This window comes from Commensalibacter nepenthis (assembly GCF_029953305.1).
In the GTDB taxonomy this organism is placed as follows: domain Bacteria; phylum Pseudomonadota; class Alphaproteobacteria; order Acetobacterales; family Acetobacteraceae; genus Commensalibacter; species Commensalibacter nepenthis.
In genome coordinates, this window is the sequence record NZ_JASBAN010000001.1 from 230,685 (window position 1) to 288,355 (window position 57,671).

49 protein-coding genes, 1 other RNA gene and 1 pseudogene (2 of these 51 cut by a window edge) are annotated in these 57,671 nt (G+C 37.5%); 23 read left to right on the plus strand and 28 right to left on the minus strand.

Annotated features, from left to right (window positions below; translation table 11 throughout):
* Together QJV33_RS11985 and QJV33_RS01050 are read left to right on the plus strand one after the other, a co-directional pair.
* Positions 1-398, plus strand: a pseudogene (locus QJV33_RS11985) (transposase); it begins 140 nt to the left of the window's first position.
* Positions 399-526: 128 nt separating this feature from the next.
* A complete protein-coding gene (locus QJV33_RS01050; protein WP_281461574.1) occupies positions 527-1,057 on the plus strand; it encodes an HdeD family acid-resistance protein in 531 nt (176 codons plus the stop codon).
* Positions 1,058-1,069: 12 nt separating this feature from the next.
* On the opposite strand, the gene QJV33_RS01055 is transcribed toward QJV33_RS01050, so the two are convergent.
* Positions 1,070-1,846, minus strand: a complete 777-nt coding sequence (locus QJV33_RS01055) for an RNA methyltransferase (RefSeq protein WP_281461575.1) — start codon at positions 1,844-1,846, stop codon at positions 1,070-1,072.
* Positions 1,843-3,198 (minus strand): cysteine--tRNA ligase, encoded by a 1,356-nt coding sequence (gene cysS, locus QJV33_RS01060; protein ID WP_281461576.1) that lies wholly within the window; start codon positions 3,196-3,198, stop codon positions 1,843-1,845. Before cysS ends, QJV33_RS01055 begins: the two co-directional genes overlap by 4 nt.
* Positions 3,199-3,299: 101 nt before the next feature.
* Between cysS and QJV33_RS01065 the strand changes: the two genes are divergently transcribed.
* A complete protein-coding gene (locus tag QJV33_RS01065; protein WP_281461577.1) occupies positions 3,300-4,682 on the plus strand; it encodes an MATE family efflux transporter in 1,383 nt (460 codons plus the stop codon).
* A 161-nt stretch (positions 4,683-4,843) separates the two neighbouring features.
* Here the strand turns inward: QJV33_RS01065 and QJV33_RS01070 are convergent, their stop codons facing one another.
* Complete coding sequence (locus QJV33_RS01070) at positions 4,844-5,869, minus strand: lipid A deacylase LpxR family protein (protein ID WP_281461578.1); 1,026 nt, start codon at positions 5,867-5,869, stop codon at positions 4,844-4,846.
* A 389-nt stretch (positions 5,870-6,258) separates the two neighbouring features.
* Here QJV33_RS01070 and QJV33_RS01075 point away from each other — a divergent pair, with 389 nt between their 5' ends.
* Positions 6,259-6,549 (plus strand): hypothetical protein, encoded by a 291-nt coding sequence (locus QJV33_RS01075; RefSeq protein WP_281461579.1) that lies wholly within the window; start codon positions 6,259-6,261, stop codon positions 6,547-6,549.
* Between the two features lie 12 nt (positions 6,550-6,561).
* Here QJV33_RS01075 and dnaQ read toward each other — a convergent pair whose 3' ends face one another.
* Genes dnaQ through QJV33_RS01100 form a run of 5 tightly spaced genes read right to left on the minus strand, consistent with a single transcriptional unit; the run spans position 6,562 to position 10,205 of the window.
* Positions 6,562-7,242 (minus strand): DNA polymerase III subunit epsilon, encoded by a 681-nt coding sequence (gene dnaQ / locus QJV33_RS01080; protein WP_281461580.1) that lies wholly within the window; start codon positions 7,240-7,242, stop codon positions 6,562-6,564.
* A complete protein-coding gene (gene coaE / locus QJV33_RS01085; protein ID WP_281461581.1) occupies positions 7,239-7,835 on the minus strand; it encodes a dephospho-CoA kinase in 597 nt (198 codons plus the stop codon). Before coaE ends, dnaQ begins: the two co-directional genes overlap by 4 nt.
* Before the next feature lie 7 nt (positions 7,836-7,842).
* Positions 7,843-8,682 (minus strand): shikimate dehydrogenase, encoded by an 840-nt coding sequence (locus tag QJV33_RS01090; protein WP_281461582.1) that lies wholly within the window; start codon positions 8,680-8,682, stop codon positions 7,843-7,845.
* The gene (locus tag QJV33_RS01095; protein WP_281461583.1) at positions 8,673-9,446 is read right to left on the minus strand and encodes an N-formylglutamate amidohydrolase; all 774 of its coding nucleotides are present in this window, start codon (positions 9,444-9,446) and stop codon (positions 8,673-8,675) included. Before QJV33_RS01095 ends, QJV33_RS01090 begins: the two co-directional genes overlap by 10 nt.
* Positions 9,447-9,476: 30 nt before the next feature.
* Positions 9,477-10,205, minus strand: coding sequence for a UPF0758 domain-containing protein (locus tag QJV33_RS01100; RefSeq protein WP_281461584.1), 729 nt, complete (start codon positions 10,203-10,205; stop codon positions 9,477-9,479).
* Positions 10,206-10,261: 56 nt separating this feature from the next.
* Here QJV33_RS01100 and QJV33_RS01105 point away from each other — a divergent pair, with 56 nt between their 5' ends.
* From QJV33_RS01105 to QJV33_RS01130, 6 genes are all read left to right on the plus strand, one after another.
* Positions 10,262-12,472, plus strand: coding sequence for an ATP-dependent helicase (locus tag QJV33_RS01105; protein WP_281461585.1), 2,211 nt, complete (start codon positions 10,262-10,264; stop codon positions 12,470-12,472).
* Positions 12,469-13,374 carry a 50S ribosomal protein L11 methyltransferase gene (locus tag QJV33_RS01110; RefSeq protein ID WP_281461586.1) on the plus strand — a complete coding sequence of 302 codons (906 nt, stop codon included), beginning with the start codon at positions 12,469-12,471 and terminating at the stop codon, positions 13,372-13,374. Before QJV33_RS01105 ends, QJV33_RS01110 begins: the two co-directional genes overlap by 4 nt.
* Positions 13,371-13,877, plus strand: a complete 507-nt coding sequence (locus QJV33_RS01115; RefSeq protein WP_281461587.1) for a GNAT family N-acetyltransferase — start codon at positions 13,371-13,373, stop codon at positions 13,875-13,877. The genes QJV33_RS01110 and QJV33_RS01115 overlap by 4 nt, the downstream gene beginning before the upstream one ends.
* 24 nt (positions 13,878-13,901) lie before the next feature.
* Positions 13,902-15,659 (plus strand): M24 family metallopeptidase, encoded by a 1,758-nt coding sequence (locus QJV33_RS01120; protein WP_281461588.1) that lies wholly within the window; start codon positions 13,902-13,904, stop codon positions 15,657-15,659.
* An 85-nt stretch (positions 15,660-15,744) separates the two neighbouring features.
* Positions 15,745-16,767 (plus strand): isocitrate/isopropylmalate dehydrogenase family protein, encoded by a 1,023-nt coding sequence (locus tag QJV33_RS01125; protein WP_281461589.1) that lies wholly within the window; start codon positions 15,745-15,747, stop codon positions 16,765-16,767.
* A 126-nt stretch (positions 16,768-16,893) separates the two neighbouring features.
* Entirely contained in the window at positions 16,894-17,235 is a 342-nt protein-coding gene (locus QJV33_RS01130) for a DoxX family protein (RefSeq protein ID WP_281461590.1), read from the plus strand.
* 63 nt (positions 17,236-17,298) lie between these two features.
* On the opposite strand, the gene QJV33_RS01135 is transcribed toward QJV33_RS01130, so the two are convergent.
* Both QJV33_RS01135 and QJV33_RS01140 read right to left on the minus strand, forming a co-directional pair.
* Entirely contained in the window at positions 17,299-17,766 is a 468-nt protein-coding gene (locus QJV33_RS01135) for a hypothetical protein (RefSeq protein WP_281461591.1), read from the minus strand.
* A 1-nt stretch (position 17,767) separates the two neighbouring features.
* The gene (locus QJV33_RS01140) at positions 17,768-18,460 is read right to left on the minus strand and encodes a glycine zipper domain-containing protein (RefSeq protein ID WP_281461592.1); all 693 of its coding nucleotides are present in this window, start codon (positions 18,458-18,460) and stop codon (positions 17,768-17,770) included.
* A gap of 197 nt (positions 18,461-18,657) precedes the next feature.
* Between QJV33_RS01140 and QJV33_RS01145 the strand changes: the two genes are divergently transcribed.
* Complete coding sequence (locus QJV33_RS01145) at positions 18,658-20,301, plus strand: carboxylesterase/lipase family protein (RefSeq protein WP_281461593.1); 1,644 nt, start codon at positions 18,658-18,660, stop codon at positions 20,299-20,301.
* Positions 20,302-20,332: 31 nt separating this feature from the next.
* Here QJV33_RS01145 and QJV33_RS01150 read toward each other — a convergent pair whose 3' ends face one another.
* Positions 20,333-21,592: a Glu/Leu/Phe/Val family dehydrogenase gene (locus tag QJV33_RS01150; RefSeq protein ID WP_281461594.1), complete on the minus strand. Its 1,260-nt coding sequence runs from the start codon at positions 21,590-21,592 to the stop codon at positions 20,333-20,335.
* 197 nt (positions 21,593-21,789) lie between these two features.
* Here QJV33_RS01150 and putA point away from each other — a divergent pair, with 197 nt between their 5' ends.
* The 4 genes from putA to QJV33_RS01170 all read left to right on the plus strand — a co-directional run bounded on the left by putA (position 21,790) and on the right by QJV33_RS01170 (position 27,735).
* Positions 21,790-25,431 carry a bifunctional proline dehydrogenase/L-glutamate gamma-semialdehyde dehydrogenase PutA gene (gene putA / locus QJV33_RS01155; protein WP_281461595.1) on the plus strand — a complete coding sequence of 1,214 codons (3,642 nt, stop codon included), beginning with the start codon at positions 21,790-21,792 and terminating at the stop codon, positions 25,429-25,431.
* A 167-nt stretch (positions 25,432-25,598) separates the two neighbouring features.
* Positions 25,599-26,348 carry an IS6 family transposase gene (locus QJV33_RS01160; RefSeq protein WP_281461596.1) on the plus strand — a complete coding sequence of 250 codons (750 nt, stop codon included), beginning with the start codon at positions 25,599-25,601 and terminating at the stop codon, positions 26,346-26,348.
* Positions 26,349-26,453: 105 nt separating this feature from the next.
* Positions 26,454-27,161, plus strand: coding sequence for an outer membrane protein (locus QJV33_RS01165; protein WP_346771123.1), 708 nt, complete (start codon positions 26,454-26,456; stop codon positions 27,159-27,161).
* A gap of 316 nt (positions 27,162-27,477) precedes the next feature.
* Positions 27,478-27,735, plus strand: coding sequence for a hypothetical protein (locus QJV33_RS01170; protein WP_281461597.1), 258 nt, complete (start codon positions 27,478-27,480; stop codon positions 27,733-27,735).
* A 1-nt stretch (position 27,736) separates the two neighbouring features.
* Here QJV33_RS01170 and QJV33_RS01175 read toward each other — a convergent pair whose 3' ends face one another.
* Positions 27,737-28,171 carry a GNAT family N-acetyltransferase gene (locus QJV33_RS01175; RefSeq protein WP_281461598.1) on the minus strand — a complete coding sequence of 145 codons (435 nt, stop codon included), beginning with the start codon at positions 28,169-28,171 and terminating at the stop codon, positions 27,737-27,739.
* Positions 28,172-28,276: 105 nt separating this feature from the next.
* Between QJV33_RS01175 and QJV33_RS01180 the strand changes: the two genes are divergently transcribed.
* The 5 genes from QJV33_RS01180 (at position 28,277) to QJV33_RS01200 (ending at position 36,240) form a co-directional block, all read left to right on the plus strand.
* Positions 28,277-29,137 (plus strand): SEL1-like repeat protein, encoded by an 861-nt coding sequence (locus QJV33_RS01180; RefSeq protein ID WP_281461599.1) that lies wholly within the window; start codon positions 28,277-28,279, stop codon positions 29,135-29,137.
* A gap of 215 nt (positions 29,138-29,352) precedes the next feature.
* Positions 29,353-30,597, plus strand: a complete 1,245-nt coding sequence (locus QJV33_RS01185; protein WP_281461600.1) for a tetratricopeptide repeat protein — start codon at positions 29,353-29,355, stop codon at positions 30,595-30,597.
* Positions 30,598-30,706: 109 nt separating this feature from the next.
* Positions 30,707-32,563 carry a tetratricopeptide repeat protein gene (locus QJV33_RS01190; protein ID WP_281461601.1) on the plus strand — a complete coding sequence of 619 codons (1,857 nt, stop codon included), beginning with the start codon at positions 30,707-30,709 and terminating at the stop codon, positions 32,561-32,563.
* A 108-nt stretch (positions 32,564-32,671) separates the two neighbouring features.
* Positions 32,672-34,126: a xylulokinase gene (gene xylB / locus QJV33_RS01195; RefSeq protein WP_281461602.1), complete on the plus strand. Its 1,455-nt coding sequence runs from the start codon at positions 32,672-32,674 to the stop codon at positions 34,124-34,126.
* Positions 34,127-35,283: 1,157 nt separating this feature from the next.
* Positions 35,284-36,240 carry a sugar-binding transcriptional regulator gene (locus QJV33_RS01200; RefSeq protein WP_281461603.1) on the plus strand — a complete coding sequence of 319 codons (957 nt, stop codon included), beginning with the start codon at positions 35,284-35,286 and terminating at the stop codon, positions 36,238-36,240.
* Between the two features lie 58 nt (positions 36,241-36,298).
* Here the strand turns inward: QJV33_RS01200 and QJV33_RS01205 are convergent, their stop codons facing one another.
* The 8 genes from QJV33_RS01205 to QJV33_RS01240 form a co-directional block, all read right to left on the minus strand.
* Positions 36,299-37,078, minus strand: a complete 780-nt coding sequence (locus QJV33_RS01205; protein WP_281461604.1) for an SDR family oxidoreductase — start codon at positions 37,076-37,078, stop codon at positions 36,299-36,301.
* Between the two features lie 50 nt (positions 37,079-37,128).
* The gene (locus tag QJV33_RS01210) at positions 37,129-38,412 is read right to left on the minus strand and encodes an MFS transporter (RefSeq protein WP_281461605.1); all 1,284 of its coding nucleotides are present in this window, start codon (positions 38,410-38,412) and stop codon (positions 37,129-37,131) included.
* A 190-nt stretch (positions 38,413-38,602) separates the two neighbouring features.
* On the minus strand, positions 38,603-39,367 hold the full coding sequence (locus tag QJV33_RS01215; protein ID WP_281461606.1) for an SDR family oxidoreductase: 765 nt from the start codon (positions 39,365-39,367) through the stop codon (positions 38,603-38,605).
* Between the two features lie 44 nt (positions 39,368-39,411).
* Positions 39,412-40,890, minus strand: a complete 1,479-nt coding sequence (locus QJV33_RS01220) for an FGGY-family carbohydrate kinase (protein WP_281461607.1) — start codon at positions 40,888-40,890, stop codon at positions 39,412-39,414.
* 4 nt (positions 40,891-40,894) lie between these two features.
* Complete coding sequence (locus QJV33_RS01225) at positions 40,895-41,839, minus strand: transketolase family protein (protein WP_281461608.1); 945 nt, start codon at positions 41,837-41,839, stop codon at positions 40,895-40,897.
* Positions 41,836-42,684, minus strand: a complete 849-nt coding sequence (locus tag QJV33_RS01230) for a transketolase (protein ID WP_281461609.1) — start codon at positions 42,682-42,684, stop codon at positions 41,836-41,838. Before QJV33_RS01230 ends, QJV33_RS01225 begins: the two co-directional genes overlap by 4 nt.
* Before the next feature lie 409 nt (positions 42,685-43,093).
* Positions 43,094-44,443 carry an AtzE family amidohydrolase gene (locus QJV33_RS01235; protein ID WP_281461610.1) on the minus strand — a complete coding sequence of 450 codons (1,350 nt, stop codon included), beginning with the start codon at positions 44,441-44,443 and terminating at the stop codon, positions 43,094-43,096.
* Between the two features lie 10 nt (positions 44,444-44,453).
* Entirely contained in the window at positions 44,454-44,615 is a 162-nt protein-coding gene (locus QJV33_RS01240) for a DUF4089 domain-containing protein (protein ID WP_281461611.1), read from the minus strand.
* Between the two features lie 284 nt (positions 44,616-44,899).
* Between QJV33_RS01240 and QJV33_RS11990 the strand changes: the two genes are divergently transcribed.
* The gene (locus tag QJV33_RS11990) at positions 44,900-45,142 is read left to right on the plus strand and encodes an N-acetylmuramoyl-L-alanine amidase-like domain-containing protein (RefSeq protein ID WP_408869644.1); all 243 of its coding nucleotides are present in this window, start codon (positions 44,900-44,902) and stop codon (positions 45,140-45,142) included.
* 211 nt (positions 45,143-45,353) lie between these two features.
* Here the strand turns inward: QJV33_RS11990 and recR are convergent, their stop codons facing one another.
* The 8 genes from recR to QJV33_RS01280 form a co-directional block, all read right to left on the minus strand.
* The gene (gene recR, locus QJV33_RS01245) at positions 45,354-45,947 is read right to left on the minus strand and encodes a recombination mediator RecR (protein ID WP_281461612.1); all 594 of its coding nucleotides are present in this window, start codon (positions 45,945-45,947) and stop codon (positions 45,354-45,356) included.
* A 55-nt stretch (positions 45,948-46,002) separates the two neighbouring features.
* Positions 46,003-46,326 carry a YbaB/EbfC family nucleoid-associated protein gene (locus tag QJV33_RS01250; RefSeq protein WP_271790200.1) on the minus strand — a complete coding sequence of 108 codons (324 nt, stop codon included), beginning with the start codon at positions 46,324-46,326 and terminating at the stop codon, positions 46,003-46,005.
* Between the two features lie 30 nt (positions 46,327-46,356).
* Positions 46,357-48,285 carry a DNA polymerase III subunit gamma/tau gene (locus QJV33_RS01255; RefSeq protein WP_281461613.1) on the minus strand — a complete coding sequence of 643 codons (1,929 nt, stop codon included), beginning with the start codon at positions 48,283-48,285 and terminating at the stop codon, positions 46,357-46,359.
* A gap of 82 nt (positions 48,286-48,367) precedes the next feature.
* An RNA gene (ffs, locus tag QJV33_RS01260) (signal recognition particle sRNA small type) lies at positions 48,368-48,462 on the minus strand.
* Between the two features lie 63 nt (positions 48,463-48,525).
* Positions 48,526-50,352, minus strand: a complete 1,827-nt coding sequence (gene ggt / locus QJV33_RS01265; RefSeq protein ID WP_281461614.1) for a gamma-glutamyltransferase — start codon at positions 50,350-50,352, stop codon at positions 48,526-48,528.
* 967 nt (positions 50,353-51,319) lie between these two features.
* Entirely contained in the window at positions 51,320-52,984 is a 1,665-nt protein-coding gene (locus QJV33_RS01270) for a dihydroxyacetone kinase subunit DhaK (RefSeq protein WP_281461615.1), read from the minus strand.
* Between the two features lie 933 nt (positions 52,985-53,917).
* The gene (gene map / locus QJV33_RS01275) at positions 53,918-54,709 is read right to left on the minus strand and encodes a type I methionyl aminopeptidase (protein WP_281461616.1); all 792 of its coding nucleotides are present in this window, start codon (positions 54,707-54,709) and stop codon (positions 53,918-53,920) included.
* Positions 54,710-54,831: 122 nt separating this feature from the next.
* Positions 54,832-55,782 carry a D-alanyl-D-alanine carboxypeptidase family protein gene (locus QJV33_RS01280; protein WP_281463361.1) on the minus strand — a complete coding sequence of 317 codons (951 nt, stop codon included), beginning with the start codon at positions 55,780-55,782 and terminating at the stop codon, positions 54,832-54,834.
* Positions 55,783-56,331: 549 nt separating this feature from the next.
* On the opposite strand from QJV33_RS01280, the gene clpS reads away from it, so the two are divergent.
* On the plus strand, positions 56,332-56,691 hold the full coding sequence (gene clpS / locus QJV33_RS01285) for an ATP-dependent Clp protease adapter ClpS (RefSeq protein WP_281461617.1): 360 nt from the start codon (positions 56,332-56,334) through the stop codon (positions 56,689-56,691).
* Positions 56,692-56,845: 154 nt separating this feature from the next.
* Positions 56,846-57,671, plus strand: partial view of an ATP-dependent Clp protease ATP-binding subunit ClpA gene (gene clpA / locus QJV33_RS01290; RefSeq protein ID WP_281461618.1) — the beginning only. The gene runs 1,499 nt beyond the window's last position; only the first 826 of its 2,325 coding nucleotides appear in the window; it begins with the start codon at positions 56,846-56,848; the stop codon falls past the right edge of the window.

The following is a 57,671-nucleotide window of genomic DNA, read 5'->3' on the forward strand; positions in this document are numbered from 1 at the left end:
AAAAGATGCGCCAGTGAGTTATGGGTCATAAAAACCTTATATGATCATTTCATCCGTTAGAGCCAGCTTGGGCGTGTTTGATTGCATTTTTGCAGCACTTGCGGGGCAAGGGTCAACGCCTCAACGCATCATGATTGATGCCCCCCACCTCAAAGCACATCGCACAGCAGCAAGCCTTGAGTGATGGAAACATAAAGCCTTGCATTCTTTCTCGAAAATCTAGAACAGGAACCTTCTTCTTTAACAAGACAATCTATAAATTACATCATAAGGTTGAGAATATATTTACAAAAATCAAGGATCGGAGACGTGTCGCCACGAGATAGGACCGATGCCCACATACCTTCTTCTCCGCAATATGCATCCCTGCAGGTATCATCTTTTATCTCAATGAATGAGTCCCGACCTTAAATTTAGATAAAACTATTACGTTCTTTGCAGAAGGTTAATATTTGATATTTTAACTTGGAAAACGCTATTAAAACGCATAGCATACAGAATAATAACGTTATTTAAGGAGTTTTTAATGGAAGAATTATTTGCGCAAAAATGGAAATGGTTTGTTGGCTTGGGTGTTGTTACATTGATTTTGGGGTGCTTGGCATTGCTGGACACAGTACTTGTCACAATTGCGGTGGTTATTGCCCTGGGGGTTGTATTAATTCTTGCGGGTATTGCACAGATTTTTCATGCTTGTTACGTAAAAGAATGGAAAGGGTTCATCTTTTCAGCCTTGGCAGGGATTGTGTATTTGATTGGCGGGATATTTCTTGTTAAGGGTCCCGTATTGGGATCTCTTGTTCTGACAACCTTTCTAGCGGTTTGTTTTTGTTTTGGTGGCATCATGCGTATTATGATTGCATTAAACCATAAATCGACAGGTGGCTGGGGATTTTTGATGTTTAGTGGGGTTTTAGGTATTGTCGTGGGGATGTTGCTTTTTATCCAGCCATTAAGCGGATTATGGTTTATTGGTTTCATGATTGCTTTTGATCTTATTTTTGTGGGTGCTGGTTGGATACAGCTAGGTCTTAATTTAAAAAATAAGATCAATTAACTTAACTAATATCTATTGCTTATCTTCCTTTGGTCCTCTGACCAACTCAGAAACAATACCATGTAAAGTTCGTAATTCTTGATCTGTCACTTCTCCTCTTTGAAAGAAGTGACGAAGATTACGAACCATTCCTGGACGTTTTTGCTCATTACGTAAAAAACCACAATGATCGAGTTCTTTTACTAAATGAGACATAAAATTCTCTAATTCACCTTTGGTGGCAATATGCGTGCCATTGGTCTGTAATTGACGTTGAGGCGTTTGATCCGCAGCCATCCACCATTCATAAGCCATAATCATTACAGCTTGAGCCAGATTTAAAGACATAAATCGTGGGTCTAAAGGATATCTTATCCAATAATCTGTATGCGCAAAATCATTATTTTCCAAACCTGTTCGTTCTGGACCAAATAAAATTCCAACCTTTAACTCACGATTGGTCATCTCACGCATTTCTAATGCGCCACCTCGAGCGGTCAATAACGGCTTGATAATATGTCGTGGTCGTGGACAAGTCGCAAAAACATGATGAAGATCAGCAACCGCATCTTCAACCGTTTCAAAAATCTGAGCATTATCCAATAAACGATCAGCACCCGAAGAGGCGCGCCAAGCAATTTGTTGAGGCCATCCATCACGAGGTGCAACAAGTCTTAGGTGAAATAATCCACCATTTGCCATTGCTCTGGCAACAGTACCAATATTCTCGCCAAGCTGGGGTCTAACTAAAATAACGACAGGTGTATTGCCGATCGGGACTAAATCAGCGCCACCATCTTTCCCTGTCATATTTGTCTCCATATCGTCCCTTGAGGGCTATCTTCTAACACAATTCCTTGCTCTTTTAACACATTACGAATACGATCAGCTGTTACAAAATCTCTGGCTTTTTTAGCAGCGTTTCTTTGTTCTATTAAGGTTTCAATTTCTTGTGCCTTATCAGTGTTTTGAAACCATTTTGAAGGTGCGATATTAAATAAACCCAATTGTTGACCAGCAATTTTAAGCTGTAAAGCAGCTTTTTTACTCCCTTTTAACGCTTGATCGGCGAGTTGATGCATGACCATCAATGCTTTTGGCGTATTCAGATCATCCAACATCGCTTCTAAAAAATCTTCTGGCAAAGGAACGACTTGATCCAACTCTTTTTCAAAAACTGATAGAGCACGATAAAAGCGATCCATAATTTGTTTGGCTTCTTTTAATCCAGCTTGAGAGAAATTAAGAACAGAACGATAATGCGCTTGTAACAATGCAAAACGAATAGCTTCTGGATGATGTTGCTCTAAAACTTCACGAATAGTAAAGAAATTACCCAAAGATTTGGACATTTTTTCACCATCAACCAACAACATGGCATTATGAACCCACATATTAGCAAATTTACTTTCTGGAAAACAACATAGGCTTTGCGCACATTCATTTTCATGGTGTGGGAATAACAAATCATGCCCCCCTCCATGAATATCAAAACTTTCACCAAGGTAACGATATGACATTGCTGAACATTCTATATGCCAGCCAGGACGCCCCCTTCCCCAAGGACTATCCCAGCCAGGTTCATCTTCATTTGAAGGTTTCCATAATACAAAATCTCCAGGGTTCTTTTTATAAGTTGCAACTTCTACCCTTGCCCCTGCAATTAACTCTTCTGGATTTCTGCCTGATAAATGTCCATATTCCTTATATGAAGGAACCGAAAATAAAACATGCCCTTCGGCTGCATAAGCATGTCCATTCTTCATTAATTGAGAAATCATTTGTTGAATTTCTTCAATATGTTCAGTCGCACGCGGTTCAACATCAGGAGGTAAAATATACATAGAATGCATATCTTGATGAAAATCTTTTGTAGTTCTTTCGGTCAAAGACTGTATAGATTCATTATTTAATTTTGCGCGAGCATTGATTTTGTCATCAACATCTGTGATATTACGCACATATGTAACTTTTGGATATAATGACCGCAGTAACCGAACCAAAATATCTGCGGTAAGCATTGCTCTTAAATTACCAATATGTAAAAAATCATATACTGTAGGTCCACAAAAATAGAGACGAACATGTAAAGGATCCAAAGCAACAAAAGGAATAGCCTTATGTTGGCGACTGTCATATAACGATAAATTTAACTTACTCATTTCTTCTTTTCTTTACTGTCTCTATTTTAAAGCTACTTAAATGTTTTTATTTTCTTTACTAAAAATTACAAGTCTTTTTTCTCTGTTCCGTAGATCATCAAATGCAGAATAATACACGAAATTTCTTTAAAAATGAACTCATCGCTATTGCTTATATTGCGATTCCTATTGCTTTTGCTCAGTTATTTCAAATGGCAATGGGAGTTACAGATACGATCTTACTCGGTCACGTTAACAAAGAAACATTGGCTATTGGTGGATTAACAACAAATATTTTCTTTTCAATTTGTATTGTATTTCAATCCGCCCTCAGTGCCGCTGCAATTTTAATTGCGCAAAATATTGGCGCGAAAAAAATCAAAGATATTTCCAAGATTTATTATACGACTTATCTTTTTGGATTATTGTTATGTATTCCTTGTTTTTTCATTTTATATCATTCAAGTACAATCTTGCAATGGAATGGAGAACATGACCAAAATATTCTAATAAAATCAAAAAATTTTATGATGATTTTACTGTGGGGTTTACCGCCTCTGATTGCTGGGGCAGGATTAATCAGGGTTATTCTACCTGCATTAAACGCCTCTAAAATTCTTTTACAAATTACTCCAATTACCGCAGTCATTAATGGTGTGTTTAATGCAGCCTTTATTTATGGTTTATGGGGTGCTCCTAAAATGGGATTATATGGTTCTGCACTGGGAACAACGATGGCTTTATGGCTATCCAGCTTTATTTTGATCGGTGTGGCACATTGTAAAAAAGACCTCAAACAATATCTCTATCCAATTGCAATTGATTTATCTTTATTACGTCCTCTTTTTAAATTGGGCTTTCCGATTTGTATTAGCTCGGCAGCAGAAATACTCTTATTCTTATTTGCCAATTTCAATGCAACAAAATTAGGAACAGAATCCTTAGCTGCACATCAAATTGCCCTGAGCTTTGCTACATTTACCTTTATGATTCCTTTGGCAATTTCACAGGCAGCAAATGTCAGAGTCAGTTATTGGATTGGCGCACAAAAACCATATCGTGCAAAAAAGAGCGGTTTTATTTCTATTGGGCTTGGTGCGTTAATCATGAGTATTGTATGTGTTACCATATTTGTCTTTCCTTATTTGGTGGTTTATATTTCCATAGATGCATCTTCCCCCGATAATGCCAATACTGTTGCGATTTCGATTGCGATTATCCAAGTAGTCGGTTTATTTCAAGTGGTCGATGGTATTCAAACCGTTGCTATGGGGGCATTGCGTGGATTAAAAGATACGACAATCCCAATGATCTTAGCATTAATAAGTTTTTGGGGTGTTGGATATACATTAAGCATATGGTTTGCATTCCACAAAGAATGGGGAGCGCCAGGATTATGGGCTGGTATGGGTGTTGGTTTAGGATTTCTTGCTATTTTAGCAACGTCAAGATTTTATTTTTTAACACGTAATCCCAAAAAAATGCTTGATCGTGCACTACGATAATTTGGCATAATCATACAATACGGTTAAGCGGTTGAGTTGCGTGAATATAGGTTTGTTTACACCCGTCTATATCGTAGCAATTTTTTACGTAACTTGCTTTCTTTATACAAAAAAGCCCCACTTAACGTGAGGCTTTAAAACTTTATTAGATCGTGATGGTTTTAGAATTTAAAGGAAACCGAAACAGATCCATAATTAAATAATCCACTTCTTTGACCGTTAAATTCTTGGGTTTGCCAAGTTTGAGTATAGGCGATTTTATAGCCTTTCACAATCACAGCTGCACCAGCAACAATTTCACCAACATCCCATTTTTTAGATACATGTTGTTGATGAGAATGTGTTGGATCGCCTTGTAAAGTAGAGTTATAAGCCACTGCTTGACCATCAACCCCACCAAAAACATACCAGTTTACAAAACGTGTTCCAACATAAGCATCAGTACCATCATTGCCTGAACCAATACGAGAAGGGCCAAAATCACTGTCTAATCCTTGCCCAAAGCGAACGATTCCACCTAATTGTGCAAAGGTTTTATAGTTACCTGCAGCACCATTTGCAGAAGGTAATACGTCAAAATCAACATGACCCAATTGTGCAAATTTATAACGCCATGTACGCCCCATTTGAACTTGAAATACAGGCATATTTTTTAATTGATTGTGCCAACCGTTATTTTTATTATCCCCAATAATACTATGGAATCCATTTTGAACTTGACGACCCAAAGCACCAGGCCCCATTAAGCCTGCTTGAATACCAAATACACTGCGCGTATTATCGGTATCGCTGATTAAATTAACTGTTGTTAATAACACACCTGCATAAGGGCGATCAAAGGGTAATTTGTCAAATGCTCTGGTATCGCTTGGGGTGAACATCATTTGTTGCAAACCCCAATGAATACGTTGCATTCCTTTGCCCAACAAAAAAGTATTTACGTCGGCAATCGGTGTCGGAAGGCTGTCTGTTGGGGATGTCCAACCAATTCTTAATCCATTAGTATAATACCGATCGGATGTTCCACTTTGTGTTGAAACTGCGTCATTTTCCCATTGTAAGGTTAAGGTATTATAAGGATCTTGTTTAGGGGTTGCATGTGCTGAAGGTGATGACAAAACAGCGCCTGAAACAATAGCTGTTGTTAAGAAAAAGCAAGAAACAGATAAGCGTTTTTGATTGCTCATAATATGCCCTATAACCTTATAAAAGAAAAATGGAAACCGTTCTTTCTTATCTACGGCTTTTATTTTTCAAAGAAAAGATTTCTTTAACTAGGTTAAATCATTTAATCTTGTGTAGGAACATATTTGCAACGCTATTATAATTAATATATAGTAATAGTAACGAACTATTTTAGGAATTAACATGAAAGAAATTAAAGTTCAGATTACGGACTTTGAATATGATTATATTCAACAATATACGCAACAATTTAACGTTCCAATAGATTCTAACCTTATTAATCAAATATACGATAATATATATCGAAAATAATTTTTCATCTTTAAAAGAATTATTCTTTTTTCCTTTTAATAATTCTGAAGAACAATTAGAGAAAATACAAGAGAAAATTATGGATAGTGAGAATACTCATATCACTTGTTTAATAAAAGTAGGAACTGTTAATAATCCTTCAGATTTTAGCTTACTTGACGTTAATTTAGTTGGTTATCAAGGAAATGAAGCAATAGTTGATCTTAATAGTGGGCGTAGAGTTAGAATAGAACATGTATATAATAATTATAGAAATAAAAAATTTGGCGAACTTTTGAATAGAGAGAGTTTATTTTGCAGTAAATTTCGAGAAAAATTCGATTTCCAATCTTTATTTCGGATCAATCAAAAAATTTATCTATCTTTGTAATAAATCCTACCGCTATTGATGCCACATAGCATTCGGAACCTTCTTTTGCAAAAATTTTTCATGCGCCTCAAGTTCTTGTTGAGTGGGTTTAATAAAAATCGGTGTATGTTCTTGGAGTTTATGATAAGTTTTTCCAATTTTCTCTGATCCTTGACTAGCAAACCCCAATCCTCTTTGTCGTCCTCCTGTTAATTGAATATAGACTTCTGACAATAATTTACAGTCTAGCAAAGCATTATGCGTGGTACGTTGTGACAAATCGATTGAAAAACGACGACATAACGCATCCAAACTATTTGGGGATAATGGATATTTTGCTCTGGCAAGTTTCAACGTATCAATCATTCGATCTAGCGAAACAATCGGGCGTTTAATACGGCTAAGCTCTGCATTGATAAATTTAAAGTCGAACGGTGCATTGTGAGCTACCAAAGGATCATCTTGAATAAATTCCAAGAAATCATCAGCAATTTCTTTAAATTTTGGTTTTCCTTTTAAATCCTCAATGGTCATCCCATGCACTCGCGTTGCCTCAATGGGAATATCTCGTTCGGGATCAACAAGAACATGATAAAAATTTTCAGTGGGTAAATCATTAATCAGCTCAATAGCGGCAATCTCAATAATACGATCCCCTTTATCAGGATCAACCCCTGTTGTTTCTGTATCAAATAAAACCGAACGTTGATTCATAATTGACCTGCCTGCATTAAAAGAATGAGTTTTTTTACTTGAAAAAAAGTGTGTGCTTTGGACAAACCTGTTTGAACAACAATATCTGCCATTTTACATTTGGTTTTAGATGGAATCTGAGCATCTATAAAAGCACGGGCTTGTTCCCATGTAATTTTATTACGCTTTAATATTCTTACTTTTTGGATACTTATTGGTGCGGTAACCACTAATGTTTTTGTGCAAAGCAGATTGATTTTTTTCTCAAAAAGCAATGGCACATCTAAAATACACCATTTTAATCCTCTAGCTTGTGCTAGACGTATAAATTTTTCTCGTTCTTGAGCAACCATCGGCAAGATAATTTGCTCAATCTTTTTTAAATTATTGCGATCTTGAACAACTAAATGACGCAAATAATTTCTATCCAAAGTATTCTCTTTAACTGCGCCTGGGAAAATTTCTTCAATACGCTTTAACCCTTTACCATGAGGTGCTTGTAATTGATGAACCACACGATCTGCATCAAAAATAGGAAAACCATATTGATGGAACAAAGCACATACAGTGCTTTTTCCCATTCCCATGCTGCCTGTAACCCCTAATATTTTCATATGCTGGTTATTTCTTTAAACTATTTGCAACAAATTCTGTCAGTTCATGATCGACACTTGGATCAACACCAAACCATTTCGAAAACCCTAAACGGGCTTGATGTAATAACATTCCAAGCCCCTCAATTGTTTTCAATCCTTTTTGTTGTGCTGCTATTAATAAAGGAGTCATTCTAGGAACATAAACAATATCCGTCACAACCAAATCTGCACGTGCATGTTGCAAATCAAATTGAAAATCTTCTTTACCTTCCATACCCAAAGAAGTTGTATTGATTAAAAGATCAAATTGCCCCAATTCTTTTGCCCATGACTGCCATTTTATGATTTGCCCAGCCCCTAAATCTTGCACAAGCTGTTCAGCGCGTTGTAACGTTCTATTGGTAATAGATATTTGAGCATTCTCTTGAATCAAAGAATAAGCCACAGAGCGTGCCGCCCCGCCAGCCCCTAAGATCAGAATCTTTTTATTGGTTAAAGTAAGACCTGTATCTTTGAGGTTGGCAACAAAACCGTCACCATCAGTTGATGTACCACATATTTTGCCATCATCTGCGAACCATAAAGTATTAACCGATCTCATTTTTCTTGCCGTTTCATCAACCACATCACAACATTGATAAGCAGCCTCTTTATGAGGAATGGTAACGTTACATCCTTTAAACCCAGCAGCTTTTATACTTTGAATAACAGTATTAAAATCTTCTGCTTTAACCGCCAAAGGAATATATGCCCCATCAATAAGGTGTCTTTGCAACCAAAAATTATGTAATAAAGGTGAACGTGAATGTTCAATAGGCCACCCCAATACAGCTGCAATTTTCGCTTTTCCAGTTATTATTTGCATTGAACTTGGTACTCCTTTAGTGCCATAGGTAATAAAAGTGATAATCGTTCAGCCCATTCATACTGTTGATCCATCGTTGTAATTGAATCTTGACGGATTTCCAACTCTAAATAAGGTAAATTTCTTTGATAAGCATGCGTTGGAACAGTATAATCATTTTTTTCTGTTAACGCATATGGTTCATTATCGCCTATTGGATAATGATAATTCTCTTCAAGTAATTTCTTGAAAATCATCGAAAATTGGTTGTTACGACCGTGCAAAATCCCAGCATGCCAAGGTCTTTGGAAACCATCATTCATAACTGGGGTAAAGCTGTGTAAAGATATAAAAAAAGTTTGTATATTCGTTGTTAAACGTTCATCAATTAATTTTGAGATTGTTTGATGGTATGGTTTGTAAATCTCATCAATCCGTTCTTGCTTTTGCATCAAATCAAGGTTTTGATTACCCATAATGGCTAGGTCATCGCTTGTCTGTGCGATTAATGTGGGATTATTTTCCCCACGATTACAATCAACCACCAATCTAGAATAAGTTTGGGCAATAAATGTCGCCCCTAATAATGTAGATAATTGTTCACCAACATTTTTAATACCAATATCCCAAGCAATATGACGATAACGATCCTTTTCTTGCAACCCCAGATCGGCAAGTTGATCTGGAATAACATACCCCGCATGATCGCAAACCATAAGGAAAGGAGAAAAAGATTTCTCATGCATTATAGAAACAGGATTGGGATCATGATTACACAATAACATTGATAACTCCTTAATCGAAACAGGCATTTACTATAGGTTAAAATTAGTATTTTTTAAAACACTGAAATATTCAGAATCAAAACAAATAATATGATCGCCTATACTTAAATCAAAATGATGTGCCGAACTTTGTAACATCATCGCAAATTTGGTTTCATTTTTACGCATCAAAGAGGTAAATTCATTGCCGAAACCATAGTAAATAGTAATCAGGTGCGTTGCATAAAGATTTAATGCTTTTTGAATAATTTCTGAAATTGCTTTGGTATTTTGATGGATAATATATTCATCACAAATCAGCTTTTGCTGGTTATTTAAAAATAATAACCGTAACATATTTTTGTTGTGAGCTTCTTTTTCAAGTGGATATTCATTCAAATAAACAATCACGTCTTTCCAGCATTTTAAGGAAGGGCGATTATTGAAATCAGGTAAAATTAATCGTTCAGTTATTTGTTTTAAGAAATCAATTACTTGTATAAATTCTTGTGATATTTTTTCTTTTTCTAATTGTTCTGCTGGGGCACTAAATAACCCATCTAACGAGCCAAAACTATTCATTAAATGTTTTGCTAGTGGTTTCGTATCTCTTCTTGGAATAACTAAATAAAGTAACATTTCAAGAAGTTCATAATCCTCAAGCGCCTGTCCACCCTTTTGTAATAATTTGGCACGCATCCTTCCCCGATGTCCAACACCATTCAGAGTTGTAAATTGTTTGCTTCTTTTTGAAACAGGCGGTAAAAAAGAATTGTCCATCTTAAATCTTATTTTATGTTGCTTTACAGTAATTCATCAAAGTTATTTATAAAAATATGACCGAGTATCTAAACCAATTAAATCAAACGCAACGCGAAGCCGTAGAAACAACAGAAGGACCTGTGTTAGTTCTGGCGGGTGCAGGTACTGGGAAAACCAGAGTATTAACAACTCGTTTTGCCCATATTTTATTAACTGGCAAGGCATATTCCAATCAAATATTAGCAGTTACCTTTACAAACAAAGCCTCAAAAGAAATGAGCGAGCGAATTGCGCATTTAATTCAACAACCTGTTGATGGGTTGTGGTTAGGCAGCTTTCATAAAATCTGTGCTAAAATGTTACGAATAAATGCACATCTTGTTGGGCTCACCTCTAATTTTACAATCCTAGATACCGATGACCAAATCAGATTACTTAAACAAATTATCCCTTCTTATCCAATTGATTTAAAAACGACGCCTCCTCAACTGATTCTTGGAACGATTCAATCTTGGAAAGATAAAGGATATTCCTTTGGGAACTTACCTGCTTCTGAAAAAAATACCCCAGAAACTATTATTATTCAAGAAATATACCATACTTATCAAGTCAGGTTACAGCAATTAAATGCTTGTGATTTTGGGGATTTGATGTTGCATGTTTTTAACATTTTCAATCAGTATCCAGAAGTCCTTCAAAAATATCAACGATATTTTAGATACATATTGGTAGACGAATATCAAGACACCAACATCATTCAATATTTATGGTTACGACTTTTGGCGCAACGTTCAGACGACATCCCAAATATTTGCTGTGTTGGGGATGACGATCAATCGATTTATTCTTGGCGTGGTGCTGAAATTGCGAATATTTTGCGATTCGAAAAAGACTTTCCCACCGCCAAAATTATTCGTTTGGAAGCAAACTATCGATCAACTCAAAATATCCTTGGTGCTGCCTCAGAATTAATTAATCATAACTCACAACGTTTGGGAAAAACACTGCAAGCCGCCAACAAGCCCGTTCAGAATGAAAAAGTACATATTGCTTCTGTATGGGATTCACATGAAGAAGCTCGTTTGATTTGCGACCAAATGATTGCCTTGCAAAAGGATAGACATCGCTATGGTGATATGGCTATTCTAATGAGAACAGGCTCTCAAACACGTCCATTTGAAGAACGTATGATTATGTTGGGGTTACCTTACAAAATTATTGGCGGTTTGCGTTTTTATGAACGTGCAGAAATCAGAGATGCCATTGCTTATATGCGTATTGTTGCCCAACCTAATGATAATTTAGCTCTTGAGAGAATTATCAATATCCCTAGAAGAGGCGTTGGCAGCGTTGCTCTGCAAAAGATACATATGAAGGCACGGGAACTTGATATTCCAATGTTACAAGCTGTTGATTATTTACTTATTAATAACCAACTTAAAGGCAAAATTTATACTGAGTTAACCCTATTGATGAATCAATTGGATCAAGCAAGAAAGAAAATCGAAACAGAGGGATATGTTAGTGCCATAGACGATCTACTCAATAATTGTGGTTATATCGATATGTGGAAACAAGATAAATCCCCCGAAGCTGCTGGAAGGCTTGAAAATATCAAGGAGCTTTTTCAAGCAACCGCTGAGTTTCCAAATTTAGTCGAATTTTTAGAACATATTTCTTTGATTATGGATAATGATGATTTATCGGGTGATGACAAAGTCAATTTGATGACCTTACATGCTGCCAAAGGTCTGGAATTCAATATTGTTTTCTTACCTGGTTGGGAAGAAGGGCTTTTCCCCTCTCAACGCACAATGGATGAGAGCGGCATAAACGGTCTTGAGGAAGAACGTAGGTTGGCTTATGTTGGTATTACCAGAGCCAAACAAATTTTATTTATTTCTCATGCAGCCAACAGACAGATTTATGGGCAGTGGCAATCTTCTATTCCCAGTCGTTTTGTCGAGGAGCTTTCTGATAAATATACAAAAAAAACCTCGCACATTAAGCAAAGTCAAAATCGTCCTCAAAAAAATAACGATTATTATGACCGCTACTCCTCGCCTAAATTCTCTACTGAAATTACACAAGGAGCCACTTACTCACAAGCCAAACGTCCCTATTCCCCACCTAAAACCAAAAATATCCCTGTTGGCAGTCGTGTTTTCCACCAAAAATTTGGGCATGGAACTGTTCTCAGTATTGAAAATAATAAACTTGAAGTTTGTTTTGATAAATCGGATATTAAACACGTAATTGACAGCTTTGTAACGTTAGAATCATGACATTAAAAACAAAAAGACACGCCACTGCTCTGGAAACCATTTCTGTTGTTGTTCCAGAAGAACATGTTGAAATCTTTGAAAACGCTTTGGGTACGATCTGTCCAACCGTTGGGATTTTCGAAGAGGATTCCGATAATAATATTTGGCGGTTGGAAGGCATCAAAGATGTAGGCTATGGTGAAGAAGAACTTGCCAACGCCCTAGCTCTGGCCAATAGTATTTCTGGGATTTCCCCTGAACTACAAAGAAAATCAACCGAAACAGATGGATGGTTAGCCAGAACTTACGAGGCTTTTCCTGAACAAGCTATTGGCAAACGATTCATCATTCGTGGAACGCATTTAGATGATACCCCGTCTCCTTCTCATCTTGTATTAACTTTGGATGCTGGTGTTGCGTTTGGTTCAGGCGAACATGGATCAACACGAGGATGCTTAATTGCACTTGAAACAATTGCACACTTAAAACCTCAAAATATATTAGACCTTGGTTGTGGTTCGGGTATTTTGGCAATGGGGGCTGGGGCTTTATTAAATAAAAAAGTGTTGGCTGTTGATATCGAACCATGGTCTGTTCGTGCAGCTAAACAAAATGTTATTCGCAATGGCTTACGCAACTTGGTCGTATGTGAACATGGAAATGGGTGGTTATCCCCATCTATTCGTAAAAAAGCCCCTTTTGACTTAGTTTTTGCAAATATTTTGGCACGTCCTTTATGCAAAATGGCGAAAGATTTAGCTAAAAACCTAGCTCCTGGTGGGCGGGTCATTTTATCTGGATTACTTGCAACCCAAATCCCTATGGTATTGGTAGCTCATCAACGTCAAGGATTAAAATTACAAGAAAAAATTATTCAAGGCAGCTGGGCTGCATTAATTTTATATAAGCCAAACAAATCATGACCCATATCAGACACGCTATTCCCTCTGATCTTAGAGGGATTCTGGAAATCACAAACCATGAAATTGTAAATGGAACCGCATTTTGGATGACCATTCCCAGAACATATCAAGAACAGGTGCAATGGTTCGAAGCAAGAGAAAAAGCAGGCTATCCTGTTTTTGTAGCGGTTGATGAAACGCAAAAAGTCCTTGGGTTCGCCTCATATGGTTTATTCAGACCCTATGACGGATATAAGCACACCGTCGAACATTCAGTATATATTTCCCCACATGCCCAAGGAAAAGGTCTGGGAAAAGCATTGCTCAAAGAGCTAATCTCTTATGCACAACATCATAATGTGCATGCTATGATCGCAGCAATCACCGAAGGTAATACAGCATCAGTTCGGTTACATGAATGGTTTGGATTTAAATATGGAGGTATTCTACCCCAAACAGGAATTAAATTCGACCAATGGTTAAACCTTCTCTTTATGTATAAAATTTTAACTTCTGATGATTAAAAACCTATTGAAAAGACTATAAATATGAATTCTGCACAAAAACTTGCTCAAATACGCTCGCTCTTCAAACAGCACCATGTTGATGGCTTTATTATTCAAAAAGGTGATGAATTTCTGAATGAATATGTTGCCCCATATGCAGAACGTTTGGCTTGGCTAACTGGATTTACAGGGAGTGCAGGCATGGCGATTATATTAGATCAAAGCGCTGCGGTTTTTTCTGATGGACGATATATTCTGCAAATGCAGCAAGAGCTTGATCAAAATAATTGGGAAAGCTTTCATATTTCCAAACATCCCCCTCTTCAATGGATCTTGGAGCAAAAGCAAAATTCTATTCGCCTTGGATATGATCCAAAATTAATGAGTGAACGGGATTTAAAAGCATTCGATCATTCTTCGGTTACTTTAGTTCCAATTGTAAATAATCTGATTGATCTTATATGGAATGACCATCCTGCGCCGCCCAGGCAACCTATCGTTGCACATGAAATACAATTTTCTGGTCAAGATCATCACGAAAAGATCCAAGCCTTACAACAAGAATTAACCCTCAATCAAGAAGACGCTTATATTTTGTGTGATCCTGCTTCTATTTGTTGGTTGTTGAATATTAGAGGCTCAGATGTTCCTTACACGCCAATTCCTTTGGTTTTCGCAATCGTTACACATAACAAAGTGGCTCTATATGCGGATCAAACGCAATATACAGGATCCTTATCTGAATTTTTAGGAAACGATATTCTTTTAAAATCTCATACTGAGCTAGAGACAGACTTAATTGCCTTGGCAAATATGAAAATTGCGTTTGATCCTGCACAAACTCCGATTTGGTTTATTCAAACACTCGAAAAATATAAGGTTACATTTAATAAACGAAATAATCCATGTATATTACCTAAATCCTGTAAAAACCCGATTGAACAAGAGGGCGCACGCCAAGCTCATATTCGAGACGCTGTTGCAGTGTGTCGCTTTTTATATTGGTTAGAGCATCATGGTGTTGGGCATAGTGAAGTCGAGGTTGCTCAAAAACTTAATGGTTTTAGACAAGAAGCTGGTGGTGATTTTTATAAAGAAGAAAGTTTTCCAGCCATTTCAGGCGTTGGAGCCAATGGCGCCATTATTCATTATCATGCAACTCCTGAAAAATGTTCAATTTTAACAGAAGATAAAGCATATTTAATTGATAGCGGTGGGCAGTATCTTGATGGCACAACAGATATCACGCGTACTATTTGGTTAGGAAAAAATCCAGCCCCTCAAGATTTAAAAGAAGCTGTCACGTCTGTTTTAAAAGGACATATTGCTATATCCTCTGCTATCTTTCCAAAAGGCACAACAGGCAGTAGATTAGATGTATTGGCTCGATATACGTTATGGCAAAAAGGGTTAGATTACGATCATGGAACAGGTCATGGCGTTGGCAGTTACCTTTCTGTTCATGAAGGACCTTGCCGTATTTCCTCAATTCCTTTCCCTGTTCCTTTACAAGAAGGAATGATTATTTCAAATGAGCCTGGATATTATCTTTCAGGTCAATATGGTATTCGATTAGAAAATTTATTGTTAGTCACCTCAACCACTTACGATAATTTTTTAAAATTTGAGCCTTTAACGATGGTTCCTTTTGATGTGAATCTTATGAATATAGAGTCTTTGTCTATAACTGAAAAAAACTGGTTAAATCAATATCATCAACAAATAATTGAAAAAATTTCTCACTTTCTTAATGACCAAGAACAACAATGGCTCCGTAAACTTTGCCTGCCTGTAACATAGTTGTTCCTTTTGTATTTTCGAAAAATGATTATAATGGCTTGTCAATCGTTAATTATTACAGTTTAAACTTTAAAGGAAATTTTAAATGTCCGATTTAATTCCCGTAACCCTTATTCCTGGTGATGGTATTGGTCCAGAGATTATTGCTGCTACGCTTGATATTCTAGAAACAATTAAAGCACCATTCCAATGGGACAAACAATTGGCAGGTATGGCTGCGGTTGATGCTTCTGGTGATCCTTTGCCACAACAAACGATTGATAGTATTCATAAAACAGGATTGGCTTTGAAAGGTCCTTTGACAACACCAGTCGGCAAAGGTTTTCGTTCAATCAACGTAACCCTTCGTAAAGAGTTTGGTCTATATGCCAATGTGCGTCCAACACGTACATTAATTCCAGGCGGACGTTTCGAAAATGTAGATATTGTTTTGGTTCGTGAAAACCTCGAAGGTTTTTATGCAGCAATGGAACATTATATCCCTGTTGGTGATGATCCAAAAGCCATTGCAACTTGTACTGGATATACCTCCAGAACAGAATGTCGCCGTATTGTTAAATATGCCTTCGATTATGCGGTGAAAAATCACCGAAAAAAAGTAACATTGGTTCATAAAGCCAATATTTTAAAAGAACTTTGCGGATTATTCTTAGAAGAAGGTCGTAAAGTTGCCAAAGAATATGAAGGTAAAATTGCATGTGAAGAACGTATTGTTGATGCGTGTGCAATGGAATTGGTTTTAAAACCAGAAACTTATGACGTCATTGTTACAACAAATTTATTTGGTGATATTTTATCAGACCTGACCTCTGGATTAATCGGTGGTCTGGGAATGCCTCCAGGTGCGAATATTGGTGAAAAAGCAGCAATGTTTGAAGCAGTTCACGGTTCTGCCCCTGATATTGCAGGAAAAAATTTAGCCAATCCATTGGCTGTATTGCGTGCCTCAGCAATGATGTTGGAATATGTCAATCGTGCTGATCTAGCGAAACGTATTGAAACTGCAATTGAAAAAGTTGTGGTACACGACAAAGTCCGCACCAAAGATTTAGGTGGAAATGCCTCAACCAGTGATATGACCGCGGCATTAAAACAAGCAATCGCTTAATAAAAAAACGAAAGTGTTATTCTATGTCATGCCCTAGAAATAACACTTTTAATTTTTATATATTTTATATTAACTTTGTTTGTTAAAAAGATTATACTCAATCTGTAGCTATTAAAGGAGCTTAACATGGCTAAGAATTGTAAAAAAATATGGCGTACTCTCGTTGGGTTGGGATTTGCTGCATGTGGGATCAGTAAAGTTCTCGGAGTAGACATTCAAGCAAAAAGATTTGCACAATTAAATTGGTCAGAATCTAATATGAAAACATTGGGTGGAGCTCAAATCGCCGGTGCTACAATGCTTAGCTGTAAAAAAACGTCTAGATTAGGTGCATTGCTTTTGGCCAGTTCTGCATTATGTTTGCTGGTAACTGGACTTAAACATAATAGAAAAGAAGAATTAGCAATCGACAGTTTTGGTATTTTTGCTGCTTTGTCCATTTTATTCTCTAAAAAATGTAAAAAATAATATTATTTTTTTTATAATTAAATAAATAGCTCTTTTACTTTTATAAAAGAGCTATTGTTATACCTACATATTCCCTAGAATATTCGATAATGCATTAATATCTTGCTGTGAAGGATCGGCTGATACTTTGGCCCGTTTCGCATTATACGCTGCCAACTGCTTTTCTTTTTGTTTAACCTCTTGAGAAGTCATAGAATGATCTGTTTTGGCTTTTTGAAGTTTTTGACGTACAGACCATGCTTGACTATCTATCTTACTTAACTCATTTCGGCGTTGTGCAATATCGTTTTGCAATTGATTTGCTTGTTGATAAGATTGTTTTGCTTGTTGTTGTTGTTGTGTCGCGTTTTGTTTCTCGCTACTCAACTGATTTTGCAAGTTTTGGGTTCTGTTTTGATAACCACCCCCAACAGAACAACCAATTCCAGAAAAGAAATTGCTTTGATCTGGATTGCAATCCTGTGTAGAGGAGCATGCTGCCAATAACAAAATCCCTGTAAATGGCATAAAGAGACGAAAAGATTTAATCATTTTATCCTCTTGTTTGATTATATCCAGCAGGTTGAGCCCCCATTCCTGTAACCAGTAAATTTTCAGCATATTTCAAACGATTGATTGCATCATCTGTTTGTTGTGCTTCCTGTGCAAAACGAGGGTCTTTTGATAGTGTTGCATATTGATGCATTTGACGACTTTGCTCTGAATAATAATTGATTTTGCTATTCAAATTATTTGATGTTTGTTGAATCTTAGCCAGTTTTTGTTGATATTGAGCTTTTGTAATTTTCTTGGACGCGATTTGTTGATTTAAAGTTGCCAATTGCCTTTGTGCTGCATCAACTTGTTGTGCTGCTTGTTGTGCATCAGCTTGTGCAGTCAAAGTAATTTGATGTGCTGTGGCAATTTGCTTGTTGAGTTGGTCTTCTGTCATTTGCTGGTTTTGTGTTCTATCAGCAACCATATACCCAGCCCCAGTTCCAACAGCTGCACCACTTAATGAACCAATTAACAATCCTTTTTTACCACCAACAAGTCCACCCACTAATGCACCCAAAGCAGTGCCTGCAACTGCGCCTGTACCCAATGTATTATTATATTGAGCATCGCGTTGATTTTGTTTGTTTTGCTCTGGGGTTAAATTAGAATTATATGTTGCACTGCAAGCAGAAAGCATAAAACAAGCTGTGCCAACAGTAATTACCTTATAAAAATTTGACCTAAACATTTATGAATCACCTTGAAATTTTTATTATATTTTGTTTGTTTTTACAATAAATACAAGCTTATTCATCACTAAATGATTTATATATTCATATACAGAAATAAGGTTGTATTATTGTCACTTTTGTTAAAATCACTTTATCTTTACAACACTTCTCTATAAAAGAATTAGCATTTACTAAATTTCTAAAGACTTGTACCATGGTTTTTTTACGCTTACTCAGATCATTATTATTAATAGAAATTATATATTTAACCATGCCAGCGTCTTTTGCTGATACTCAGAAAATGCAGCCTCTAAGTTCACCGATTGTTTCTTTACAAAACGAGGGGAAAATCCAAGGATATTTTGATAGTAACTTGGCTATATTTAAGGGCATTCCTTATGCAGCACCTCCGATTAATTCCTATCGTTGGCTTCCTCCTCAACCTGTTCGAGAATGGCAAGGCATAAGAAAAACAACAGAATTTGCCCCAATGTGCAGTCAAAAACCAAATAGTTGGGATAAAGACCCCTCTTTTCAAAAAACAAACGAGGATTGTTTATATCTGAATATCTGGGCACCTGAATCTTATTTTTCGAATTTTAACAATCAGCACTCTTTTCCTGTCATGATTTGGATACATGGGGGTGGATTTGTTTCTGGAGGCAGCTCTCTACCGGTTTATGATCCTTCTGAACTTGCAAAACAAGGCGTAATCGTTGTTAGTTTCAATTATCGGCTTGGTCGGTTTGGCTTTTTTGCTCATCCCGCTTTGAATAGTGAGAGCGAAGAAGACAAATCCGCTAATTATGGATTAATGGATCAAATAGCTGTTTTAAAGTGGGTTCAAAACAATATTCCATCTTTTGGTGGCGACAGTAATAATGTGACAATATTTGGAGAATCTGCTGGTGGTGCCTCTATTTTATCTTTGATGACTATCCCAGAAGCAAAAGGGTTGTTTAATAAAGCAATTATTCAATCTGGAACAGGACATACGCGAGCTTTTCCCCCTACACCCAAAGATAAAGCTGAAATCATCGGCGATCATTTTGCTCAAAAACACCAGATTTCAGGAAAATCGGTTGAGACAGCAAAACAACTTAGATCTCTGTCAACCGATGATATTGTCGATGATCTAAATATTCAAAATTTACAACCTGATTTCTTTTCTGGATTAATTATTGATCAAACGCTTTTAACCCAATCTCTGGATAAAGCCTATGAAAAAGGCAATTTCTATCCAGTTCCATTAATGATTGGGGACAATGATGGCGATGGTGTCTTGCTTTCTAAAATAACGTTATCGGATTTAAACAAAGAATTAGATACAACAAGTGATGAAATTAATCATATTTATAATCCTGACAGAAAAAAGTCAGAAACAAATATTGTGCGCCAACTCATTGCAGATATTCAATTTTTAGAACCAACACGCAAATTAACACGTGAATTCATAAAGAAAAATATCCCCGTATATCGTTATCGATTTTCATATATTGCCGATACCGCACGTTCCTATAGCTCTTTTGGAGCCCCGCATTTTTCAGAAGTCCCCTTTGTATTCAATACGCTTAATCGTGTATATCAATCTGTCAGTAATCAAGACAGAGCAATGGGCAAAGCAATGATGACATCATGGGTCAATTTTGCCAAAAATGGCAACCCATCGGTCACAGGATTTCCAAATTTTCTTACTGTCAACCAAGCTCCTCAACAGTTAATTCATTACACAATGAGTGGCATTAGGTTTGAAAATGATCCTTTTCAAAATCGACTAGATTTCATTGAATCCCTTTTCAATCGTAAAGCAAACAAAGCAAAAACTTCAACGCAGAATATTCCAATCAAAGCAAATTGACCAGAATATTCCATATATTAAAGTTATATTCTTATGGGAACAAGCCTCTGGCTTGTCTAGCCATATGAACACGCTTCAACCCTGCACAAGTAGCAGCCATGCGATTGCTTACTTTCAATTCTTTGGCACTTTTAACCGTATCATAAAACCCTTTATCCATGATTTTTTTCATACGATTAATAATCTCTTCTTCTTCCCAGAAGAATTGTTGTAAATCTTGAACCCATTCAAAGTAACTGACAGTGACACCACCAGAGTTACATAAAATATCAGGAATGATAAAAATCTCTGGACGCTGTGCAAATACAACATCAGCTTCTACAGTGGTAGGACCATTTGCAGCCTCTGCCAATATTCTGCATTCAATTTTATTTGCAATTTCTTCGGTAATGACCCGTTCAACCGCTGCAGGAACCAAAACGTCACATTTAATCGTCAAGATTGTGCTTGGATCAGTCAGACATTCGGTTGAATATCCTTTTAAAACACCATGTTTTGTAACATAGGCGATAATTTCGGGAATATTTAATCCTTTTGGATCATGATAAGCAGCAGTATGATCGCTGATAGCTAGGATTTTAACCCCCAAAGCATATAATTCATTTGCAGCAACAGAACCAACGTTCCCAAATCCTTGGATGACAGCGGTTGATTGAGAAAGATCTAAATGAATTTCTTCGGCTGCTCGAACAATTGTATGGGTAACACCGCGCCCAGTGGCTTCTCTACGTCCAACGGTTCCACCACAGCTGACGGGCTTGCCTGTAACAATTTCGGTGACCGTTTGACCAGCATCATTGGAATAAGTATCCATAAACCAAGCCATCACTTGTTCATTCGTGCCAATATCAGGAGCCATCACATCAACATGCGGACCAACAAAAGGAATTAGCTCTTGCATAAAGCGTCTTGATAATGCTTCTAATTCTTTAGGAGATAATGAATAAGGATCAACGCGAACGCCACCTTTTGCACCACCATAAGGCAAATTCATTAATGCGCATTTCCAGCTCATCCACAAAGATAATGCTGCAACTTCACCAATATCCACATGAGGTGAAAACCTCACCCCGCCTTTTGCTGGTCCCAAGCTCAAATGATGTTGTACGCGATAGCCTTCATAAACAATAGTTGATCCATCATCCCGATGAATGGGGCAAGTCACGGCAATGGCTCTTTTTGGATATAGTAATCGATCGCGCTGATCGCTAGGAATTTCCAAAATATCTGCTGCTTGTAAAAATTGCTGACGTGCCATGCCAAATACAGGGCCACCATAAATATCGAACATAATCCTTTTATATCCTTAATATTAGTAAAATATGACTTGATATTATCCCCAATTTTCGTTTGCAGTAAATAAACTTAAAGTGTGCAATAAAACTGACTCCCATCCCTTCAAATTCTGCTTTATCAAATGAATATTTCGTGTAATAACCAGCATAATGGTAATTATGCACAGCTTGCACTTCAACATCGAGGATCCTTATGTCTGTTTTCTCTCAATTTGATGATATTTTACATTCACAAACTCCATTAAGAGACAAAATTACAGAGGCAACACGCCGCTCTGAAATTGAATGTATACAAACACTTATTCCACAAGCAACCGTATCAGATGCAATGAATAAGCAAATCACAAACCATGCCAAAGCCTTGACGCAATATTTAAGGAACCATCGGAATTTAAAGGGTGTTGAAACCATTGTTCAGGAATTCTCGCTTTCTTCTGCCGAAGGCATCGCGTTGATGTGCCTAGCAGAGGCGTTATTGCGTATTCCCGATGTTGAAACAAGAGATGCATTAATTCGTGATAAAATTAGTACAGGAGATTGGACATCTCATACTGGTTTTAAGAAACCTATTTTCACCAATGCTGCTGCTTGGGGACTAGCAATTACAGGTAAACTCGTCACACCAGTTAAAGAAAACACCTTGGCTGCTGCGCTTGCGAAACTTGCACAACGTCGTGGTGAGAATGTTATTCGCCTTAGCCTTGACAGAGCAATGCGTATGATGGGTGAGCAATTCGTCCTTGGACAAACAATCGAAGAAGCTCTGAAACATAGTCAAAAACTTGAAAAGATTGGCTTTCGCTATTCCTATGATATGCTTGGAGAAGCTGCAATTACTAAAGAAGATGCTGAACGATATCGCCTTGACTATGAAAAAGCACTTCATGCTATTGGTAAATCTGCGCAAGGTAGCACAGTTTACGAACGTAATGGGTTATCTATCAAATTATCAGCATTACACCCAAGATATTCCCGCGCCCAACATGACAGAGTGATGGCGGAATTGCTACCTGTTTTGACCAATTTAATTCTATTAGCACGCCAATATAATATTGGTATTAACATTGATGCCGAAGAAAGCGAACGCCTTGAACTTTCACTCGATTTGATGGAAGCCATTTGCCATCATCCAGAATTGCAAAACTGGAATGGTATTGGGTTTGTTGTACAAGCCTATGGTCGCAGATGCCCTTATGTTCTTGATTATTTAATTGATTTGGCTCGTCGAACCAATCGTCGTTTAATGATTCGCTTGGTAAAAGGGGCTTATTGGGATAGTGAGATTAAAAAATCTCAAGTTGAAGGACAATCTGACTTCCCCGTTTATACAAGAAAAATTTATACCGATATCAGCTATATTGCATGCGCACGTAAATTATTAGCCCATCGTGATGCTGTTTTTCCACAATTTGCAACACATAATGTCAGAACTTTGACTACTATTTTTGCCCTTGCAGGGAAAAATTACGACCCAGAACAATATGAATTCCAATGCTTGCACGGCATGGGTGAACAATTATACAACAAAGTCGTTCAAGCTGAACATTTATCCAGACCTTGTCGAATTTACGCACCAGTTGGAACACATGAAACGCTGCTCGCTTATCTAGTCCGTCGTTTATTAGAAAATGGTGCCAATTCTTCGTTTGTAAACCAAATTGGTAATGATACAATTTCAATCGATCAACTTATTGCTGACCCAGTTGCTGAAGCATTAAAAATCAATCCTGTTGGCAGTCCACATGCGGGGATCAAGGCACCTTTGTCTATTTATGGCAAAGATAGAGTCAATTCTAAAGGGGTCGATTTTAATAATGAATTTACCCTAGAAGCCTTATCTGAAGCATTAAACGCCTCTCCAGTAAGTTGGGAATCACTACCGATTATTGCTGCAAAAGCGATCCAATCCAAAAATAAGCCTCTAGAAGTTTTAAACCCAGCCAATCATAAAGATAAGGTTGGAACCGTCATTGAAGCATCCACGGAAGACGTGAACCAAGCGTTTCAATCTGCTGTTAAGGCAGCTAAAGATTGGGCATCAACAGCACCTGCACAAAGGGCTATTCCATTACTAAAGGCAGCTGATTTATTAGAAGAACAACTTTATCCATTATTAGGTTTAATTGTTCGTGAAGCTGGGAAGTCTTTCCTTAATGCATTGGCAGAAGTCAGAGAAGCTGTCGATTTCTTAAGATATTATGCAAAAACCATTGAAAAAGGATATGATAATAAAACACATATTGCTTTGGGTGGTCCAGTCGTTTGTATTAGCCCTTGGAATTTCCCTCTTGCTATCTTCCTTGGACAGGTTTCTGCTGCTTTGGCTGCGGGTAATCCTGTAATTGCCAAACCCGCAGAAGAAACCCCGTTAATTGCTGCAAAAGCGGTTCAAATTCTTCATGAAGCAGGCATTCCTGATGGTGTATTACAATTATTACCTGGCAAAGGGGATGTTGGGGCGGCTTTAGTGTCTCATAAAGATGTTCATGGTGTCATGTTTACAGGCTCTACCGCTGTTGCACGTGAAATTTCAAAAAACCTTGCGAACAGAAGATCGCCTGCGGGTGATATTATTCCTTTCGTTGCGGAAACTGGTGGGCAAAATTCTCTGATCGTAGATTCTTCTGCCCTTGCTGAACAAGTTGTTGTTGATATTATTGCGTCTGCATTTGACAGTGCGGGTCAACGTTGTTCTGCATTACGTGTCTTGTGTGTTCAAAAAGATTGCGCAGATCGTGTTGTTACCATGTTACGTGGTGCGACCAATGAATTAATCGTTGGCAATCCACTAAGCTTGAAAACGGATATTGGACCTGTGATTAGTCAAGAAGCCTTAGATCGTTTGAATAAGCATGTAGAGTATATGAAAGGAAAAGGCTTCAAAGTCTGGTCATTGCCTTTACCTGAACAAGCTCAAAATGGCACGTTCATGATGCCAACTATCATTGAAATTAATCAAATCTCAGATATTCCTGACGAAATTTTTGGTCCTGTTCTGCATATTATTCGTTATAAACGCAGCCAACTCGACCAATTGATTGACACCATTAATAATACTGGATTTGGTCTGACCTTTGGGGTGCATTCTCGTATTGGTGAAATGATTGAAAATACCACCAATAGAATCCACGCAGGGAATATTTACATTAATCGTAATATTATCGGTGCGATTGTTGGGGTTCAACCTTTTGGTGGTCGTGGTCTTTCTGGAACAGGTCCAAAGGCTGGGGCGCCTTTTATTATCAGAAGATTATTAAAACAATGCCCTGCTTATACAGATTTACCTAAACAAACCCCTCCAACCGTTGCACAACAATGGCTCAGATGGCTTGAACAATATCACCCTGTTTTTGCACAAACTGCTCATGAGCTTTTATCCCATAGTATCGTCAGTACAAATATAGAATTAAAAGGTCCAGTCGGTGAAGAAAATATCTATAAATTATCCCCTCGTGGAGCTATATTATGTATTGCAAACACACAAGATATCTTGTTCCGTCAAATCACATTGGCTCTGGGATGTGGAAATTCTGTTTTACTGCTTGCTTCTGATGAACTTACGCAATGGATGGATCAATTACCTCATCAATTAGCAACACAAATTACCAAAGTCAAAAAAGCTGATGAAAAACCTTGTGTTGTTATTTTAGGAGAAAAAGATTTCCCAGTATTTGAACAGGCTCGTCAAACATTGGCATTTACCGATCATGGTATTGTGCCTTCATTTGATGTTGATGAAGACCTCAACCCAAGTGATTTCTTAATGGAAGAACAATCGGTTAGTATCAATACAACTGCCGCTGGTGGTAATGCGTCTTTGATGACGATTGAGTAATAGCTAATAAAAAAAGGAGGATTAATATCTCCTTTTTTACTATTGAACTTAAAGAGGGGCCCATTAAAATTTTTATATATTCAAATTTATGGTCTTGTCGCAAATTTAATTATGTATTTTAGTATGATATAAAAATGGAGTGAGTATTTATATTTTAGGAACGATTTATGTCTATTGGTATCTATAGCAAGCTTATATTAAGATCTAGGGATGATTTTAAAGGTCGTCATTTTAATGGATTGATGATTATCCAAGCGGTAAACTGGTATTTACGCTATTGTCTTAGCTATCGAGACATTGAGGAATTGTTTTTAGAACGTGGGATAAATATAGATCATAGCACGTTAAATCGTTGGGTATTACGTTATGCACCACTATTAGAAAAGCGATTAAGAAGCTATAGAAAACCCCATTGTGGTGAGGTGAGGATTGATGAAACCTATATCAAAGTAAAAGGTCAGTGGAAGTATCTATATAGAGCCATTGATAAGAATGGAACTGCTATTGATTTCTTATTAACAGCTAAAAGAAATATCAAAGCAGCACAACGTTTCTTTAGAAAGGCGTTTAAAAAAGATGGTCTATTCGCTCCAACCCATATTGGAACAGATAAAGCATTACCGTTTCCAAAAACCATACAGACCATGAAGAATGAGCATATCCTTCCCAATCACTGCGTTCATGAAACCAAGAAATCTTTACAACAGGGAATAGAAAATGATCATTTTAGAGTAAAGAGAATTATTCCAAAGAATGGTTGCTTTCAGTCTTTTCATACCGCAAGGAAAACACTCAAAGGATATGAGGCCATTCTCTGGATTAAAAAAGGACTGGGTTTTAAAGAAAAATGGACAATCAACGAACAAATAAAGCTCATTAAAAATTTATTCGGTTTAAATAAACCTCTCGCTTGCTAAATTAACCAATTCCATACTAAAAAAACAACCTAGTTTTAAATTTGCAACAAGACCATAAATCCCAAAAGTGGTTTTTATATTACTGGAAAAGTTGGAGCATCAGTCTTGCAACAGAAAAATCAGAAATATTTGGAACGCTATCAGTACTACGACTATGATACAGATAGTCTCTCTTATCAATATAATTATGGCAAATCAGGTGGCACACATACAAATGCTAAATTAGGCGGTGGTATTGCGATTGGTTATAATTTTGACAATCATTTCAAAGTTCCTATTCGAGCTGAAATTGACGTGATGGCTCGTATGGGTGACAGTTCTAATTATCTACGAGATTGTCAATCACGTCATAATTATTGGTTAGAAGGGAAAACCGATTATGAAAATAGAATTAATAATAAAGTACGGTTAAACACTTTTATGTTTAATGCTTTTTATGATTTTAAAAACAAATCAGCTTTTACCCCATATCTGATGGCTGGTGTTGGTTTGGCATCGTTTAAACATACATCTATACCAAATGTTTCATACATAGATTATGATTCTACAAATCAAATTACAGGATATTTTAAAAACAGTATCAAAGCATCACGCACAACAAATAATTTTGCTTGGAATGCCGGAGCTGGGGTTCGATATAAAATTAACAAAGATTTTGATTTGGATTTCAGTTATCGATATTTAGGCGCCGGCAAATCATCTCTTACGACCTGGAAACAAGCCCCATCTACATATTTTTATGGAAGTTCCGAAAAATCAAAGATAAAAGTCGTAACCCAAGATATCATGCTTGGACTTACTTATAACTTCTAAGATATACTTTAAATTACCTCAATATTTATAGGTAAATTTCTGATTATAAAATTTATCTATAAATATTTGACGAAATTTTTACAATTGATATGTAGGAATTGATTTCATTGAGTTTAACTTGTTATAGATATGAAGTTGACTATTTATATTTAGGAACGATTACCGCTTGGATAATCATCAATCCATTTCTATATCATACTAAAATACATAATTAAATTTGCGACAAGACCTTTATACTGGTGGAATATATATCTTTTTCCTTTATTTTATATTAAACAAAACAAAGTTTCTGTTTTGTGTACTGTGGGGTGTATAAATGATTAAAAAAATTATTGTCGTGGTTATGGCTGTTGTTGCTTGTATAGCACTTGGAATATATATTAAATCTTATAACAGCAATAATAGTTTTAGTGCCCAGCAACGCTTTGATACGATCATGCAGGGTGCGGATGAACAAGCACAAGATCTGTTAAAAGAAACGGATGAGAAGAAGAAAAAAGGCATTCAACTATTCATTGAAAAAAAAGATAATCTGTTACAACAACAGCAAAAAGAATTATTTAATCAACAGTGATCTATTCAATCTGTGCGTTGATTAAATTAAGCTCCATAGGAAAAAAAGTTACATTATTTTTGGTGAACTCTGTATCGAAATAGGTAAAATTAAATTTCTCGTAAAATCGAACTGCTGTGCTTCTGGCGTTTAAATATATTGAGCTTACATTATCATTTTTTAATTTTTGCAAAACTGTTTTAAATAATGTACTGCCGATCCTTTGATTTTGGTATTTTGAAGCTGTTGCAAATTTTCGAATTTGTCGACGGCTAGGGGTGCGATAAAAAACTGATAAGCAACTAATCACTTGGTTATTGATTAAATAACCATAGTGGATTGCGTTCTCGTCTCCGGGTTCTATACAATCTTGAAGATCAAATGAGGGCCATAAAATATCCCTTCTTAATGGCAAACAATCTTCTAGCTGAATTTGATGAATATGATACGGTGTCATAATACTATTCCAATGTTGGTAATAATTACTGTATTCATTATATGGTAATTTTTTGATTAATTGATAGTGTAATTTGAAATTTTATAATTTGCAAAGGGAGTTCCCATGAAGCAGTTTAATCCAACATCTATCGGTCTTGGGATGTTTTTGATGTTGACGATTTGTCTGATAACTCCACAACAATCAAGAGCTTTGCAAGTGTTGGATCATACAGTAAATTTTGATAAGCCAGACTCTAAATATTCTTTGACACAATTAACGAATAATGCCGAAAAAGGGAATGTTCAGGCGCAATATCATCTAGCCCTTTGTTATCAACAGGGACAAAATGTCCCTCAGGATCAAGATAAAGCGATAAAATGGTTTGAAAAAGCGGCTGCGGGCGGCAATGCAAAATCACAATTAGCATTGGGGATTTTTTATGGCGGTGGTATTGGTGTTGAGCGTGATTATGTTCAATCAAGAAAATATTTAGAACAAGCTGCGTCGCAACAAGAGCCAGAGGCTTATTTTTATTTAGGATTATTATATTATAAAGGGCTCAGGGTTCCTAAACTCTATTTCAAAGCTAAAGATTATTTTGAATTAGCAGCTCAAAAAGGCAATAGCGATGCACAATATTTCCTTGGACGGATGTATTACAACGGTCAAGGGGTCACTCAGAATTATAATAAAGCATTTGAGGAATTTAATAAATCCGCGCAACAAGGTAATAAACATGCAATTACGATGTTGGGAATGTTGTATGATACTGGTCAAGGGGTTAAAAAGGATATCAAAAAATCTGTTTATTATTATACGCAAGCTGCGAAAAAAAATGTTCCCGAAGCACAGTTGGCACTGGGAATCTCTTATTTAACAGGGCATGGGATCAAAGCTGATAAGCACAAGGCAAAAGATTGGTTATTAAAATCTTGCCGACAAAATAATAGTTCAGCTTGTGAAATGGTTTCTAATATGGATTAGAGACACAATATGTCCAGAAAAATTTTTTCTTAATTTTTAAGATTGATTATCCTATATACTCTTATTAATTTTAATTTATTACTTTTATTTTTGTTATTATTGGTAGGATTTATATGTATCAATATATTTTCTTTATACTGATTATCATATGTGTGGTTTGTATTGCATATGTTGTCTATGATATATGGTTACGCAAATATTTTGCCAATTTTAATATGAAACAATCAAGTTCCACGGTTGTGACTGAAGAGGTTTCAGAAAGAGATACTGTGGAATCTAGCAGCCCTATGGATAAAGGGTTAATGTATTTCAAAGGGGATGGTGTTCCTCAAAATTATTCAAAAGCCAGAGATTTCTTTGAAAAGGCTGCTGCTGGTGGAAATGTTCAAGCGATTTTATATTTAGCCCTGATCTATTATGACGGATTAGACACAGATCAAGATGATAAAAAGGCACTTGCGTTTTTCGAAGAAGCCGCGAAAAGAGGCAATGCCAAAGCAATGTTTGCACTGGGCAGAATCAATTTGGCTGGGCATGTAGTGGAGCAAAATTACGGTAAAGCCCGCGAATATTTTGAACAGTCCGCACGTCAAGGCGAAGTGGATGCCTTGTTGAATCTTGGTATGATGTATTATGAAGGTGTTGGTGTAGAGCAAAATTTCAGCAAAGCCAGAGTATATTTGGAACAAGCAGCTCAGAAGGGGGCGACTGAAGCACAAAATAGTTTGGCTTATATGTATATTCATGCCAAAGGGGTCGAACAAGATATTGAAAAAGCCCGTCAATATTATGCCTTGTCCGCACGCCAAGGAAATATGGAAGGTGAGTATCATTTGGCGTTAATGTATTGGGATGGCACAGGTGGCGAGCAAGATCGTTTCAAAGCCAGAGGCTATTTTGAAAAGGCTGCTTATCAAGGCGAAGCAGAAGCTCAATATTTTATGGGGAATATATATTATCACGGTCAAGGAACGGCGATTGATTATAAAAGAGCTGCTTATTTTTATGAAAAGGCAGCACGTCAACAACATATTTCTGCCCAAAATATGATTGCGTATATGTATTGCGAAGGGCAAGGAATTTCAAAGGACTATAAATTGGCTATATATTGGTATAAACAAGCTGCGCTGCAAAATGATGTGCAGGCGCAATATAGCCTAGGTTATATTTATTTGACTGGGCATATTGTCCAAATCGACTTAGAAAAAGCCTATGAATATTTTTACAAGGCAGCACAAAATGGATATGTGCTGGCTCAATTTAATTTGGCAATTATGTACTATAAGGGTGATGGTGTTCCACAAGATTTTTTACAAGCCGCAGAATGGTTTCAAAAAGCCGATGCTCAGGGACATAAAAAATCCAGTTTCATTTTGGGAAAAATGTATTTAGAAGGGCAAGGCGTTCCACACGATCATGACAAAGGCATGGCGTTAATTGCAAAAAGTGAAACAGATTAAAGAACTTATCATTTTTAACATTCTTTTTCCTATCCTGAGATGATAAAAAGCAGTATAGTGTCGCTGAATTTTAAATATTAAATGATTTCTTTGTTTATATTGGTTTCTTATGTCTCGATCTCATATTGCTCTTATTGGTAAAATTACCGCATTTGCGTGTGTTGTTTTTATTATTCTGTGTATTTGTTTTTATAAAACAATTCGTACTGGTTTTATCGAAGCACAATTTAATCGTGCAAGTATGTATATGCAAAATGAAGGTAATCCCCAAGATTTTAAAAAAGCCCGTGAATATTTAGAGCAATCCGCCAATGGTGGGAATGATGATGCCCAATATATGTTGGGGGTTATGTATGAGAAAGGACAAGGTGCTTCTCAGGATTTTAAAAAAGCAATCGAATTATATAAAAAAGCAGCTCAGAAAAATCACCCCAAAGCACAATATGCATTGGGTAGCATGTATGATCATGCCCGTGGCGTTCCAGAAGATCACGCTGAGGCTGTCAAATGGTACGAAAAAGCGGCGCAACTTGGCAATGCAGCGGCACAATATGCGTTGGGTTTTGCATATTATAATGGCATAGGTACCGCTAAGAATACTGAAAAGGGACTAGATTGTTTGCAAAAGGCTGCAAGCAACGGATATGTCAAAGCGTTGGTTTACCTTGGATCTTTATATTTTGAAGGTAAAAACATGCCTGCTGATCCTAAAAAGGCTTTTTCTTATTTTGAGCAAGCGGCTTACAAGGGAAACCATGATGCTCAATATTATTTGGGATTGATGTATGAAGAAGGGAAAGGCGTTGAACGTGATTATTCAAAAGCAGTTTATTGGTACGAAAAATCGGTAAAAACACATCCTGCGTCAGCTTACAATCTAGCGAGATTATATAGAGATGGATTAGGGGTCGAAGTTAATTATAATAAGGCATTTGAGCTTCTTAAAAAAGCAGCAAATGGCAATAATATTCAGGCTCAATATGTGTTGGCAACATTATATGACAAAGGGGATAATATCCCACAAGACAGTGCCAAGGCGGCTTTATGGTATGACAAAGCTGCAAAACAAGGCGACAGTAATGCTTCTTACATGCTTGGAGAGATGTATTTAAACGGCAGAGGGGTAAATGAAGATCCTTCCGAAGCCTTTAAGTTATTTCAGCAAAGTGCTCAAAATGGGAATGCGTTGGCACAATGTAAAGTTGCGTCTATGTATTACAAAGGAATAACCGTTCCGATCGATCATAAGAAGGCAATTGAATGGTACGAAAAATCTGCAGATCAAAATAATATAGAGGCATTATGCACACTTGGGGATATTTATGCCCAAGGATTGGACGCACCAAAAGATATACCAAAGGCACTGTCATTTTATCAAAAAGCCGCAGATCAAGGAAATATTGATGCTGAGTTTAAACTGGCTTCATTTTATTTAAATGTTACCAAAGATTATAATCAAGCAATCAAGTGGTTTGAAAAAGCTGCCGATCAAGGAAATGTTCAAGCTATTTTGCAATTGGGACAAATAAATGAACATGGGTTGGGTGTTTCCGTTAATTATCAAAAAGCATTTGAAATATACAATAAAGGCTTAAACAGCCATAATCCTGATTTGCAATATGCGTTGGGTCAATTATATAAAAATGGACAGGGAACGGCTAAAAATATTGAGCAGGCTAGAAAATTGTTCAAACAAGCTGCGCAACAAGGATTTGTAGAAGCTCAACGAGAGTTTGCAAAAATTGAGTTATCCGAACATATTCAGAATCCTGATATGCAAGCTGCGTTGTCGTATTTACAAGAGGCTGCTAAAAATGGTGATGCAGAAGCAATATTTATTCTGGGAAGTCTATATTTGAATGGTAATCATGTAGCAAAAGAACCCAAATATGGATTGGATTTGCTTGCTCAAAGTTGCCAAAAGGGTTTTAAAAATGCCTGTCATATCCCAAAAACGACGCATTAATAAAAGCATAAGGTGTCTATTTGCTAGCCATTTTTACGTTTTTTATATATTAGGTGATAGATAATATTTCAGTCATTAATTCTAAACGTTAAAACAGGAGTTTAACCAATGTATATAGGGATTGATATAGGAACGTCCGGTATTAAAGGAATTGTGCTAGATGATAATCACCACATACTGGCCAGCCATACTGAAAAACTTACTGTATCTCGACCTCAATCATTATGGTCAGAGCAAGATCCTCATTCATGGTGGGAAGCGACTGATAAAGTGATTCAATCTTTGGGCAGCAAAATTTCATTAAAAGAGGTGCAAGCGATTGGTTTAACGGGGCAAATGCATGGTGCTGTTTTATTGGATAAAAATGGAAACATATTACGCCCTGCTATTTTATGGAATGATGGGCGTAGTTATAAAGAATGTATTGCGCTTGAAGAAGCAGTACCAGAATCCCGTAAAGTTACAGGGAATTTAATGATGCCGGGCTTTACAGCACCAAAGATTTGTTGGGTGCGTAAACATGAACCCGCAACTTATAGCCAAATTGATAAAGTATTATTACCCAAAGATTATTTGCGTTGGCTGATGAATGGTGTATTTGCGTCGGATATGTCTGATGCTGCTGGTACCATGTGGATGGATATGGGTAAGCGTTGTTGGTATAAACCCTTATTAAATGCTTGTGGTTTATCCGAAGACAATATGCCAAAATTATTTGAAGGCAATGAGGTCACAGGAACTTTGAAACCAGAACTTGCAAGCCGTTGGGGTATGTCTAATAAAGTAACGATTACAGCGGGTGCGGGTGATAATGCCGCAGGAGCGATTGGTGTTGGTATTTGGCGTAAAGGTCAAGCCATGCTTTCTTTGGGGACTTCTGGGGTTTATTTTGTTGCCAGTGATGGTTTTTTGAGTAATCCTGAAAAAGCTGTTCACAGTTTTTGTCATGCTTTACCCAATACGTGGCATTTAATGTCTGTAATGCTCAGTGCTGCTTCTTGTCTGGATTGGGCAACGAAAATCACGGGTGTTAATTCTGTGCCAGAACTTTTGCAACTTGCTGAAACGACGGGGCAAGACCCAACCTCTATTTTCTTTTTACCTTATTTATCTGGGGAACGTACCCCACATAATAATCCTCAAGCAACAGGATGTTTTGTTGGTTTAACGCATAAACATGATCGCAAAGATATTGCTCGTGCTGTTGTCGAAGGGGTGAGCTTGGGGTTGGCTGAAGGAATGGAAGTGTTACATGCTACTGGGATAAAACCCGATCGTATCAGCTTAATTGGTGGTGGTGCAAGAAGCGCTTTTTGGAGACAGTTATTGGCAGATGTGACGGCACATAGTTTGGATTATCGTGAGGGTGGTGATGTAGGTCCTGCGTTGGGGGCTGCGCGTTTGGCGATGTTGAGTGCTAATCCAGAAGCTTCGTTTGGAGATATGTTACCAGAGCCTTCTGTTGAAACATCTTATGATCCACATCCACAAATTAGTGCTTTATATAAAGAAAAATACGAGCAGTTTAAAAATATATACCGTGCATTAAAACCTGTTTTTTAATTATTAATGTCGATATTGAAAAAAGCTAATCTAATGTCAGGACTCATTCATTGAGATAAAAGATGATACCTGCAAGGATGCATATTGCGGAAAAGAAGGTATGAGCGTATCGGCTCTATCTCGTGTCGATACGTCTCCGATCCTTGAATTTTGCAAGTATATTCTCAACCTTATGATGTAATTTATAGATTGTCTTGTTAAAGAGGAGGTTCCTGTTCTAGCTTTTGGAGAAGGAATGCAAGGCTTTATGTTTCTATCACTCAAGGCTTGTCCAAACCTGTCCGCATCGTAACCTGTGTCAGCAATGAGCTCTTGCGCATCTAATAGAACTGGTAACAGAAGAGCCGTATTTTTGTGGTCACTCCTTTGCCCTTCTAATAATAGCAAGCATATCAGCTTTCCATCTTGAACACAAACCGTATGCAACTTTGAGTTCACCCCCCCTCTTTCGTGCGTCCTATGCGACGGGGCACATCCTCTTTTTAAAAAGGCTCGCTGCTATGCGATGTGCTATTGAGATGGGGGGCATCAATCATGAGGCATTGAGGCATTGAGGCGTTATTAAAATAAAGCGATTATGTAGACTGTCAAAAAAATATCCCCCAACTGTTGTTGGGTGTGTATTTCTTTCCCTGAGACTGGATTAATATTTTGCCAACTAAACAAGGTTTCTTGGCTGAATAATACATGAATAAAAAGGTATCTTTCAGAGGGCAATAAAGCGTTTTTTACTGTGTATTATCCTACCATAGTTGATATGACGTTTCCATAGAGTTGTCAGAAATCAAGCTTCTATTGGTATAATTTGCAAGCTCTGGCTGCATCCACTACGAGATCTCTAAATCAAAAACCGAAATGGTTCCTGTGATTACCAGAAAAAAGCAAAACCACCCCCTATTAAACCGCCCCAACGGTGGATTAATGTTAAAACAGACAATGTTTTTTGGATCATAATAGGATTTTCGGTTTATTAAGAATGAGAATAAATAACATTATAATATTTAACTAGAAATGCAATTTGTAAATAATGCTAAGTTTTTATATTTATTTTATGATAGGATAATCTTGTGTTTTAAGATATATCAATAAGTATACAGCATTTTCGAAAATAGAATAATTATTTTATTTAAACATTTCTCTTTTTATCAAAAGCACCTATGACAACATCTGATGAACTAAGATTTATCGCAAGAGTAGCCAGAATGTACTACCTCGATAATATGAAACAACCTGATATTGCAAAACATTTATATATTTCACAAGCAACCGTTTCTCGTTTACTAAAAAAAGCCTCAAAAAAAGGTATCGTAGAAATTTCCGTTAACACACCCAAAGATACTTTTTTGGAACTTGAAGAAAAAATTAAAAACCATTTCGGGTTGTCTGAAGTAATTATCGCCTCGTGTGAACAAGACGAGGAAACACAAATCTTATCCCGTATTGGACAAGCGGCAGCCCAATTTTTCTGTGCTACGATGCAACAAGATGAGGTCATTGGTATTTCATCTTGGAGTGAATCTTTGTTAAGTATGGTAAATCATTTAAATAATAATTTTAAAATCTCAGCAAAAAAAATCATTCAAATTCAAGGTGGCATTGGCAGCCCAACCGTGCAAAAACACGCCACCATACTTAGTTCTAAGCTCGCAAAAATTACCCACGCAGAGCAAGTTTTACTCCCTGCGCAAGGAATTATTGGCTCCACAGAAGCCCGAACTATTCTAATGGCAGACCCCTACGTCCAAGCAACACTCGATCAATTCAAAGAAATCACAATGGCAGTAGTAGGCATTGGTCCAATTTCGCTTGCTAAATTAGAAGCCGATAGCGGTAATATTTTAACCCCAAAAGAAATGAATACAATTACTCAAAAAAAAGCCGTTGGTGATATTTGTTTACATTTTTACGATCACAAAGGTCGCCCGTTGCAAACAGCAATCGATCAACGAATTATTGGTATTACTCTGGAACAGCTTCAAAAAATCCCTCGTGTTATTGGTATCGCAGGGGGTAAAGTTAAAATGGATGCTATTCTTGGTGCTTTATCAGGGCGTCTGGTAAATATACTAATCACAGACCAATTTACAGCCATACGCATTGCCGAAAAAATATAGTATATTTAATAATGATTTGACTTGAATACAATATACAGCCAAATCATTATCAGTAATGTTAAGACATAAACATACCCCCATCAATATTAATCGTCTGCCCCGTCACATAAGCAGACATTGGACCTGCCAAGAATGAAATAACATTCGCAACGTCTTCACCTGTTCCTGCACGACCCATCGGGATTTTTGAAACCCATTCAGCCATTAATTCACCTGGCTTGTAATCTCCTAGCATTTTACCCCAATGTTCATCATTATATGCCCACATCTCTGTTTCGATAATCCCTGGACAAAATGCGTTTACTGTAATGCCTTCTTTGGCGACCTCATGTGCTAGGCTTTGTGTAATTCCCATTACCCCAAACTTACTTGCGGCATAATGAGGTGTATAAATAAACCCTTGGCGTGCTTGACCAGAGGCAGTATTAATCAAACGTCCACCTTGACCATGCTTGCGTATTCTTGCAATGGCTTCCTGACAACATAAAAATACACCCGTCGTATTAACATCTAACACTTTTTTCCATTCTTCCTCGGTTAAATTTTCAACCTTAGCAATGGTAATTACTCCTGCATTTTGCACCGAAATATCAACACGTCCAAATTTTTCTTCGGCGAAATCATATAAATGAACAACATCCTTTTTATTCGTCACATCCATTTCAAAGGCAGCTGCTTGCCCACCATTTGCATTGATTTTATCAGCAACTTCGTGAACTTTCGCTTCATTCGAAGCCACGATTACTTTTGCACCATCTTGCGATAAGCGCTCTGCAATGGCTGCGCCAATACCACGACTTGCGCCTGTGATAACAGCTACTTTATTTGTTAGACCCATGGGGTTTCTCCTTTAAATATTATTAAAATTATTGATAAACTAAGAATGAATTAACTCTTTGCCACTGCTGGCGATGAAACAGGATGATCCACTAGCTTTTTTTTGATAAAGCTACGATGGTCGATATGAACAAAAGCCATCACAATAGCCGCAGAGAAATAAAGCATAGCATAAATCCAAATCACACCAACCGCACCAATGGAATGAATGAATAACCCAACAATTCCTGGACCAAAGAATGTACTAAGACCCGCAGCAAGCGTTAACACCGACATAGCAGCCCCCTTATTTTCTGGTGCTAACATTGGCATGATTGCATTAATCGGAGTATAAGCCGCCAAACAAGCCCCATATGCACATGCTGCCAACCAAGTTACAAAATACCCACCGCCCCACGTCGGAATATAGAAAAATAAAAGTGTGGTTAATCCACAACCAACACATCCGCCCCATGCAACTGTATTTTTCCATCCCCATTTATCCCCCAAGATTCCCCAAAAATAGTTGGTAATCATATTGGTAATCCATAAAGAGGCAAGCATCTGTAACCATTGACTTATGGTAAAGCCTAGATTTTGCAGTACGACCGGCAAGAAAATTGGGAAACCATAGCTTGCAAGCGTATTAACAATTCTCACATACCCACAAAGCCCAAGCTTGGGCACTTCAAAAATAATCGTAATACCTTTAATTAGATATAAAATAGATGTTTTTTCGTCAGAATTCTTTCTTTTCTTAGACTGAATAGCATCTTTATCCACAAATAACGCAATGAACCCGCCCAAACACACAAAGGCTAAAGCACTCCATAACACATGAATTTCGGTCATAAATTGAAGCGTGAAACTGGAATACATCACACCCAGAACACTCAAACCACATGCATAACATGACCAGAACATTCCCCCTGCTGTTGATAATCTATCCACTGGGGCTTCATAAGTGATATATACGAGAAATCCATAAACAAACAAAGGATAGCTGAGCCCTCTAAGCGCATAAGATGGTAACATCACTGCAAAATTATGACTGGGTATACCAAATGTTAAAAAGAAAACGGAACCAATGCAGAACATAATCAGCCCTGCAAACATAACGCGCCTGACACCAAACATTTCTGTTAGAACGCCAGAAAGGAACGCTGAAAAAGAAGCTGTTAACCCATATACACTAAATAATAATGAGGATTGTTCAATCGATAATCCATTTTTAATCAGATAAGGGGATAACCAACCTTGTTCTAACCCTTCTCCAGCCATAAAAATCATCACCCCAATATACCCCAACATTAATTTGGGTGAGATGAATACTTTTTCTACAAAATTACGCCACATAATTATCCCCTATACATCATATAAACATGAAGCAAATTTGTAGTTTCTTCACAAAGAAGGCACAGCTTCCCTTTCAAGAATAGTTTTGCTTTAAAACACATTATTCTTGTCCCCTTTTGGATAAAGCTGTTTCTTTTTAAAAAATAAAACCAGCCTTATGAATTTGTTATATTTTTGTTTTAGCGAGCACTTACCAACAGCAAAACCCACCATCAACCAGCAAATTAACACCCGTACAAAAGGATGCTGCTTCGGATAATAAGAAAATAGCTGGTCCAGCCATTTCATCGGGTTCTGCAATACGTTGCATGGGGGTTTCTGAAGCAAATTGTTTCATCTGATCCACCATTTCTGGTCGTATATTCATTGGCGTTGCGGTATAGCCTGGGCTGATCGCATTAACCCGCACCCCACGCTCTGCCCACTCTACTGCCATACTTTTGGTCATATGGATCACGGCAGCTTTTGCAGAATTATAATGCGCTTGCATTAATCCACGATTAACAATGACACCAGACATAGAAGCAATATTTACAATAGAACCACGACCATGTTTTAACATCAATCTTGCCTCAGCTTGGCATGACAAAAATAAACCTTTGACATTAATATCATATAGTCTTTGCCATTGTTCTATCGACATTTCTTCTGCTGGATTAGCGTTGGCAATACCCGCACAATTCACCGCAAGCGATAAATTTCCTAACTCAGTTTCAACCTGATTAACTGCTTTTTCCAAATCATCAGGATTGGTAACATCGCCCGTTAATCTAATCGATTGACGCCCAAGTTTTTTAACTTGTTCTGCTGTATCAGCCAAACCTACGCTATTGGGTAAATCAAAGCACCCAACATTCGCCCCAGCTTTGGCAAGGTAAAGCGCGATCTTTTGTCCAATACCGCTGCCTGCACCTGTTACAAAAGCATTTTGACCAGCAAGAGAAAATAGTTCCATTTTACAAATCCTTTATCACATCAAACAAAATAATTGGTTTATTTTTACGAATACATACGACGGGATTGGTTCACTGCCCTATGCCAGTTTTGAAAGCCAATATCTGGTTGATCTTGTTTTGAAACAGGCTCAAATAAATCATATGCTTTGTTTAATTTATCTAAACCTGACTGTGTCCATATTTCTTTGGTCAGCCCTGCCATATACGCAACGCCCAAAGCGGATAACTCTGGTCTTGCCGCTCTAAGAACCGAGCATCCCAATATTTTTGCTTGTAGCTGCATTAATCCATCGTGGCTGGTGGGACCCCCATCAACAAACAATTGATAGATTTCACCAACATTACTGCGTATTGCATTTACAACGTCTGCTACTTGATAAACGATACTTTCAACCGTAGCACTGGCTATTGTTTCTCTGGTCGTACTCAAAGTAAGGTTCGTCATCAACCCAACCGCTTTCTCATCCCACCACGGCGCACCCAAGCCACCAAAACCAGGAACCAACGCAACAGAATCACTGTGACCCGCCATTCCCAATTCTACCAATTCGGTAACACTTATATTCAAGATACCCGACATCCATCTAAGCGTTGCGCCTAAGGAGCGTATATTACCCTCTGCTGCATAAGCCACCTTGTCCCCAACCATCCAACCAATGGTTAGGCATAAACCAGAATGAAGGTCATCTTCTTTATGGATTAAGCCCATAATCGAAGAGCCTGTTCCATATGTTGCTTTAACTTGTCCTATGTTAAAAGCCTGATGACCAAATAATGCAGAATGACTGTCACCCATCACCGCCCCGACAGGAATCATTAAAGAGCCCAAAGAATTTTTTATGACTTTTGGAAAAGGACCATTTGATGCAATAATTTTAGGCAAACATGCTTTTGGTACATTAAACAAAGAAAGCAACTCATCGTCCCAATCCACTCGATGTACATTCATTAATTGAGTCCGAGACGCATTGCCTGCCTCAATTAAATGCTCACCATAGATTTTAAAAAGCAACCATGAATCAATCGTGCCAAGGCAAAGCTCTCCCTTTAAAGAGCGTTTGCGATCTTGATCATAATGATCCAATAGCCATTTTGCTTTGAAGGCAGAAAACATTGGGTCTAATGGTAGACCTGTCAATTGTTTTACCTTTTTTTGCACGCTTTCATCAAAGCATTCTAAAGACAAATCGACTTGACGTTGATCTTGCCAAGAGATCAATGGATGCAAAGGTTTTCCTGTCTGGCGATCCCATAAAAGAAAAGATTCCCGCTGAGTACTAATTCCAGCAACAATCACATCAGATACGTCATAAGGCGATTTTAGCTGTTTTAATGTTTTTGATACAGCTAATCCAACACTCTTCCATATTTCCTCAGCATTTTGTTCCACATGCCCAGGATAAGGATGCGTTTCACCAATTTCCACTTTGTCACAAGCAATAATCTTGCCTTTATAATCAACGATAACACATTTGGTTGAACTGCTACCTTGATCGATGGCAAGAACTAAAGGATCACCCATTATATTACCCCGCTAATTCAGAAGCAGACTTCACAATATTTTCAACACTTAATCCAAAATAATCTAACAAAAACGAAGCTGACCCTGTTGGTGCAAAATGAGAAACACCTAAAATCCGCATTTTTGTAGGATGATTTTCAACAACAACTTCGGAAACAGCTGCTCCCAAACCACCTGTTGTCATTGCTTCTTCCATCGTGATAATTCCACGTGTTTCCAAAGCCGCTGCAATAATTGCTTCTTTATCAATAGGATTGATCGTATGGATATTTAAAACTCTAGCTGAAATGCCCTCTTGTTCCAAAATAACTGCTGCTTCTAAGGCTCTGGGAACTAAAATGCCCGTCGTCATTAATGTGACGTCATTCCCCTCTTTTAATAACAATGCTTTACCCACTTCAAAAGAAGCAGTTTCTGGCGTTGTTTTAGGGATTTTAAAACGATTAATACGCATATAAACAGGTTTATTCGCTTGAACAGCCCAATGAATAGCATCTTTGGTTTGCTTTGGATCGGCAGGGTTTAACAAGGTAATATCTGTTAATGCTCTGATCCACGAAAAATCTTCAATAGAATGGTGGGTTGGTCCCAATTCACCATAAGATATCCCTGGGCTTTGTGCACATAAAATAATTGGATACATATTATATGCTACATCAGCCTTGACTTGTTCCAATGCACGACCACTTAAAAAGGGACCTGCACAACTGACAAACGGAATAAATCCACTATTCGCCAAACCCGCTGCAACACCAATCATATTTTGTTCAGCAATACCAACATTCACCAAACGATCAGGAAATTCTTTTTTAAACTCATTTAAGTTTGAAGAACCAACGGAGTCATTACAAACAATAACAATACGCTCATCCTGACGTGCCAGCTCTATTAATGTTTGTGCAAATATTTGACGACAATCAAATGTTTCTGGTTGAGATAAAGATGTCATGAGTGTGTTAACTCCTTAATTGCTTGAATATTTTGTTCAGCTGAAGGAACCTTGTGGTGCCATTCCACTCTATTTTCTATAAAGGAAACCCCTTTTCCTTTGATCGTATTGGCAATAATCGCTTTGGGCTTGCCTGTATCTGGAGCCTCCATCACATTTAATAATTCCGCAAAATTATGCCCATCTAACTCATACGTATCCCAACCAAAGGCACGCCATTTATCTGCCAAAGGATCCAGTGAATTGGTTTCCTCTGTGCTTGCGCCTTGTTGTAATCTGTTTCGATCAATAATCGCCATCAAATTCCCTAATTTACGATGACCACCATACATTGCTGCTTCCCAATTTGACCCTTCTTGTAATTCACCATCCCCTAAGACAACAAAAGTTCGATATGTTTTTTTAGCCAAAGAAGCACCAACTGCACAGCCAACCCCAATGGGCAATCCATGCCCCAATGGACCTGTATTTGCTTCTATTCCTGCCAATTTACGACGATTTGGATGCCCACCCAAAAAAGATAAAGGCTTCATAAATTCGTTTAATTGTTCATGCTTAAAATAACCTGCTTTGGCCATCACAGAATATAATGCCGCAGCGCAATGTCCTTTTGATAAAATGAATCTATCCCTATCTGCCCATTGGGGGTCTTGTGATTTATAATTCATTACTCCAAAAAATAATGAGACTAAAATATCGGTAACAGAAAAATCCCCCCCGATATGCCCCATTTTTGCAGCAGCAATTGTATTGACAATATCAACACGAATTTCAGAAGCAATTTGACTTAATTTTGCAATTCTTTCTGGATCATCTTTTTGTAAACATTTTTGAATTATAGTCATCAAATAAACCCCAATCATAAATCAAATTTTAATTATGAATATTTATTCAATGTATGATAATATATTCATAATTAGATATGATCGTGTTTATTAGAATTGGTCAATAAAATAGTAGAATGATAACAGTATTGTGATAAATCAAAGACTGTCACCAATCTTCAAAAGATTAAAAAAAAACTATATGAAACAATGTCTTATTATATGATATTCATCAATAAAATATGTATGTAAATTAAAATATAAAGAAAGACTCTAATTGCGGCCGAATGCAATCCCTGCTTTTTAGTTGTAAATTGCGAAACAGCCGACCATCACGGCATGTTTTAGGCTTCAAAATGACCCAAAACCTAGAATACCGCCTAATAATAGCTCAGTGTAATTTTTTGAGATTAAACAATAACCATATCGATTATTTCATCTGATTACGTTGAATAATAGAAGATTTCGCAATATCCTTTTGCTCTAACATCGCCCCTACAGCAAATAATAATTCCTCTTGATGAGGTTTCGCAATTAACTGTAAACCCACTGGCAATTTCCCATCTCGGTTTAAAGGTACAGATAAAATAGGACAGTGGCTCATGCTTAATGGCTGCGTATAAATTCCTAAATTCACCCGAGCTGATACAGGGTTGCCATTCACCATAACAACAGGATTATCAATTTGAGGCGCAACAGATCCAACCACTGGAGCAATTAACAAATCATAATCATTAAAAATCCTCGCTAAATATTGTTCAAACCATCGTTGAATTTCTTTAGCTTTTAGATATGTCGAAACAGGTAATAATCCGCCTGCCATTAAACGCTCTCTGGTGGCGGGATCATATTCTAAGGGTTGTTCACGTAAGGAGGGCAAATGGAGTTTCCCTCCCTCTGAAGCGGTTATGAGAAACGATGCTGCACGTACTTGTTCAATATACTGTAATTCTATTTTTTTATTATATCGAAATAAACCAGTAATTTCTTGGATAGAATCTAGAATATCTTGATCGACATCTCTTTCAAACCATCCTCCGATTTGTGCAATTTTCACAGATGGAATAGATGGAAAAAAAACAGACTCTTCCTTTCCAGCCATTACATTAAAAACAGTTTTTAAATCTTCTATTGTTTGGCAAAAAGGACCAATCGTATCAAAGCTCTCTGCAAATGGATAAACCCCTTGCATCGGGATGCTTCCATAAGTGGGGCGAATACCCCATACTCCACAAAGAGAAGCAGGCACACGAATAGACCCATTCGTATCTGACCCCAAAGCAAATGGAAATAATCCACCACCAACTGCTGCGGCTGATCCTCCTGATGATCCCCCTGCAAATCTTGAAAAATCATGTGGATTATGCGTTATACCATGATGAGCATTATCGGTGACAAACCCATACGCAAATTCATCCATATTGGTCGTGGCAACTGGAATAGCCCCTGCCGCACATAAACGACGAATGATTTCAGCATCTTGTTTTGCAGGTTGATTTTTGGACAAAAACTTAGAGCCTGCTGTTGTAACTTCACCTTTAACGTCAAATAGATCTTTAACCCCAAACGGCACCCCTGCCAAAGAGCCAATATCCTTACCTTGCGAGATAGAATTATCTATTTCTTTGGCTGATTGTAGCGCACGATTTTGTAAAACACGTGTCACACTATTAATTGAGGAATCATAGTGAGATATTATCTCTAGATAAGAAGAAATAACTTGTTGTGCAGAATAGTGTCCAGAGCGAATATTCGTTGTGATTTCTTTGATAATGCTCACAGTCTCGTCCTTATTCTTCTATTTCAGGAATATCAAATTGATGAATAAGTTGGCTATATTGATGCAAAAGCTTGGTATTATTTTGTACACCTTCCCTACATTCATCAGGAATAGTTAAATTAATGCTATCAGAAAGCATCTGAATCATTTGATAAAATCGATCATTACTCATTATTAACCCCTTGCTGAAATCATAGCAACGCACGCCATGCTTTGTTAATCTTAATCTTTTTTAGCAGGCATAAAAGAATTATCTTTATCAAATATTCTTTTTGCACAGAGATTTGATGATTTTCTAAAATATTTGCTTTACTTTATATTCATTCCCTTATTTTTGATATTAAGCAGTTTTTATATTGTACTACCCAACGCACATGCTGTTTATCACCCTTATTTTAAGTAACAACACACAACAAGAAATTAACCAATATTGATAAAGTAAAAATCATTCCATCGATGATATTTCTAAAACTTTTTAAATACACCTTATCAAAGCGATATATTAATGGGTTCCTCTTTACACATCCCAAGAAATTAGTCGTTAATTTAAAAACTATTGATTGCTTTACTTTTATTGACTATATCCTTGCTTTATCACAATCGCGTAACGCAAATGGTTTTATCGAAGATTTAATCAAAATCAGATATATTGACGAAAACTATCAGTTTTTTCATCGCAAACATTTCTTTTCGGACTGATATTATATTGTTGCTAAAAATGCCGAAGAAATCACGCAGAAAATCAGTCTCAATAATGTGACTATTTTCAAACGTCTCAATCAAAATGGCAATCAAGTTTATTTTCGTAACGCGTCTTCATTATAGAAAAATGGTAAAGCCATTAATAGTTCTTTTTTAGAATATATCAAACATAAACCTAGAATTATGGTTCTACGCGCTCAATGATCGCCTAAACAGATCGTCTGGTTGTCAGGGCTGCGGTCAACGTACCTTCATCCATGACTTCCAATGAGCCACCCATTGGAATTCCTTGGCTTACCTGCGTAATTTTAACACCCCAAGGCAGCAATTGGTCATATAACCAATGCATTGTTGTCACCCCATCGACCGTTGCACCCAATGCTAAAATAATTTCTTTGACTTGTTGCTTTTCTAAACGTCGTAATAACGGGGCAATATTTAAATCCTCTGGTCCAATCCCCGACAAAGGAGATAATGACCCACCCAACACTTGATATCGCCCTTTAAATATTGCCGTTTTTTCCAACGCCCACAAATCACCAACGGTTTCCACAACGCAGATTTGTTCGGCATGACGATCGGGGTTATTGCAAATGATACAAGGGTCAGAGCTGTCCAAATTCCCACATTCAGAGCATGTCTTAACATGGTCAGCCGCTTGTTGCAAAGCCTGTGCCAAAGGCACCATACGTGACTGAGGTTGCTTTAATAACGCCAGAGTGGCTCTGCGTGCAGAACGTGGCCCCAATCCTGGTAATTTGCTTAATAAAGCAATTAATCGTTCTATTTCAGGGCCACCCATTCTTCTGTCCTTTAATAATATATTACTGAATTACAACTTCGTAATATATAATCATTTAGAAAGGTAAATTTAACCCCTCAGGAAGATTCATACCACCCGTTACTTTTTGCATTTCTTCTTTGGTTTTTTCGTCAAGTTGACGACGTGCTTCGGTATAAGCAGCAACGATTAAGTCTTGTAACATTTCCATTTCATTCGCATCAGCAAGTTTAGGATCAATTTTAATTGATTTCATCTCCCCTTTACCAGCCAATTGCACGGTTACCAATCCCGCTCCAGAGGAACCTTCAACGGTAATTTGTGCTAATTTTTCTTGCATTTCATTCATTTTGCTTTGCATCTGAGACGCTTGCTTCATAAGATTAGCAAAATTTTTCATAGTTTATAAACTCCATTCGTTAAAATCATTTTATTCATCAGGATCATAGGGCGGAATTTCAGGATCATCAAAACGCATTGCCCCTTCATCCCCATCCATTGATGGAATATCTTCTGGAAACAAACCATACTCATCTAACTGAGGATTGACAAGTTTCCCAAGCTTTGCACCAGGAAATATTTCCATAATTCCCAAAATAAAGGGATCTTGTCCGACTTCTTTCAAATCTGCCTCGGCTTGAAGCACCTCTTGCTCCATCAAAGAGGGTTCCCCTTGATGTTGAGACAACACAATCGTCCAACGCTGGGTCGAATATTCATTCAAGAGTTTAGAGAGCTGTTGCGCGAGATTATTCGGAGCTTTGTCTTCCACCCTAAACTCAATCATGGGCGGAGCAAACTTAACCAAATGCACTGAATTTCGCAAATGCGCATGTAATAAACGCTCTTGCTTTTCTTTGACGAACACAACAACTTCACGCCAACTGTGCCAAGTTGTTTTTTCGTGAACAGGTTCTATTTGCTCTTGGACTTCTGGCACAGCATAGGCTTGCGCCACCTCTGGCTGAGAATATCCTGTTGAAACAGCACTATTTTGCCCCACAGCATATAAAAATTTATCTCCGCCTCCTGAAACTGAAGGAGATGCCAGAGAGGATGAAGAAGCAGTAACTTTTCCACCACTCATCTGAGCATTACCGCCCCCATTTTTAATTTGCTTGATTAACTCATCAGGAGACGGCAGGTCGGAAACATAACATAAACGAATCAGCACCATTTCAACCGCAGCTTTGCGATTAGGTGCCATATCAACCTCACGCGTTCCTTTTAACAGCATTTGCCATGTGCGTCCCAAAACAGGCACAGAGAGTTTGTCTGCTAGCTCTCCCCCTTGAATACGCTCAATCTCGGAAAGTTCGGCACTATTTTTTAAAGCAGGAACGGATTGAATCCTTGAGATTAAATGCACCATATCCAATAAATCTGCCAGTAACACTCCTAAATCTGCACCACTGGCATAGGCTTGATCGGTTAATGCTAAGACTTGATCGGGCTTGCCCGCCATCATTGCTTTGAATAAATCAAATACTAAGGCACGATCGGCAAAGCCCAACATTTCTGAAACAGTTGAAGCTTTGATCTGTTCAGCCTCATCCTCGCCATCTCTTTGCGCAATCGCTTGATCGAGTAAAGACAACCCATCTCTGACCGACCCATCCGCAGCTCTGGCAATTAAATTAATGGCTTCTGGAGCAATCGATACATGTTCCAGCTCGGCAAGTTTCGCAAAGTGATCTTGTAACTGTTCTTGAGGCACTCGGCGCAAATCAAAGCGCTGACAACGGGACAATACCGTCACGGGAACTTTACGAATTTCAGTTGTTGCAAAAATAAAGGTAACTTGCTCTGGGGGTTCTTCCAGCGTTTTTAAGAGGGCATTAAATGCATTCCGAGAAAGCATATGCACTTCATCAATGATATAGACTTTCATCCGTGCTTGTAATGGACGGAAACGAGACCCTTCGATGATCTCACGCACATCATCCACCCCTGTATGAGAGGCAGCATCAATTTCTAAAACATCAGGATGACGATCCGCTAAAATGGCTTTACAATTTGGACAAACACCACAAGGGTCAGCCGTTGGCCCGCCATTACCGTCCTCTCCCACACAATTTAATGCACGTGCAATAATACGAGCCGTCGTTGTTTTTCCAACCCCACGCACCCCCGTCAGCATAAATGCATGTGCCACTCGTCCCATGGCGAAAGCATTACGCATCGTGCGTACCATTGCTTCTTGACCAATTAAATCATCAAAATTCTGAGGGCGATATTTACGGGCTAAGACACGATACGATTTTTCGACTTTTGGTGCAGCTTGAGGCAAATCTTCGAATAAACCAGCGGATTGTGTCTCATCAGGTAAAGGAAAATTCTCGTCCGGAAGATCTGTCATCAACTCATTCCAGGAAATAAAATAATAAAATCAGGACATTTAATCAAAGACCTGCATCTTTACCCTTAACGATCAATGTAAGGTGGCAAGCCACAAATGACCCGAATGATACTCGCAATGGCTGCTTCCTTCCGGACCTGACCGAGTTCACAAGGTATTCGTCCACTCATGACTTCCCACCCCTCTTCTAGCACAAAAGGGTGGGTAGATGACAAGTCTTTTTTTTTATTTTATGAAAAATTATTCACCCACAACGGCACCGCCAGAATGACGATAGTCAGTACCGCCATAATAAATCCGTTTTCCATCTTTGTCTTTACCGACAACAATACCCTCGGCAATTCCCCATGTAGAGTATAAATCCAAAGGATACCCTTTTTTCTTTAACCCTTCACGAACTGCGGGACTTAACGCATTAAATTCCAATTGCACAGGAACAGGCTCCCATTGTTGATGGATACGCGGCAAATTAATCGCTTGTTGAATATTTAAATCATAATCAATAACGCCCGTTAATACGGATAACACAATCGTTGGAATACGAGAACCACCAGGGCTGCCAATCACCATAAAAGGTTGATTATCTTTCGACACAATGGTTGGTGTCATAGAAGATAAAGGCGTTTTACCAGGGGCAATGGCATTGGCTTTGCTGCCAACAATCCCGTACATATTGGCTTGACCTGCTGCGGTGGCAAAATCATCCATTTCATCATTCATAACGATTCCTGTGTTTCCAGCAACCACACGCGCACCAAACCAACCATTCAGCGTATAAGTCATGGAAACAGCCATACCGTCTTTATCAATGATAGAGAAATGCGTGGTTTCATTTTTCTCATGTGTTTGTTGCACGCCAGCTTTCGCATTTTTAGCCAATTCCACTTGTCCTGGAACCAAAGCAGCAGAATTAACAGCGTGTTTAAAATTCAAAGCTTTACGAATATCAGCTGCATATTGTAGGTTTAAAAAACGTTCAATATTATTTTGCACAAACGCTGGGTCTCCTAAATCTCTGCGATCAGAATAAGCACGACGCATGGCTTCGATTTCTCTTTGAGCTGCTGGTAATGTTTGCAATCCCAGCTTTTTCATATCATAACCACCAATGATATTCAGCATTTCACATAATGCCACCCCACCACCACTTGGAGGCGGTGCTGTATCAATCACATACCCACGATACGAACATGTCAAAGGCTGCATAATACGCGGTTGATAGGTTTCAAAATCTTTCATTTGTAAAATACCACCATGTTTTACACTAGCAGCAACAATTTGTTTGGCTATTTTTCCTTTATAAAACGCATCATTCCCTTTTTCAGCAATCAATTTCAGTGTTCTTGCCAAATCTTCTTGACGAAATATATCGCCTACTTTCCAAGGGGTACCATCTGCTTTTAAAAAAATCTTTGCCGCTTCTGTATCTTTGGCAAAATCAGCCGTTGCAGTTGAGAAAAGTTCAATATCTTCTTTGGTTAAAACATATCCATCTTTTGCAAGCTTGATCGCAGGGGCAATCAAGTCCGCTCTGGATTTACTACCCCATTTTTCACGAACCAACTCCATTCCTGCCACAGTTCCAGGAACACCAACGGCTTTCCATCCAAGAACAGATGCGTTTGGAATGACCTTACCATCTTTGTCTTGATACATTTTTTCAGTGGCAGCACTGGGGGCTTTTTCACGGAAATCAACAAAATGAGCCTGACCATTTGGCAAGCGAATGGTTAAAAAACCACCCCCACCAATATTCCCCGCCGCAGGATACGTCACCGCCATTGCATAGGCCACCGCAACCGCAGCATCCGCAGCATTTCCACCATCTTTTAAAACTTGTGCGCCCACTTTGGCAGCCAAATCACTGGCAGAAACCACCATCCCATTATAGGCTGCAACAGGTTGCGTTGGAATATTCGCCGCAGGCGTTCCACCAAATGCCAGCGCATCCACCCCGTTTCCAGTTTGCGCATAAGCAGAAAGAGAAAAACAGCTGCCTGACAACAATAATGCACCAAAGGCGGATTGTAAAACACGTCGTTTTAATGTTGAAGAAATAGTTTCCACGGCAATTCTTTCTTGATATAAATTAAAGTCTATATATTTTAAAAATAGTAATCTATTCCTTATCAAAATGTCTATAAGCAACGAGTATTAATATTGTTTGATTCTTCAATAAATACAATTCGAAACGTTAAATTTTAACAACCTTGTCCAAGATAGATTAACAACATTTAATTTTGAAGATTTTATCGACAAGATTTCTAAAAACTACAATATTATAAAACATGCCCAATCAATGATGAGGCTGGGTCTTTTGCACTATTTTACCATCAAATCAATTTACGCTTCGATCATCATCAATTATGGTTAAGACAATATGAATTTAATCACATACAAAATATAACTTTAAATCACCATCTTATTCATAAAGGTACCACCATTCAACAAGTCAAAAATATTTATATGATATGAAAATTCAGTTTACAGAAATCCAAAATACTCAACAAATTATTCTAGTTACAAAGCATCAAGTAAAATTATATTTTAATTTAGACAATCAATATTTCTCAACAGCCATACAATCTTGGTTTTAAGCATTGTTGATCCTAATCATGGCGCAGCATAATATTTCAGTTACTATATGATATATTATTTGATTTTATTCATAATAAATTGATTGTCACTCATAAATGTAAATAAATCAAATAAATATAGACAACAAAAAAATCGACATCATCTGATGAAATATCAAGACTATCCCATGCTCCTTCTTTAGATTTTTGTGTTACATTACCATATTTATAACTGTCATCTCACAAACGCCTCACAACTTGTCAAAGTTAATAATAAAGCACTTATAAAAATTCTTGTATTTTTCATGATTTTATTTCATAAAAAATTATAATTATTATAAATAAATATATAATTAAAATAATTTTATAATTTAAAATCAATCATATATGATAAAAAAGGCTATGTTGTTAAAAAACAACACAGCTTTCTACAAAATTAAAGCAAAATTGATTTAATCTTATTGACCTAAATTACCGCATTGACCGAACAAAGCTGCAAATACTTTGGCAACAGCCACAGCGCCAGGATCAGGATTTCCAACCAAGCTTTCACTATTCAAATAAGAAGAACGACCCGCATTTGCTTTGGTTGATTTTGCGGTATCTTCGGCGCCTTGACCAGCAGCTTTTGCAACGGCTTCTAAACTATTATTTTTTTTAAATGCTTCTAAAGCAGGCTCCAACGCATCAATCATGGTTCTGTCACCAAGATCAGCACCACCATAATGCTTCATTTGATTCAAACCAAATAATAGTCCTTCAGCCAAAGATTTACCTTCAGCGAGTTTTTGCCCTGCACCTGTAAAGAAGATAGAGAATAATACTCCACTGGAGCCACCCATCACCACAGCCAAACGTTCACCAATCACTAAACAAAGTTTAGATTGGTCTGCTAATGGAAGATTTTGAGCGTTTAATAATGCTGCAATCCCACGTGCACCAGCAGCAAAAGTTGCACCAGTATCGCCATCACCCACTTTGGCATCAAGCGCATTTAATTCATCCTCCAAATCACTTAACGTCTGGGTGACAACATCAACGATTTTACCCGTAACTTTGTCATCAGAAGGGGTATATTGAACTTTTGTTTCGACTGTTTCCAAAGAAACAACAGACATTTTTTCAGGTTTGACAGCACCAACCCAAAATGATGCCTCTGTTGGTGCTGTTAATGCTTTTTCAATCTTCTCATCAAGAACCAACAAACTCAAAGAAAAGCCCTTCATATCCAACGCAGTCACAACCAATGCTGGTCCAACCACATAATCAATTTGTGAAGCAAATGTGCTATGGTAAAGCTCTTTGGTTACAATCGCCATCTCTAGAGCAGAAACACCACCTAAATTATTCACCATCACCGCTACACGATTATTCTTGGTAATATGAGGTGTTAATTTTGATAACATCAGCTCAATGACTTCACGACTATTTTGCGTTGCCACTTTACTAGCACCAGGTTCACCATGAATACCCAAACCTACTTCAATAGAACCCTCTGGGATACGTTGTGCATCCCCTTTTGCCTGAGGTAAATGACAGCCAGACATCGCCACACCAATGCTGAATACTTGTTTATTTGCATAATCCACAAATTCTTTAACTTCTGCCAAAGAATATCCTGCTTCTGTGGCATATCCAGCCATTTTATGAACAAAGACTGTCCCAGCAATTCCGCGAGGTTGTTTATTATCTGGCAAAGAAATATCATCACGAACGATGACCATTTCAACTTTATAGCCCAAATGTTTTGCTTTTTCAGCAGCCAACCCAAAATTTAAACGATCACCCGTATAATTTTTAATCACAAGCAGACATCCAGCCTCACCCGTCACAGCAATAATTGCTGTTAATACGGCATCAACGCTGGGGGATGCGAATAAATCACCACATACAGCTGCCGTCAACATTCCTTTTCCAACGAACCCAAGATGTGCTGGCTCATGCCCTGCACCGCCTCCAGAAACAACGGCTACTTTTTGCTTGTCCCAATCTTTACGCACAACGATACGCATCGAAGGGTCTGTATCAAGTTTAGCAAGATTTTTATGAGGAGCTGTCACCAAGCATCCTTCTATAGCGTCATTTACAAGTTCTTTACGATCATTAAAAAAGAAATTTGACATGATCCATCCTTAAATTTTTAAAAATTATTAAACAACAACTACTACTATGCACCAAGGCAAACAAACATGACAAGTCACTATTCAAGTTTTTGTGAAAATATATAGTTGTTATCAATATTAAATTGTATTTTCATAGTAAACAATGAATATTATTCTAATATTTGCCGATAATGAAAAAACTATGCTTCTTAAAAATATCACTATAATAACACTACAATGGATATTGCGCCTGCTTTTAATGGCTTGTTTATGCTTTGCGTGTTATTGGATGCTTGTCATAACAGCATTCGATACCAGTAGCCGATATTATCAAGAATTTCGAACTATCATTATCTATACTGCTCAATTAGATATTCCGCCTTCCCGACAATCTGAAGCAGAAAAGAGATTCAATGAATGTATTAAAACCGTTAAAGCTTTTACACATTTTGACGCCCTAAAAAAATGTATACATCGCATCCCATGAGTATCATCCAAATGGCTTCCAACCTACATTTGATAGCAATTCGAATTTATTGGGCAATGATCTTTTGTTTATGTGTATTGCTGATTTTTCTGATTATTCATTATTATCGTAATCATTATTACGATCCAGAGCGACATCTATTTCAACATTATATCTGGTCGGTTGCTACTATGAATTTATCCCAACAAAATCAGATTTCGTTTGAACATTGTTTAAATTCTCAAAATTCAAACAAAATATATCCTTCTTTGATTATTAAAAACTGCTTATCAAAAACAAACATAATTTTAAAGCAAGAAAATAATCAAATTCGCTCAATTAAATAGATATTGTTGATCGATAGATTTAAGATGATTTTATAGCCACATAAAACTCTGCTTATAACAGAGTTTTATGACAAAATATGATTTGCACTAAAAAATTGTCTAATAAACTGTCCTAATCACAAAAAAAAACTGTTACAATCATCATAATTCGTAAGGAGGTTGATTCATTCCTTTAGGAGAATAAGTAAATACTTCAACACCGTCTTCAGTTACACCCATCATATGCTCAAACTGTGCACTCAAAGAACGATCACGTGTGACAGCTGTCCAATCATCATCAAGGATCTTAACATCGGGTTTACCCACATTTAACATCGGTTCAATAGTAAACACCATTCCAGGTTTCAATTCCAACCCTTGCCCTCTTTTTCCATAATGCAAGACATTTGGTTCTTGATGAAACACACGTCCAATACCATGACCACAAAAATCTCTGACTACCGAAAAGCGTTGTCCTTCGGCATATTCTTGGATCACATGTCCAATATCACCCAAAGTATTGCCTGGTTTTACCTCTTTAATCGCACGCATCAAAGATTCATAGGTCACATCAATTAATCTTTGTGCAAGACGAGATATTTTACCCACAACATACATACGGCTGCTGTCACCATACCACCCCTCTAAAATCGGGGTCACATCGATATTTAAAATATCGCCATTCATTAAGCGACGATCGCCTGGGATACCATGACAAACAACATGATTAATCGAAATACAACAAGATTTTGGAAAACCATGATAATTCAAAGGAGCAGGAATTGCACCATGTTCTATGGTATATTCATGAATAATTCTATTCAACTCTTCTGTGGTTACGCCCTCTTTAACAAACGGGGTAATCATATCTAGCGTTTCAGCAGCTAGACGTCCAGCGGCTCTTAACCCAACAAAATCTTCTTGAGTATAAAATACCATCCGTCGATCCGCCATATAAGCCTCCAAATGAAATAAACTTAAAATAAAATACCCAACCAATAATACATATTAGTTGGGCAAGGTAAACTCATTCTTAATAACATTTATTAATAAGATTAAAAATTATAGGAGATTTTTTATCTTCTTTTATGTTTAGCAGTATGTTTTGTCGTTGCCTTAGAAGCCTTCGCTTTTTTCGATTTAACAGGCAATTGAGCAACCTGAACAACGCCACCTTTTGAAGAACGCGTCGCTCTGGCCAAAATCACTTTGGAGCGTTTATGCGACCGTCCCCGTTGTGTTGCTCTGGCTAAAACGAGAGGTCTTTCAGCTGGTGTTACCCCATATTTTGAAAACCCATCATCCAACGCACTCATCATCACCGCATTACGTCGTGAGTTACTGGGGGCTCCCATCACAACCCCAACCAAACGCACGTTCCCTTGCACTGCAGAACCGACTAAATTATGTCCAGCCGCCGCAGTATATCCCGTTTTTAAACCGTCAGCCCCAGCATAGCCTTTAATCAAAGGATCATGATTAGGTATCGTACGACCGCGAAAATTGAAGGAAGGAACTTTGAAGAAAGGGTAATATTCGGGATAATCTAAAATCAAATGACGCGCTAGGGTCGCCATATCTCTTGCGGTAGTCACCTGATCTGGGTCTGGTAATCCTGATGCATTCCGAAAAGTAGAATCATTCATCCCAATGACTCTGGCTTGTTGGGTCATCATTTGAGCAAAACGTGGCTCGTCACCACCGCCAATAAATTCACCCAATGCACAAGCAGCATCATTCGCAGACTTCGTGACCAGTCCCAAAACAGCTTCACGAACAGTAATCGTTGATCCTGCTCGTAACCCCAATTTTGAAGGTTCCATAGAAGCCGCATGAATAGAAACAGGAATACGTTGATTTAAAGAAATCGCATTAGCATGTAACGCACGAAACGTCATATACAATGTCATCATCTTTGTCAGACTGGCAGGATAGCGCTGTAAATCAGGGTCGTCTTTGGAAATGACCTTGCCATTAATATCCGTCACAATGGTGCTAATACGACCAGCATATTGAGCATGTGCCATAGGAGATAAAAGAAATGCACAAATCGATACTGAAAACGCAAAAAAACCAATTGCTTTCTTTGTATGTAACGTTAACAATGATTTTTTAATCGAAAATTTTCTTTTGATTAAACGATCGTGATTATAATCAGAAATATATCCTATCACTTTGCTCCCCTAATACTGCCCGAATGACTTATAAATTAATGATTATTTTTAGTAAAAATTATGTAAAGAAACCGTTCTGTTTCTTTAAACATAATCAACCATAGCCCTCATCTTTATGCATCCGTCAAGGTTAGCATTTTTATTTCCTTCTATCAATCAAAGAATCTTATAAAAACATAAAATATAAACATATATTACAATTGTTTAAAGTATAATCGTAAGTCACTAGGGTATAGATAAAATATGAAAAAACATTGCAAGAACTTATTTTTAAGTCAAAACAAAGGAATAACTGCTTGTAAATGAAAAAAAGATGTGTTTAGTTTCTCTGTAACTACTTTCAAATGAAGTAAAACTATCCATTATCTTAGAATGATATCCCTTTATAATATGTCCGTGAATATGTCTGTTTTGTTACCTTTTTATCATCACACAACCCAAAGCACGTTTTCTTCTACCGATTCTCAGATACTCGAAAACGTCGATAGTTTGTCATTACAACAAACAAAAAAACCACCAATGTATAAAATCATCATGCTAAATGATGATTTTACACCAATGGATTTTGTTGTTTACGTCCTTGAAAGCATTTTTCAAAAAGAAAAAGAAGAAGCCATTAAGATTATGTATGAAATACACAATACGGGCATGGGAAATTGTGGTGCCTTTACCTATGAAATTGCTGAAACAAAACAAAATCAAGTCATGCAATTATCAAAAAAACATCAACATCCTTTGCAAACTATCCTTGAAAAAGAATAATTCAACTCTATTTATTTAATAACATATCAAAATGAGTGGGATTATGCATATAATACATCTTTTTTTTGATAAATATTGTTTGAAAATTATATTTCTTGCAATAGAATGAATTTTGTATCGATTTATAGAGTATAATTTTTAAGGTAGTAATATTGTGTTATCCAATAATTTAGAGCATTCCCTCTGCCGGGCTTTTGAATTAGCGGGGAAATATAACCATGAATACGCAACACTTGAACATTTGTTATATGGATTAACCGAAGATCCTGATGCAATTGTTATATTTGATGCTTGCCGTGTAAATATCCTACAATTACGCCATGACATCCAATATTTTATGCAAAATGACCTCTCTATCTTAACAACGAATATCGAGACCAATCCAAAACCAACCACCGCATTCCAACGCGTCATTCAACGTGCCAGCATCCATGTTCAATCAAATGAAGCCCAAGATGTGAATGCCGCCAATGTCATCATTGCTTTATTCTCTGAGCATGAGAGTCATGCTGTCTATTTTTTACAATCTCAAAACCTAACTAAACTAGACGTTTTGAACTTTTTGGCTCACAAAATCACAAAAAAATCTTCCCCTCCGCATTATCCTCATTTATCAGAAGAAAATGACGATCTTGAAGATTTCTTTTTAGAAGAACAAAAAGAACAAACAAACAGCAATAATGAAAACCCTTTATACCAATATTGCGTTAATCTAAATGAAAAAGCAGCTTCGGGTTTAATTGATCCTTTAATTGGTCGGGATGCTGAAATCGAACGAACCATTCAAATCCTTTGCCGACGCACCAAGAATAATCCATTATTAGTAGGCGATCCTGGTGTTGGTAAAACGGCAATTATCGAAGGGCTGGCACTTAAAATCATCAATGGGACCATTCCAGAGGTTTTACGTAAATCCACCATCTATGCCCTCGACATGGGAATTTTAATGGCTGGCACGCGCTATCGTGGGGATTTTGAAG

Excerpts from the sequence above, each read along its gene's own strand:
- QJV33_RS01050 (WP_281461574.1), top strand. The coding sequence starts at position 527 with ATGGAAGAATTATTTGCGCAAAAATGGAAATGGTTTGTTGGCTTGGGT.
- QJV33_RS01055 (WP_281461575.1), bottom strand. The coding sequence starts at position 1,846 with ATGACAGGGAAAGATGGTGGCGCTGATTTAGTCCCGATCGGCAATACA.
- cysS (WP_281461576.1), bottom strand. The coding sequence starts at position 3,198 with ATGAGTAAGTTAAATTTATCGTTATATGACAGTCGCCAACATAAGGCT.
- QJV33_RS01065 (WP_281461577.1), top strand. The coding sequence starts at position 3,300 with ATGCAGAATAATACACGAAATTTCTTTAAAAATGAACTCATCGCTATT.
- QJV33_RS01070 (WP_281461578.1), bottom strand. The coding sequence starts at position 5,869 with ATGAGCAATCAAAAACGCTTATCTGTTTCTTGCTTTTTCTTAACAACA.
- QJV33_RS01075 (WP_281461579.1), top strand. The coding sequence starts at position 6,259 with ATGGATAGTGAGAATACTCATATCACTTGTTTAATAAAAGTAGGAACT.
- dnaQ (WP_281461580.1), bottom strand. The coding sequence starts at position 7,242 with ATGAATCAACGTTCGGTTTTATTTGATACAGAAACAACAGGGGTTGAT.
- coaE (WP_281461581.1), bottom strand. The coding sequence starts at position 7,835 with ATGAAAATATTAGGGGTTACAGGCAGCATGGGAATGGGAAAAAGCACT.
- QJV33_RS01090 (WP_281461582.1), bottom strand. The coding sequence starts at position 8,682 with ATGCAAATAATAACTGGAAAAGCGAAAATTGCAGCTGTATTGGGGTGG.
- QJV33_RS01095 (WP_281461583.1), bottom strand. The coding sequence starts at position 9,446 with ATGTTATTGTGTAATCATGATCCCAATCCTGTTTCTATAATGCATGAG.
- QJV33_RS01100 (WP_281461584.1), bottom strand. The coding sequence starts at position 10,205 with ATGGACAATTCTTTTTTACCGCCTGTTTCAAAAAGAAGCAAACAATTT.
- QJV33_RS01105 (WP_281461585.1), top strand. The coding sequence starts at position 10,262 with ATGACCGAGTATCTAAACCAATTAAATCAAACGCAACGCGAAGCCGTA.
- QJV33_RS01110 (WP_281461586.1), top strand. The coding sequence starts at position 12,469 with ATGACATTAAAAACAAAAAGACACGCCACTGCTCTGGAAACCATTTCT.
- QJV33_RS01115 (WP_281461587.1), top strand. The coding sequence starts at position 13,371 with ATGACCCATATCAGACACGCTATTCCCTCTGATCTTAGAGGGATTCTG.
- QJV33_RS01120 (WP_281461588.1), top strand. The coding sequence starts at position 13,902 with ATGAATTCTGCACAAAAACTTGCTCAAATACGCTCGCTCTTCAAACAG.
- QJV33_RS01125 (WP_281461589.1), top strand. The coding sequence starts at position 15,745 with ATGTCCGATTTAATTCCCGTAACCCTTATTCCTGGTGATGGTATTGGT.
- QJV33_RS01130 (WP_281461590.1), top strand. The coding sequence starts at position 16,894 with ATGGCTAAGAATTGTAAAAAAATATGGCGTACTCTCGTTGGGTTGGGA.
- QJV33_RS01135 (WP_281461591.1), bottom strand. The coding sequence starts at position 17,766 with ATGATTAAATCTTTTCGTCTCTTTATGCCATTTACAGGGATTTTGTTA.
- QJV33_RS01140 (WP_281461592.1), bottom strand. The coding sequence starts at position 18,460 with ATGTTTAGGTCAAATTTTTATAAGGTAATTACTGTTGGCACAGCTTGT.
- QJV33_RS01145 (WP_281461593.1), top strand. The coding sequence starts at position 18,658 with ATGGTTTTTTTACGCTTACTCAGATCATTATTATTAATAGAAATTATA.
- QJV33_RS01150 (WP_281461594.1), bottom strand. The coding sequence starts at position 21,592 with ATGTTCGATATTTATGGTGGCCCTGTATTTGGCATGGCACGTCAGCAA.
- putA (WP_281461595.1), top strand. The coding sequence starts at position 21,790 with ATGTCTGTTTTCTCTCAATTTGATGATATTTTACATTCACAAACTCCA.
- QJV33_RS01160 (WP_281461596.1), top strand. The coding sequence starts at position 25,599 with ATGTCTATTGGTATCTATAGCAAGCTTATATTAAGATCTAGGGATGAT.
- QJV33_RS01170 (WP_281461597.1), top strand. The coding sequence starts at position 27,478 with ATGATTAAAAAAATTATTGTCGTGGTTATGGCTGTTGTTGCTTGTATA.
- QJV33_RS01175 (WP_281461598.1), bottom strand. The coding sequence starts at position 28,171 with ATGACACCGTATCATATTCATCAAATTCAGCTAGAAGATTGTTTGCCA.
- QJV33_RS01180 (WP_281461599.1), top strand. The coding sequence starts at position 28,277 with ATGAAGCAGTTTAATCCAACATCTATCGGTCTTGGGATGTTTTTGATG.
- QJV33_RS01185 (WP_281461600.1), top strand. The coding sequence starts at position 29,353 with ATGAAACAATCAAGTTCCACGGTTGTGACTGAAGAGGTTTCAGAAAGA.
- QJV33_RS01190 (WP_281461601.1), top strand. The coding sequence starts at position 30,707 with ATGTCTCGATCTCATATTGCTCTTATTGGTAAAATTACCGCATTTGCG.
- xylB (WP_281461602.1), top strand. The coding sequence starts at position 32,672 with ATGTATATAGGGATTGATATAGGAACGTCCGGTATTAAAGGAATTGTG.
- QJV33_RS01200 (WP_281461603.1), top strand. The coding sequence starts at position 35,284 with ATGACAACATCTGATGAACTAAGATTTATCGCAAGAGTAGCCAGAATG.
- QJV33_RS01205 (WP_281461604.1), bottom strand. The coding sequence starts at position 37,078 with ATGGGTCTAACAAATAAAGTAGCTGTTATCACAGGCGCAAGTCGTGGT.
- QJV33_RS01210 (WP_281461605.1), bottom strand. The coding sequence starts at position 38,412 with ATGTGGCGTAATTTTGTAGAAAAAGTATTCATCTCACCCAAATTAATG.
- QJV33_RS01215 (WP_281461606.1), bottom strand. The coding sequence starts at position 39,367 with ATGGAACTATTTTCTCTTGCTGGTCAAAATGCTTTTGTAACAGGTGCA.
- QJV33_RS01220 (WP_281461607.1), bottom strand. The coding sequence starts at position 40,890 with ATGGGTGATCCTTTAGTTCTTGCCATCGATCAAGGTAGCAGTTCAACC.
- QJV33_RS01225 (WP_281461608.1), bottom strand. The coding sequence starts at position 41,839 with ATGACATCTTTATCTCAACCAGAAACATTTGATTGTCGTCAAATATTT.
- QJV33_RS01230 (WP_281461609.1), bottom strand. The coding sequence starts at position 42,684 with ATGACTATAATTCAAAAATGTTTACAAAAAGATGATCCAGAAAGAATT.
- QJV33_RS01240 (WP_281461611.1), bottom strand. The coding sequence starts at position 44,615 with ATGAGTAATGATCGATTTTATCAAATGATTCAGATGCTTTCTGATAGC.
- QJV33_RS11990 (WP_408869644.1), top strand. The coding sequence starts at position 44,900 with ATGATATTTCTAAAACTTTTTAAATACACCTTATCAAAGCGATATATT.
- recR (WP_281461612.1), bottom strand. The coding sequence starts at position 45,947 with ATGGGTGGCCCTGAAATAGAACGATTAATTGCTTTATTAAGCAAATTA.
- QJV33_RS01250 (WP_271790200.1), bottom strand. The coding sequence starts at position 46,326 with ATGAAAAATTTTGCTAATCTTATGAAGCAAGCGTCTCAGATGCAAAGC.
- QJV33_RS01255 (WP_281461613.1), bottom strand. The coding sequence starts at position 48,285 with ATGACAGATCTTCCGGACGAGAATTTTCCTTTACCTGATGAGACACAA.
- QJV33_RS01270 (WP_281461615.1), bottom strand. The coding sequence starts at position 52,984 with ATGTCAAATTTCTTTTTTAATGATCGTAAAGAACTTGTAAATGACGCT.
- map (WP_281461616.1), bottom strand. The coding sequence starts at position 54,709 with ATGGCGGATCGACGGATGGTATTTTATACTCAAGAAGATTTTGTTGGG.
- QJV33_RS01280 (WP_281463361.1), bottom strand. The coding sequence starts at position 55,782 with ATGGCACATGCTCAATATGCTGGTCGTATTAGCACCATTGTGACGGAT.
- clpS (WP_281461617.1), top strand. The coding sequence starts at position 56,332 with ATGTCTGTTTTGTTACCTTTTTATCATCACACAACCCAAAGCACGTTT.